This window comes from Lachnospiraceae bacterium JLR.KK002, from assembly GCA_036941025.1.
Taxonomy (GTDB): Bacteria; Bacillota; Clostridia; order Lachnospirales; family Lachnospiraceae; genus Petralouisia.
Genome location: JAYMNP010000001.1, coordinates 2,113,186 through 2,170,342, shown reverse-complemented (window position 1 = coordinate 2,170,342; position 57,157 = coordinate 2,113,186). Strand labels below are relative to the sequence as shown.

Genomic DNA, 57,157 nt, shown 5'->3' with positions numbered 1-57,157 from the left:
CAGATTGTAAGCGGATTCTTCAAAAATCAGATTTTCTTTCCAGGTTTCCTGTTCATGGTATCTGGAAATGATGGTAGTAAGCGTATCCATATCTGTTTCTTTGAACTGGGGAGAGATTACCTCTGCAATTTCTTCCGGTGTATGGGAAAGGGTGTATTCCAGCCCCTTTTGCAGAGCGTTGGTAAATTTCTGTATCACGTCGGGGTGTTTTTCCATATAGCTGGATTTTGCACTGAAAGCAGTGTAGGGGACATAACCGGAATCTACGCCGAGGGAAGCGACCACATAGCCGGCTCCTTCTTTTTCCAGTGCAGTAGCTCCCGGCTCAAATTCAACGGAGAAATCTCCTTTTCCGCCGGAAAATGCCGCTGCAGTGGAGCCGAAATCAATACTCTGGTCAATGGACAAATCATTCGCAGGGTCTATGTTGTTCTGCCTTAAAATGTATTCAAATACCATTTCCGGCATACCGCCTTTTCTTCCGCCAAGTACTTCTGTTCCACGCAGGTCATCCCAGGTGAAATCCGGGAGTTCCTCACGGGCCACCAGGAAGTTGCCGGCGCGCTGAGTAAGCTGGGCAAAATTAACAACATAGTCGTCAGAACCTTCGTTGCGGGTGTAGACTGTGGTTTCCGGTCCCATAAATCCAATGTCAGCTTCGCCGGAGAGAACGGCAGTCATGGTTTTATCGGCGCCGAAACCCGTAACCAGTTCCAGATTAATGCCTTCTTCTTTAAAATAGCCCTCCTCGATGGCGACATACATGGGAGCATAGAAGATGGAATGAGCCACTTCATTTAAGGTTACGTCGGTCACAGTGTTTTTGCTGTCTGCCTTTTTTGGATTTCCGCATCCTGCAAAGGCCATCAGAGCCCCGGTAAGGCATAAAGCCAGTGCCATAAAGCGTGATAAATTTTTTTTCATAATTTCCTCCATAATTATATGCAGTTTTCTTTTTTATAAAATATGTGAAAAGGAAAAAAGTGTGTGCAAAGTCTTTGAATCCGGTGATATCTCTGCTTTGGCCTGCTTGCAATTTTCTGATAAAACAGCTAGAATAGTAGCAGAAACAAAAGCAGACAGGAGCTGGAAAAGAGGAATGATATGTTGGATAAAGTAGATTTGCATACCCATACGATTATGAGCGGACATGCTTATAATACAAGAAATGAAATGATAAGGGCGGCGGAAGAAAAAGGACTTGAAATCTATGCAGTGACAGAACATGCGCCTGCCATGCCCGGAAGCTGTCATAACATGTATTTTATGAATTTCCGGGTACTGCCCAGAAAACATGGGAATATGACGGTGCTGTATGGGGCGGAACTGAATATTCTGGATTATCAGGGGCATGTGGATTTGCCGGAACATATATTGAAGGGCATGGATCTGACGCTGGCCAGCCTCCACACACCCTGTTATGTGTCAGGTACCAGGGAGGAAAATACAGATGCATATATCGGAGCCATGAAAAATCCTTATGTCAATATTATTGCCCATCCGGATGACGAGCGTTATCCTGTTGATTATGAAAGGCTGGTTCAGGGAGCAAAGAAATACCATGTTCTTCTGGAAGTGAACAATGCCTCTCTGTCTCCCGGAAGTTTTCGGGGTGATCCGGTGGAACGATATCAGGAAATGCTGGGCCTGTGTGCGGAATATGAGGTGCCGGTAGTGATGGATTCAGATGCCCATGTGGATGTACAGGTGGGAGAACATGGGTATGCCAGAAAGATGCTGGATATGGTAAAATTTCCGGAAGAACTGGTGGTGAATTTTCACAGCGAACTTCTGAAAGGGTATCTTAACAGAGTATATACAGAATAAAAGAAAACATGAAAATATGTGTTTACTTCATGACTTTAGTATGTTAAAATCACTACAGGATTATTTATAAGATATGATTATAAAAGAAGTAATACATAAAGGAGAAGGGTATATGAGCAAAAAATTAAGGACAGAAGCCGTAGACCATTTATTTGAAGCAATATTAAGTCTGGAAAATAAAGAGGAGTGTTATACATTTTTTGAAGATGTATGTACGGTAAATGAACTGCTGTCTTTATCCCAGCGTTTTGAAGTTGCAAGAATGCTTCGGGCTCAGAAAACATATCTGGATATTGCCGAAAAAACAGGGGCTTCCACAGCGACCATCAGCAGAGTAAATCGTTCTCTGAATTATGGGAATGACGGGTATGATATGGTGTTTGCCAGGACAGGTATGGGAACAGAAGAAAAGGAATCCGGAGCGTGACAGAGCGTAAGAATCTGCGGAAAAATGGAATGAGGGTGCTGCAAATGAGAAATGCCGCAACAGGCAGCTGTGATATTATCCACATGTATTCCTGCATATGGAAATACTTTCTTATTTTGCCGCATCCTCACGGTAAATCAGTTATTCTCAGGAGCTTTGGAATGTTTTCCGGCGGGTTTCTCGTGTTTCACACTCTTTGCGTCGATTAATTTTTCAATTAATTGCTTTTTGATATAGACGTCAAAGCTCAGCATACAGATAAAAGCAAAATGCTGCAGAGATTCTTTTTCCTCCGGGGAAGTGTCAGAAAACGTCTGCTGGCTGGTGTGGTATTTTTTGGTAATGTCTTTCTGCAGGTTCCGTATTTCAGCTTCTTCCAGGCGGAACACCTCAGAATAGATGTCTTCCAGATTCGGCTGTGAATCTGAGGCAAAATAGCGTTCGGTGACAGGATTCAGTATGGCCTGTATATCGCCGATACTCAGAATATTTTTAAAATAGTAAATAAATATCAGAGCAAGCAGATGTTCTTTGGAATATTTCTTTTTTACCGGGGGCGGAAGCAGGTTGTTCTTGGCATAGTTATTAATCATTGTTTTGGTAAGAACCTTGTCTTCCGGGCGGCGCTTGGATACGGAGAGCTGAGCGTCCATAAAGGTAGTGACCTGATCCATGTATAAATCTATGTTGGGAAGTTCTTCCGGCTTGATGTAATCAATACGTGCCAGACTTTCCAGGATACTGTTCAGTAAATCTTTTTCATCTATTGTCATTTGTTTCACCTCAAAGTACATTATATAGTATTAAAAACCAGATAACAAGTGTTTTGTGAGTTTTTCTGAAATATAGCCGGAAACAGGTTGAAATGTAGAAGAATATTTACTATAATAAACATACGTTTGAAGTTGAGAGGAAAGAATATGAGTATGTACGATAAGTTGAATCCCATGCAGCAGGAGGCTGTGCTGCACACAGAAGGGCCCCTGCTGATTCTGGCAGGAGCCGGTTCCGGAAAGACCAGAGTGCTGACCCACAGAGTTGCCCATCTGATTGGAGAACGGGGTGTGAATCCCTGGCATATTATGGCAATTACATTTACCAATAAAGCGGCGGGAGAGATGCGGGAACGTATTGATAAAATGGTGGGATTCGGCTCGGAGAGTGTATGGGTTTCCACCTTTCATTCCACCTGTGTGAGGATTTTAAGACGTTATATAGATCGTTTGGGGTATGATACGAATTTTACCATTTATGATGCGGATGATCAGAAAGTGCTGATGAAAGATATCTGTAAGCGGCTGCAGATAGACACGAAGATTTACAAAGAGAAGAATTTTCTGGGTGTAATTTCTTCGGCCAAAGATGAACTGATATCCCCGGAGGAATTTACCCTGCGTGCAGCAGGCGATTTCGTGAAAGAAAGGCAGGCAGCCGTGTACCGGGAATATCAGGCCGCCCTTCATAAGAATAACGCGCTGGATTTTGATGATCTGCTTGTAAAGGCTGTGGAGCTTTTCCGAAATGACAGGGAGGTGCTGGATTACTATCAGGAACGGTTTCATTATATTATGGTGGACGAGTACCAGGATACGAATACAGCACAGTTTCATCTGATAAAACTTCTTGCTGGAAAATATCAGAATCTTTGTGTGGTGGGGGATGATGATCAGTCTATTTATAAATTCCGCGGCGCCAATATCAAAAATATACTGAATTTTGAGGAGGTGTATCCGGAAGCAAAAGTGATTAAACTGGAGCAGAATTACCGTTCCACTCAGAATATTCTGAATGCGGCAAATGGTGTGATTGCCCATAATGTGGGCCGGAAATCCAAAAAGCTGTGGACAGATAATGATGAGGGGGAAAAGATTAATTTCAGTCAGTTTGAGACCGGGTATGAGGAGGCGGAATATATTGCGGGAGATATACAGAGAAAAGTACGGGAGGGAAACTGCAATTACGGAGAATGCGCCATTCTTTACCGCACCAACGCTCAGTCCCGCTTATTTGAAGAAAAATTTGTAGTGTCGAATATTCCCTACCGGATTGTGGGCGGCATTAATTTTTACGCAAGAAAAGAAATCAAGGATTTGCTTGCTTATCTGAAGACCATAGACAATGGGAAGGACGACCTGGCAGTCCGGCGGATTATCAATGTGCCAAAGCGTGGAATCGGAGCTACAACTCTGGGACGCGTACAGGTTTATGCGGAGGAACATAACCTGAGCTTTTACGATGCTCTGAGGCAGGCGGATGATATAACATCTCTTGGAAAAGCCGGAGCGAAAATAAAACCGTTTGTGAATCTGATTCAGACCATGCGGAGTAAGCTGGAATATCTGGGCGTTTCCGAACTTTTGCAGGAAATCATTGAGGAAACCGGATATGTGGCCGAGCTGGAGGCGGAGGATTCCGATGAAGCTCAGGCGCGTATTGAGAATATTGATGAATTAATCAGTAAGGCCGTGGCTTATGAGGTATCTGAGGAAACACCCACTCTGAGCGGATTTCTGGAAGAGGTAGCTTTGGTTGCGGATATTGATACACTGCAGGAAGGCAGTGATTATGTGGTTTTAATGACATTACATAGTGCAAAAGGACTGGAGTTTCCCAATGTATATCTTACCGGTATGGAAGATGGAATCTTTCCTGGTTATATGAGTATTGTATCGGATGACCCTTCTGAGATAGAAGAAGAACGGAGACTCTGTTATGTGGGAATTACCCGTGCCATGACAGATTTATCAATTACCTGTGCCAGACAGCGCATGATACGGGGAGAAACCCAGTATAATAAGGTATCGCGATTTGTGAAGGAGATTCCTGTCGGTCTGCTGGGGGGAATGGTAAGAAAAAAGGAAACGGATTCTTCCGCAGGAATACAGGAAAAATCCTTTCGCCAGGCGGCTTCCAGAGTAAATCCCGTGTTCAGTACCAGGAATAAATATCAGACAAACCCGTATCAGAGTACTTCATTTTCCAGCAGCAGCACAGGGAAAATCGTACTGGAGTATACCAGCGGGGATCGGGTAAAACATATGAAATTTGGGGAAGGTACGGTGACCGGTATTGTGGAGGGCGGCAGAGACTATGAAATAACGGTGGATTTTGACCGGGTGGGAACGAAAAAAATGTTTGCTTCTTTTGCAAAACTAAAAAAAGTATAAAATTTCAAAAAACTGGTATGCTAATGAGTAAATATGTGTTATACTTATACCAACAACTGGTTGGAAATCCAACCACAAAAAAGAGGAGAAGGAGCGGTAATCATGAATAGAGAAAAGATTGATGAACTGTTGAGCACAGTAAAACTGAATGAGCTGTTACACAGACAGGAAGAGGAAAAGAAGAAATCAAAGGTACTTTGGGTATGCGCCATTGCAGGAGCGGTTGTGGCAGTTGCAGCGATTGCTTATGGTATCTATCGTTTCTTCACACCGGATTATCTGGAAGATTTCGAAGATGATTTTGATGAAGATTTCGAAGATGATTTCTTTGATGATGAGGATGAAACAGAAGAATAAGAATCAGATGTCTGGACTCCCGCATGGAATGCGGGAGTCTTTTCATCTTACAGGAAATACCGTGCTACTGTGAAGTACTAAAATGTATAGATTTCCTATAAGATAAGGCCCTGCGGGCGGGATGCGTACTCGCACAGGAGGAAAATATTGCTTCGCAATTGTGCTTAAACGCGATACGTTCAGCATACTGCGTATGCTCTGACACACCGCAAATGGCGCAGCAAACCGTCCAGGTCTACGCTCCGCTTCGGTCCACGCTAAACGGACATCCACAGGATGTCCGGCGCCCCTTATGATTGAGGGATTCAGGGAGCCCCTGCGGACCTGTCCGCTTTTTTCTCTTACAGGAAATACCTTGTTACGCTAAAGCGTGAAAGTGTCTTCCTATAAGAGAAAAACAAAGATGCACACGCAAATGCAAAGGAAATATGTCGCCAGGGCGACACATTTGCGGCGCAGAATTTCGTAAAGCGAAATTCTTTTTTAAAGTATGGGAAATTCTGACGTATTTCCTGTATTTGGAGATTACACACAGAAATGAGGTAAGTTATGAAAAAAGGACAGATATATGATGGCCTGGTGGAAAAAGTGGTATTTCCCAATAAAGGAATTATCAGAGCAGAGGATGGGAGAATCGTTGTGGTGAAAAATGTAGTGCCAGGACAGAAAGTTTCTTTTTCCATTACTAAGGTGCGAAAAGGAAAAGGTGAGGGAAGACTGCTGGAGGTTCTGGAAAAATCCCCTATGGAACTGGAGCATGTGCCCTGCGAACATTTCGGAGCCTGCGGAGGCTGCACATTTTTGAATCTTGCTTATGAAACACAGCTGAAATTAAAGGAACAGCAGGTTCGGGAACTGCTGGAGCCGGTCTGTGCTCCTTATGAAAAAGCATATGCGATGAAACCGTTCGATGAACGATTCGAGGGAATTAGAAAAAGCCCAAGGCAATTGGAATATCGCAACAAAATGGAATTTTCTTTTGGAGACAGCTATAAAGACGGGCCATTGGAATTGGGTATGCATAAAAGAGGAAGTTTTCATGATATTGTAACCGCAGAAGGCTGTAAAATTGTAGACCAGGATTATTCTGATATTTTATCGGCAACGCTGTTCTGGTTCCGGAACTGTGAGAATCCCATGGAGGAAACAGGAGGGAAAAAAGGTATTCCATATTATCATAAAATGCGCCATACCGGATATCTCAGACATCTTCTGGTGCGAAAGGCAGAAAAAACAGGAGAAATTCTGATAGACCTGGTTACCACTACGCAAATGGGAGAAGCCGCAGAACAGAATGTATTAGAGGGATTTTGTTCTGAACTGCTCAATCTGAAACTGAAGGGCAGGATTGTGGGAATTCTGCATACCCATAATGACAGTCTGGCTGATGCGGTGATTAATCATGGAACCAGAATTCTGTCTGGCGTGGATTATTTTTATGAAGAACTGCTGGGGCTGCGTTTTCGGATTTCACCTTTTTCTTTTTTTCAGACAAATTCACTGGGAGCCGAGGTTCTGTATGAAACAGCCAGAGGGTATATTGCAGATGCCGGAACAGGCAAGGTGGTATACGATTTGTATAGCGGAACCGGGACGATTGCCCAGATTCTGGCTCCTGTGGCGAAAAAGGTAATTGGTGTGGAGATTGTGGAAGAAGCAGTGGAAGCGGCCAGGGAAAATGCAAAATTAAACGGGCTGGATAATTGTGAATTTCGGACAGGCGATGTGCTGAAGGTGCTGGATGAAATTGAAGAAAAACCGGATTTCATTGTACTGGACCCTCCGCGGGAAGGAATACATCCGAAGACACTGGAACGGATTATCCGTTATGGAGTAAAACAGATGGTATATATTTCATGTAAACCCACCAGCCTGACGAGAGATCTGGAAGTGCTTCAGGCGAGCGGGTATATGGCAGAGCGGATTTGCTGCGTGGACATGTTCCCCGCCACCGCTAATATTGAGACGGTATGTTTATTGTCCAAACTTCATGCAGACCAACATATCGAGGTGGAGCTTCAGATGGACGAGCTTGATTTGACAGCTGCGGAGAGCAAAGCCACTTATGAGGAAATCAAGGATTATGTACTGAAGCATACGGGATTGAAAGTCAGCAACTTGTATATTGCACAGGTAAAGCAGAAATGCGGCATTATTGAGAGGGCAAATTATAACCTGCCGAAATCGGAAAATTCCAGACAGCCGAAATGCCCGCCAGAGAAAGAAGCTGCTATAAGGGAGGCGTTGGAACATTTTCGTATGATTTGATGGTAGTTTAGAACTGGTAGGATACTTCTTGTAATGATTAAAATGTAATTTGATGAGGGAGGTACTGGTAAAGATTATGAAAAAGTTTGATTTGCACATCCATACGTTGTCGACTATAAGTGATGTTTCATTTACATTTAGTATGGAAATGTTGGAACAATATGTAAAAGAGAGGAAAATAGATGCCATTGCTATTACTAATCATAATATGTTTGATTTAGCACAATATAGAGAAATAGCTTTAAAGTTGTCCGATACCATTGTTTTTCCAGGAATAGAAATAAATATCGGAAATAATGCAGGGCATTTGCTTGTTATAGCAAAACAAGATGATGTAGAAGAATTTAGTCATAAATGTGAATGTGTTCAAAAAGAAATACAGTCTGAAAAAGATAGCATAACAGTGGAACAATTGAAAAGATTTTTTGGTAAGTTGGATAGGTTTTTGTTGATTCCTCACTATGATAAAAAGCCAAGTATAGATAAAAAAATCTTAGCTGAATTGAAAGATAATATTATTTGCGGGGAAGTTAATAGTATTAAGAAATTTATTTATTGCCAAAAGGATAACCCGTCATTAACACCTGTTTATTTCAGTGACTTTAGGGCAAAAGAAAATGTAGATGTATTTCCAATTAGACAGACTTTTTTTGATGTAGATGAAATTACTTTAGAAGCAATTAAAAAGTGTCTGACTGATAAGAAAAAAGTTACTTTATCTGAATCAGAAGGTCACAAGAAATTTTATGCTCTTCCAGAATTGGAGTTGTCAACAGGATTAAATGTTATTATCGGTGAAAGGTCGTCTGGAAAAACTCACACATTGAATCAGATATATAAATATTTTGACAATATCAAATATATTAGACAATTTGAACTTTTGGAAACAGACCCAGAAAAAGCTGCAAAGGATTTTACGGATAAAATTGCAATTAAACAGAGTGGAATAACAAAAGAATATTTTGAGTTTTTTATAAGAGTTGTAGATGATGTAAAGGATATTTCATTAGAAAAAGATGAAAAACATATAGAAAATTATTTGGCTTCATTGCAAAAACATGCTTCGGAAACAGAAAGAGCGGATATGTTCTCCAAATGTAAATTTTATGCTGAGAATGAGTTTGAAATAAATGATTTGGAGAGTTTAAAGAAATTAATAGAATCGGTTGATGTTCTATTAAGCACTACACAGTATAAAGAGATTGTAGAGAAAAGTGTAAAACGTGAAAACTTAATTGCTTTGCATAATGATTTAATTAACGAATATGTAAAAGAGCAACAAGTGGTATTAAAAAAGCTATGGGTGAATGATATAATCGGCAATATAAAACAGAGATTGCAATCAAAAACTGCAGCAACTCGTGTAACAGATGTAAATTTTTATACAGTACAAATGAATCGTACGAAAATCAAGAAATTTGAAGATATCGTAAAAGGTTTAAAGGAAGAACGGCAGATATATTGTAAGAACTTAGAAGGCTTTAATATAGAAGTAAGAACTAAGCCGTATTCTGGAGCAAGTAGCCTTAAAAATCATAGTAAAAGGAAAATTGCTTTTTCTGATGCTTTTAGTTGCTATGAAGACCCTTATATGTTTTTACAAAAATTAAAAGAGATAGAGATGTTGGAAGATACAGCATATTATGAATATTTTGTAGATGTTGAATATAGAATATTGAATCAGTTTGGCTTTGAGGTGTCAGGCGGTGAAAGAGCTGAATTTAATTTATTGCAAGAAGTGAATGATGCTTATCAATATGATATTCTGATGGTAGACGAACCAGAATCATCTTTTGACAATATATTTCTACGAAATAGAGTGAATCATATGTTGAGAGAAATATCACAAGAGATGCCAGTTATAATTGTAACCCATAATAGCACAGTGGGTGCATCTATCAAACCCGATTTTCTTGTCCATACAAAAAGATTTATTAAGAACAATAAGGATATTTCATATGAAATATATTATGGACATCCGACTAACAGAAACTTGAAAAACAACAAAGGAAAACAAATCAAAAATTTACAGGCTACTCTTGATTGTTTGGAGGCGGGAGAGAGTGCTTACATGGAAAGAGGAAAAGAATATGAAATGCTTAGAGATTAAAAATGGCAAAGGATATTTTCTGAATGCAGATGGCGAGATGGTTGAACTAGATAAAATGAAAAAAGATGATTTGTTATATTTATTAGATATAGCAACAAATATAGATGAATCTTTCGAGATGGATAATATTGAAACATGTAAACTTGATAATCAAGCACATAAAGTGATATATGAGAATCTATATGATAAATTTCAAGAGTTACTCCAAAATAGAACAAGATTTTATGACGAAAGCATTGCTTTGTATAAAGATGCTTTACAAAAATATAAGCAGGAGTAATAGAAAGATAGTTTTAGAAGATGAAATTGATTCTTACAAGAAATTTTATACTATTATATTTTGAGGAATAGAATTAGTAAATGAGTGAGAATTTATCTGAAGCTATCATCAAGTGTTTGTAAATAAATGACTAAAGAAGAATTTTATTACATAGCCTTGTGGGATTGAAAAAACAGCTTATACAGTAAGGCAAATATACGGACTGCGTTGACGAGTTGATATTTAAGGTAGTAAACGCAACGATTAAGAGAATGAAAATTGAATATGTCTAAGGCACATCACAGAGCCGCTTATTCTTATTGTTTTTTAAGAGTAAGCGGCTTTTTTGCGTTCTCTGGTACTCTTACATAGCCACCTTGACAAAGTGGCTAAATCTAAATGAAAGGAGGACGCACCCTATGTCAAATTGCAAAGTAATCGCTTTAACCAACCAGAAAGGCGGAGTTGGAAAGACCACCACGGCGGTCAATCTGGGCGTGGCTTTGGCACAGCAAGGCAAAAAAGTCCTGCTTATTGATGCCGACGCACAGGCAAATTTAACCATGTCGCTTGGTTACAGCCGCCCCGACGACTTGCCCGACACGCTCTCCACCATCATGCAGGACATCATTGACGATAAACCCGTCGATGTATCCAGAAGCATCCTGCACCATGACGAGGGCGTTGACCTGCTCCCGTCCAACATTGAACTGTCGGGGCTGGAAGTAAGGCTCATTAACGCCATAAGCCGTGAAAGCGTATTGAAAACCTGCATCAATGGGGTAAAGAAGAACTATGATACTGTCCTTATTGACTGTATGCCGAGCTTGGGGATGCTGACAATCAATGCTCTTGCGGCGGCTGACAGCGTGGTTATCCCGACACAGCCACATTATCTTTCTGCAAAGGGTTTAGAGCTGTTGCTTCGCTCCGTGTCTAAGGTCAAACGGCAAATCAATCCCCATCTGCGGATTGACGGTATCTTAATGACAATGGTAATGCCACGCACGAACATCTCAAAAGAGATTATGGCAACGGTAAAGAGTGCCTATGGGCAGAGAATTAAAGTTTTTGATGCCCAGATACCCCATTCCATCCGTGCGGTAGAAGCCACCGCAGAGGGAAAGAGCATTTTTGCCTACGACAAAGGCGGCAAGGTAGCCGCAGCTTATGAGCAGTTCGGAAAGTCCAGCTAAGAAATGTCAATAGGTAAAGTGAAAAATGTTAAAAAAGTTTTTTTCAAGCAGTTGATGTAAAAAAGGGTAACTTTAATAAGCCCACCCATGTGGAAATCTTTAAAATTCATGATAAACCTGTTAGGCTGCGTTCTGTATCTTGTCGGGATGCGCTGCCAGATACCGCTCACAGTGTTCCTGAGGAGTGATGATCTCAAATGGTTTATTATCCCGGAGCATGGCAAAAATGATATTGCAGATTTTATGCATGACAGCCCCGACAGCCACGTTTTTCTTCTTGCTTTTGCATTTGTCGGTATAATAGCCGTGGATAACTGGATTTACTGGTGTTTTTGTCCCTTTATCCACCTTAAGATTATTGATAGCCACCATATGCAGGATACGCCTGGCAAGGCTAGAACCCCTCTTGGACATGTGGACTTTATCCCCATTGAACTTGCCGGATTGCTTCACGGCAGGATCCAAGCCGAAGTAAGCATAAAGCTTCTTTGGGGAAGAAAACAGGTCAAAGGAGCCCATTTCAGCGATCAGGACGGCTGCACTGAGAAAACCGACACCACGTAGGGACTGGAGAAGGAAGATACGGTCATAAACCGGCGTCCCTTCCAGCTTATCAACAGCCTTATGCAGGTCCTCAAGTATATTGTCCAGATGCTCCTGGTATTCCCGGTAGGTTTTGATATACAGCCGGATCCGGAGTGCACTGCTTTGAAGCGCACGTCCGAAAACAGCGGCGTCCTTTGCGGCAGCACGTATGGCATCATATTTGGAAACGGCATATTTTTCACCGAAACGTGCGGTTTTGCGTATGGTTTCCACAAGTATGTCTTTTGGGGCGGCAAGCATGTCTGCGGCAAAGGGGTAAGCTTCCAGAAGATTTAAGGAAGTTTGGGTAGTGACCGTGCTAAACACCTTCCGGTATGCGGGAAAGGACACTTTCAGTTCCGCCGTGAGCTTCAGGACGACAGCGGACTGCAGGTCTTTGAAGTAATAGTAGTCCCGTACCAGGTTGCGCAGGTCAATGACCTCATCATCTGGTATGATGGAAGTCTTAAGGGAAGCATCCAGGCCGACTTTGGCAGCTTTTTTTGAATCAAATTTATCATTATGCAGTTTCCTTACGTTCATATTTGTGCTATTCTTAGTGATGATAGGATTAATGACTGAGCAGTCAAACCCCTTATCACGAAGGAAGTACAGGAGCGGGATGTGGTAGATCCCGGTGGACTCAAGGAAGCAGCGGCTTTCGAGGGAATACATCTCTTGTGCTTCCTTTATTTTTGCGACAGCAAGCTCACGGGACTGCGGATCAGAATGAATGATCTTAAAAGGTTTCCCGGTGAGAATGCCATTGGGCAGCATGATGGACATCCAGGTGAAGTCTGCGCCGACATCAAGCCCGACTGAGAGATAAGGGATGCTTTCAAGCATCATAAGTACTTTTGGGTATTTCATGGTTTTATCCTTTCTGGCAGGCATCCATTTCCAGAGGGCGGATACACAACCTAGCGGTTTATACAGGTATAGCCTGGGGCTTCCCAACCAGCCAAAACATAAATCACCACCGAATGGACTGACAGACTTTCTAAGAGGTTTCACCAGCCGGAAGGCCGGTTCCCAAGGAGGTGTCGTCAATGATCCTGCCTCCAGTGATTATACCTCTATCTTTTGTCTGGTGCATTAAGGAAACCTCAGACATGGTAAATAATGTTACTTTATAACTTCTGATGGAGGGGGAACTCCTCCTTCCGTTATATCTATATAGATTTATTAGATTGGACTTTGTAACTATTAACCAGTAGTCATTCTTGACTACACCATTATTATACTAGGAGGAAACCATCGCACAGCTTGAAACCGCAAAAGAGGAAGTAAAGAAACCATTTGCCTTTGAAGATGAGCTGAAAGAAAAGACGGAGCGGCTGAACGCCCTCAATATCGAACTGAATCTGAATGAAAAGGACAATGCTGTTATTGACGATGAGCCAGAGCAGAACGATGAGCAGCCAGAGAAAAAAAGCACAGACAGAGAGAGGTAAAATCCAGTTTGCACATTTGTATTGAGGATTTCTGGGCAGTATAATAAGTGACAGTAAGAAAAAGTCGGAGGTGAGGAACAATGTCTGATGCATTCAGATTTGAAACTTTTGTAGATGTCCACAGCAATATCTTTAATGAATACCTCGGTTCTGTCATCACAAAGCTGTCCAGAGAAAATGAGGAATACCGTGCCATAAGAGCTGAAATTGAGAGCCTTTATGAGAAATATCCGAAAGTTTTAGGTGTGTTTGATACGGAAACATCGGTGGAACTGACCGAGGAGGAATGTGCCACACTGATTAAAGTAATGGAGCTTAGAAACAAACTTACGGATATGGAGATGCAGTCGGTTTACTTCCGTGGATGCTATGACAGCGTAGGGTATCTGAAAAAAGCAGGGATTTTATAATGGACTGACCGAGGAAAAGGCGGTGTTGGTGTGAAAGCTGATGCCGTCTTTTACATAACCATGTAGTGGAAAATTTCATAAGTATATGGTAAAATAAACAAAAATTTAAAGTGTGAAAGGTGCCTAATATGGATTACTATGTGGTTGATGCTTTTACTGATAAGTTGTTTAGTGGCAATCCAGCTTGCATATGTGTGTCAGAAAAAACACTTTCCAATGAAGTTATGCAAAATATAGCATTTGAAAATAATTTACTCAAACTTCCCACATTAAAAATGGGATTTGCTCCTTGAAAAATCAATACTTTAGCTCACAAAATAGCGCTCAGGCAGCCGCTGAACCGCACTCCAATGCTTTTTGCATGTACTTTGGCAGCCGCTGAATAAAGCTGGCGGTGAATTCCTCCAGCTGCTGTTCTGTGATGTGGAAATATTCCATAACGGTATCCATTAGTGCATCTATGATAATCCTCATGGATTGACTGAACGTGATGTCATCCAGTTCATCCATGAGGCAGAAAAACAGTTCGCAAATCGTTTTGTCATCCGTATTGCATCGCTGTGTAACTGCAAGCATCATATATCGTGCAAAAACAATGGATACATGAGCGGTCAAAGCGTCATAGGAAAGGCTCCGGCACTCCTTTACCAGATGCAGACAGGATTTGCAGGTCTTGAAAAACACCTCAATATCCCAGCGCTTCCCATAAATACGGATGATTTCTTCCTCTGAGAGAGTTGTATCCGTGCTGATGATGGCAAGCCAGTCTTTTTTCTTGCTTTTGTTCCGGACACAGACGATTTTTGCCTCAATTGCCTCGTCACCAACGGTTACGTCAATGGAAAGCAGATATTTGGAGCGTCCTCTGCGTTTTCTGCACTGTTTATAGATTTCCTTGATGCTGTATCTGCCACCCTGATAGCCATATTTGATTTTACTGCTTTTCTTAACCATTGCGATTGTGTCCAATTCGCAGTTTGTCTTTAAGGCGGTGATGGTCTTGGGTGATGAAAACCAGCTGTCGAACAGCACATATTTTGCAGAAACTCCAGATGATTGTGCTGCTCTGATCAGGTCAATCAAGACTTCTGTTGCTTTTCGTCTGGATTCTTTCCGCCTTTTCCCGGCAAGAGAACGTCCATCGAAGTTTGCAGCTTTGCAGAGCAGGTTTTTATCGTCGGCTGCCGACAGAAGACGATGGTTGATCGGAACAAAGGAGTTGCCATCGGACCATCCAAGTGTCAGCATACGGTAACCTCTCTTGTACTTCATAGAGCAGTGGTCGAAGACTTTCGCCAGAAGTTCCGTTTTATTTGAACGGGAACGGTCAAACAGGCTGTCATCAATAATGAAGACATCTTTGCGGCTCTCATCCGTAAGCGGCTTCATGAAATCGTTAATGATCCGGCTTGAAAGCAAGGTTGTGAACCGAGACCAGTTAATCTTCGCATTATTGAGGAAGCGATAAACGGTGTTCTTGCAGAATGAACCATCAAATATGCCTGTTTTCCACTGCATATACATGCTTCGATCCGAGAAAATGAGACAGAACAGGTATCGAAACACTTCGATTACCGGAATCCCTTTTGCTTTACCGGCATTACATTTGAAAAGAAGTTTCCCGATTTGGAATTGGGTCATAAAATTTGTGACAGAGCTAGAAATCTCATTTCCGTTTTCAGCATTATATGGTATACTTGACATGGCATAAATCTCCTTGCTGTGTGATTGTTATTCGCAATTCAATTATACCATCAAGTGCAGGTTTGTGCCTTTTTTATGGACTAAAGTATTGATTTTTCAAGGTTCAGCACACCAATCGGTGTGGGAAGTTTGAGTAATTTATCCGAAACAGCATTTATTTATAAGAATGGCAAGGATTATATATTAAGATGGTTTACGCCATCATTTGAAATAGACCTTTGTGGTCACGCAACATTAGCAGCTGCCTTTATTGTCTTTAATCACTTAGATTGCAATTCAGATAAAGTTAATTTTGAAACTGTTAGTGGCGTTTTAAGCGTTATTCGAAAAGGGGATTTGTATGAAATGACTTTTCCAAAAAGAATAGCACAGAGTATTATGAAAAAGCCAGATATTGTTGAATCACTCAGTTTTGAGCCGCTTGAGCTTTATTCTGAACGGGATTTATATGTAGTAATGAATAATGAAGAAGAAGTTAAAAATTATATTCCAGATTATACGAAACTTAAAAAATTAGATTCTTGGCTTGGAATTGTAATAACAGCAAAGGGTAATAATGCTGATTTTGTTTCGAGATATTTTTGTCCAGAATTGATGTTTGAAGACCCAGTAACAGGTTCTGCCCACAGCACTTTAGTACCAATATGGAGCAATAAGTTGGGAAAAAATAAACTATTGGCAAAACAATTATCTAAAAGAGGAGGCACTCTCTATTGTGAATGTAGCAATAATAATATAAAAATTTCAGGAAATGCAGTCATTTATTCAAAAGGAAGTATTTTGTTATGACTATGATGCGACCAAATTTTTATTTTATTAAAGTATAATAGACGCTATGGGGATTGAGTAAAGAGGGATGGTTTTAATGAAAGTATTAGATATTTTTTCATGGTTGCCTGCAAAAGAAATTAGTTTGGAACAATTAGAGCAGATTTTTATAGATTACAAATCTGGTATTTATAATAGTGAATACATTGTTTTATCTGAACTTCCAAATAATGTATCCGAAGATATTTTGACTTGTAAAAATGAATTGCTGAAAGAGGGGAAGAAAGTTGCTTTCATTTTAAAAGAAGAAAAAGTCATTGCTGTCATTGGTTATCAAGAGTGACAAAGAGAAAGATGAATTTTTAGGTAATTGCGAAACAAGTTCAAAATCTTGATTCCAATAGGGCAAAGGCCCGGTTGAGCCGGACTTACAGGAGGTGGATGTGGATAACAAGGATTTTAAGACATGAAAACAAAGCAGATAAGGATATCTGCCCGTGAAATGGTATGCGGTATGTAAGGTTATGCAATCAGAGGTTTTAAACTGCGGATATATTCATGCCTGTGCAGTTTATCAGCCACCATTACAGTAATAAGCTGGGTAATCCCGGCGAGAAGCAGGTCAGCATGAAGCGTTTTTTCATTCTGCGTTTTACGTCCGGCAACACAGAAGCTGTCCTTGAAATGGTTGATTGATTTCTCAACGTTTACCCTGAGCTTATAGGTGGAATCCCATTCGGCCGTACCACGAAGCGTACCAGGATAGGCGCGCAGGTTTTTCTCGGGATAAATATAAAACATCCTGCCGCAGGGGGATTCAGTACAGGGATTTTCACAGTGGCAGACACGTTTTGATTTCTTTGTAAGTTTGTTCCACTCCCATTTCATTTTCGGGCATACAAACTTCATGGTTGGCAGTCCGCAGCGGAGATGGGATTTGCTTCCTTCCCGTTTCATTGGAAGGGATGGGTCTTTGGGGCAGCAGGGGATGCCGTCCTTATTCAGCGGGCAGTCGGATTCCGGAAGGGAGATTCTGCCGTTGAGGGGAATGTAAGCCTGCTCAAAGGAAGCTTCCTGTAACAGGTATTTGTAGATTTCAATGGAATCAAATGCGGCGTCTCCCAGAAAAGTTTTCGGATTGATAAGCGGATGCTTCCGAAAGAAATCTTTTAAAGTGGGAACCAATGCCCTGGAATCGGCAAGACTCTTATCTTCATCCGGGGAATCAGATTTTTTTCCAACAATGATGTCAGGATGAGCCGCAAGAAAGTCCTTGTTATAAAAGGAAATATCCCGGACAATGCCGAGTCCGTTGGTAATAATACCGAATTTATAAGCATAACAGAAATGCCCGTTAATGTACATCTGCTGAATGGCTGGACTGGCGGCAGCATGGGAAGGCATGGAGCCGTAGGCGGCTTTATAAGGGTCAAAGGAATCGTCCATCCCTTTTGCTTTTTTGAAGGCTTTCAGCTGTTTGATGATACGGTTGGCATATTTGGGATTGTTTTCTGTAACCCATGCCTCAATGCCGGAGGTATCAAAGAGAAGCATGGAAGCTTTCTGTGTATCAATAGAATGGCATATCGGTTCGGTCAAGTCAACAAGATGGTCGAACATGGATTGTAAGTCCGATAAAAACTCCTGTTTGAAGCGGGTGAATTTAGAGGCATCCGGGACAACATCAAACCCGCAGAAGTCCCGCAGTTCCTGAGAGTATTTCAGGAATACAATCAGCAGGGATGTTGTTGGGATTGAGAAGATAAGCTGTAATAACAGAGCCCTGAGCATTGGATAAAGCAGATGCTTACGGGGCCTGCCAGTGGCGGCATGGAAATGAGAAATAAAGGACACTGGGACCATTTCATCTAAGTTGATGGTATTTTCGAGAAGTGCAAGGAACTGATATTTATCATTATCAAATTTATTTTGGCAATCGGTAAAAATATCTGCCAAAGAGAGCTGTTTGTATGGTATCATGTAGGTACAACTCCTTTCTGGTGGATGGTTGATTGTTACTCGACATCTCAATTTTACCACAAACCAGTGAGGAGTTGTTTTATTTTGTAACAAAAAGAATCCCGTATTTATGTGGGTTCTGGCGTTTCGCAAACGCCTAGATGAATTTTATTTGAAAGGTGTGGTGGTGTATGGAACGGTTTTATAATTATCGGAATATGTCACTTGAGCAACGGAAATTCGCTTTAAATTCTTTAAGCTCCATTGGTTTTTTTCCTGCATATGGAAGTATAAAAACAATGCGTCGGATAATGGATAAGGCATTTGGAGAAAAAATGCCACAGTTTTATTTTGTTTTTAGAGAAAAAGAGCTGATAGGCTATATGTTCCTTATTGGTAATGATAAAATGTTTCGTGCATTTCCGTGGCTTGCAATTGATAATCTTGATGAATTGCCAATGAAGATTGTAGAGCCATTAATGGATATAGCAATTAAGGCATGGAATAATGAGGACGGCAATATTATCAATGCAGACGGTAGTATTACTGAAAAAAGTCTGATTGCTCAAAGCTATAAACAGCGTTTAGAAAACTACAGGCATGGCACTGGACGACGAAGTGAAAATGAATGCCGTTGACAACATTAGCTTATAGAGGTGTTGAATAATGAATCAAAGAGAAAGGATAATCCGTTTGTGGTTTGATATGTGGCTGCAACAAAAAGACTTAGGGATAGATGATATTTTTACGGAAGATGTTATTTATATTGAAAGTTGGAGTCCGAAATATGAAAACCGTATAACCGTTAAACATTGGTTTGAAGAATGGAACACTCGTGGTAAAGTTCTTGTATGGGATATAAAACAGTACTTCCATAAGGAAAGCCAAACTATTGTAGAATGGTATTTTAAGAATGAGATGAACGATGGTAGCATTGAGGAATTTGATGGTATGTCACTTATCGAATGGACATCTGATAACAAAATAAAATTGTTAAAAGAATTTGGCTGTAATTTAAATAATTATAACCCATATCAACATGGCGATGTACCACAATTTAGAAAAGAACAGGCAAATTGGTTTTGATATAAAATGTGGAAATCATAGAGGTGTCATATTAATGAAAGAATATATAACAAAGCGGGTACATGAATTGTACTGGAAAGAAGATATAAATTGTGCAAGGACAGCACTTGTCTGTTTGAGCGAATTATTTGAAATTGTCATTGAGCCGCAAACAATCTGGTCTGCGGTTGGATTGCATGGCGCGGGTGGATATAGGGCACAATGTGGTTTAGTTGAAGGTACGCTTATGTTCATTGGAATTTATCTTCATATGATAGGAAAATCAGAAGATGAAATTGTATCTGCCTGCTATAATTTTGCGTCTGCCTTTGATAGAGAATTTGGTTCATTAAGATGTTTTGAATTACGTCCTACGGGTTTTTCAGAGAGCGACCCACCACATATGTGTGAAAACTTGACTTGTAATGGAATCGGATTTGCATATCAATATATTTTGGGAATCACAGAAAAGTAAGCAAAAACTAATTTGTTAATGCCCAATAGTTAGAATTGAACATTGTTTGATACATAGCTAAATAGAGATAAATTTTCTATATGGTAGATATATAAAAGACGGGATAATTTAAAATTTACAGCCTGGAAGTAAAAGCAGACTTATGAAGCAGAATCTAAAGGTAGGACATTATGAAGAAAGCAGCTCTTATATTGAGCATAATATTTATTATTTTAACCTTTGTTGGTGCAGGATATGTTTTGTATAATGGTGGGAAGATAAATGCGGGATATGCTATTATTCCAATGGTATTTGCCCTTGTTTGTATCGCTTTTTACCGAAATAGAAAGTGACTATTTTATGTTTATCTGTAAATCATGATTGGAATTAAATACTATTTTACATAGCCGAGAGGTTTTCATTTACGAAAATCTTTCGGCTAATTCTATTTCTGGAGGTGATTTTTATTTGAATGAGAGCATCTAAACCCTATATGCAGATTGACCCAGACGTGCTTGAACAGGTAAGGCAGATAGACCTGCTTTCCTATCTTAGAGCTTATGAGCCGAGCAATCTTGTCAAGGTCAAAGGCACAACGAACGTGTACTGTACCGCCGAGCATGACAGCTTAAAGATTTCCAACGGCAAATGGTACTGGTGGTCGAGGGGCTTCGGCGGCTATTCTGCCCTTGATTATCTGATGAAAGTTAAGGAATATGGCTTCGTGGAATAAAGGACGATAAGAAAAAGTCGGAGGTGAGGAAGAATGTCTGATGCGTTCAGATTTGAAACCTTTGTAGATGTTCACAGCAATATTTTTAATGAATACCTTGGTTCTGTCATCGCAAAGCTGTCCAGAGAAAACGAGGAATACCGTGACGTGAGAGCCGAGATTGAGAGCCTTTATGAGAAATATCCGAAAGTCTTAGGCGTGTTTGATACGGAAACATCGGCGGAATTGACCGAGGAAGAATGTGCCGCACTTATTAAAGTAATGGAGCTTAGGAACAAACTTACGGATATGGAGATGTAGTCGGTTTACTTCCGTGGCTGTTATGACAGCGTAGGGTATCTGAAAAAGGCAGGGATTTTATAACGGACTGACCGAGAAAAAGACGGTGTTGGCATGAGTGCTGATGCCGTCTTTTTATAAAAATAAGGAAGTGGTTTAAGTCATACATACACATAAAAATTTTCTGGAAAAGGATTTATATGTATGCTATAATTTTAAATCATATTAGAAATTAAGGATGATGTGTATGGGAATTGTATTTGCAAAATTGCAACATAAATATTTTGAACGAAGTAAAATACAAAATTTTTGTGTGAAAATAAGTAACAACATGGTGAAATTTGAACAAAGAGATTCTTCCGTAGAAGTTACAATTACTGGAAGAAAGGGTAATGAAAAGCTGAATTCTTTTCTTTTTGAGCTTTTATCCATGATGTTTTTATATTTAGGTAGTTTTCCAACGATTGAAGAATGGATAGTGGGGGAACAAGGAGTTGATGTGAGTAAATTTGCGAATAAGTATGTTTCTTATTCATATTTCGAGAGAAAGGATTCTTATATATGTGAAATTTCGGAACAGACGATATGTGGAGAAAAGTATGATAAGTTTAAGCAAATACCACAAATGCCGATTTATTCCATGCAGTATTTAGTATCGAAACATTACCAGTATATGAATATAGCACATAAGATAACATTGCTTACACATATAATAGACGGAATTACATACATACCTACAAACAGGAATCAACTTAATCGAATTAAAAATGATTTAAGAACGAAATATAATATTCCTGCAAGTGATGAAGTAGGAAATTATTTAGTTCATGCGGATATAGCTTTAACACCGTTTTTTAAATTGCATTCTAATTATAATTGTGGCATTATTCCATTTTTGGGGAAAAACCGATATAATTTTTTGAGAATAGTATCAGATACCAGAAATTGGTATTCTCATTTTTTAAAAGAAACTCAAAAGATAGATAGGTTGAAAAGCGGGATGGAAATGGTTATTTTTTTTGAACTTATCTTATACTGTTTGAGGATATATTTAATACAAACAATGGATATTGCGATTGAGAAAGATGCCACTAAAGAGTATTTATATACGGTGCATGATTGGATATTAGAAATTAAATATGGCAGAGATGAACCATTAAAATCAAAAGCATATCGTATCCAAAAAGGTATGAAAGAAATGACAGAACAGTTAAGAAGTTTTGTACAAGAGCATCAAGATGAATATACCATTACAGAATAATAAATTTCATTTTACATAGCCGAGAGGTTTTCACAACGAAAATCCTTCGGCTTATTTTATTTTCAAGGAGGTGTGTAATTGGATTACCAAGCGTACAGACAGTCCCTTAATCAAAAACTGGCTGAAAAAGTACAGCGTGAGTTTGCCGATTTCCGTGAGGACATTCTAAGCAAAAGCCCGCAGGAAGTTTACGATGCCGCATATCAAATTATCATAAAGAGTGACATTGCAGAGTGCTTTTCCGAAGCGGATTATTCCCCGCAGGCAGTAAAAGCCCTTATGAAGTCACCGAATCTTTTGCGGGATATTTATGAGGAATGGCTTGAAAAGGACGATTCTCACATGGAAGATTTACGCCAGACCATCGCTGATTTTAAGTCCTATATGGTTAAGACGGAAAAGATTTTGTCTGGGAAAGAAAGGTGATGTTATTTATTGAAAAGTAGCAGAGCTTATGTGCAGATTGACCCAGACGTGCTTGAACAGGTAAGGCAGATAGACCTGCTTTCCTATCTTAGAGCTTATGAGCCGAGCAATCTTGTCAAGGTCAAAGGCACAACGAACGTGTACTGTACCGCAGAGCATGACAGCCTAAAGATTTCCAACGACAAATGGTACTGGTGGTCGAGGGGCTTCGGCGGATATTCCGCCCTTGATTATCTGATGAAAGTTAAGGAATACGGCTTTGTAGAAGCCGTGGAAATCCTCACGGGGCAGACGATGGCGGACTGGAAGCCGCCGCCTCCTGCCGTGAAAAAAGACGAGCCAAAGGTGCTGCTCCTGCCGCCGAAAAACAAAAATTGCGACAGGGTGGCGAAGTATCTTTTCGGGCGTGGCATTGATTATCAGCTTATCCAGGAGTGCATCGCCGAGGGGATTATTTTCGAGAGTGCCGACTACCACAACGCCGTTTTTATCGGCAAGGATGAAAGCGGAACGCCCAAATACGCCGCCTGCCGTGGCACAATCAGCAGCTTTAAGCGTGATGCATCGGGCAGCGACAAGCGGTATTCGTTTCGGCTTCTGGCGAGAGAACCGTGTGCTTCGGTGCATTTATTTGAAGCTGCCATTGATTTATTGTCCTATGCCACTTATTTAAAGTGTGAGGGGAAAGATTACAAAGCGGAAAACCTGCTTTCTCTTTCGGGGGTGTATCAGCCAAAGAAAGAGATAAAGGACAGCAAAATCCCCGTTGCCCTCACGACTTTTTTGAAAGCAAACCCGCAAATCAATACCATCTATCTGCATCTGGATAAGGACAAGGCAGGTCGCTTATGTACCGCAGCCTTAAAAGAATTGTTGCAGAAAGACTACCGAATCGTTGATGAACCGCCGCCAGTCGGCAAGGACTTCAACGATTTTTTAATGTTGTATCTTGGGATTGCAAGGCAGAAAATGAGTTGTGAAAGGAGTGATGCCCGCTGATTGTCGGATGATTTTTTCTGATTGGAACAGCTAGACGGCAAAGAAAAATCGAAAAAGAAAGAGAGGAAGTTGCCATTGAAACAGTATGATATTACGCTCACAGGTCACTTTGAAAAGACCGTTTCCATCTATGCAGACAGCCCCGAACAGGCGGCGGAAAAGTTAAAGATTATCCTGTTTGACACCGACCTTATCGCATTTTCCAATGAGGATTTTGTCTGCGGGGAAGCGGACATTAAGGACGAAAATGAGGACGGATGTGAAGAAATGGAAAGAGAGGGCGGTGGCTTAGAGGATGTGGATTGTTCAGACTGCCCGTACTTCTGCCCGATGTGTGGAGAATGTATGTATGAGGGCGGGGAATAAGAACACGTCTTACCAAGCACTGAATTTGGTTATCCATCTGCCGATGGAAACAAAATTCGCTTGTTAGGGGAAAGCTCCCCTAATACCCCGTAAAAAGAACAATGCCAAAGTATACCGCCATGCCGTGTGCGGCACGGCGGTCACAGAAAGGAATCCAAGAATGAGTGAATTTATATATTTTATCCTCGGCACGACGCTCGGAGGGATGTGCGGCGTGGCGTGTATGTGCGTGCTGCAGATTAACAGGCTTTCCGAGGGAAAGGGGGATTTGGATGCGGAAACGAAACGTGCAGATACTGTTCCGACTGACCGAGGAAGAAGCTGAATACCTCTGCTCCCTTGCGGAGAGGTCGGGACACTCCAGACAAGCCCTGCTCCAGTCGATGGTCATGGGCTACCGCCTGTGCGAGAAGCCAGACCCAGAGTTTTATAAAATCATGCGGGAATTGTCCGCCATCGGCAACCGCATCAACCAGCTTGCGGCAAAGGCGAACGCCCTAAACTTTGTAGACACGCCGATGCTCTATGACGAAGCGAAGCGTTGGCGGGACTTCCGTCTGGACGTGGGCAGATGCTATCTTGTGCCGAGGAAGATGTCTGGCTGATGGCGGTCTGCGAGATATGGGATGTAAAAGGCAGGCTCGACCACCCCATCGACTATGCGGAGAACCCAGAAAAGACCGCCAACCCAAAATACACGGATGCAGACTTGCAGGCGATGGGCGACGTGATGAAGTACGCCACCAACGGCGACAAGACCGAGCGGCAGTTTTTCGTCACGGGCGTAAACTGCGACCCCGCCACCGCAAGGGACGAGATGATGATTGCGAAAGCGGGGTGGAACGACCAGAGCGAAATAGTCTGTTATCACGGTTTCCAGAGTTTTAAAGCGGGCGAGGTCACGCCAGAGCAGGCACATGAGGTCGGCGTGAAGCTGGCGGAGAAGATGTGGGGAGAAAGGTTTCAAGTAATCGTGGCGACGCATCTGAACACAGAATGCCTGCACAACCACTTTGTCGTAAACTCTGTTTCTTATATTGACGGCAGGCATTACCATGACAACAAGAAGAACCTGCGGCTGCTCCGCCAGCGTTCGGATGAATTGTGCCGTGAGTATTCCCTATCGGTCATCGAACACCCAAGCGGCAGGAAGAAGCCCTATGTCCTCTGCCAAGCCGAGAAGAACGGTCTGCCTACGAGGGATGCCGTGGCACGGCAGGCGGTGGATGAAGCCATCAGCAAGTCATTTACGCTGAAAGACTTTGACCGTCAGTTGTCGGAAATGGGATACCGCATCAATTTTGACCCCAACCGAAAATACTGGACGATAATCGGCAAAGGGTGGCAAAGACCGAAGCGTCTCTATAAGCTCGGCGAAGATTACACCAACGAGAGGATAACGGAACGCATCAAGGAAAATTCCTATGCAGTGAAGTTCCAGAACTTTTCCAAAGAACAGCCGCAGGTCAGAGTGATAAAGGTAAAAGGCGCATTAAAGGATGCCAAGAAAATCGGCGGCTTGCGTGGGCTGTATCTCCACTACTGCTACAAGCTCGGCATCCTGCCAAAGAAGAAACAACAGAATTACGCACGGCTTCACTATCTTCTGAAAGACGACTTGCTGAAGATGGATGCCATCACAAACGAAACAAGGCTGCTCTGCCGCAACCATATCGACACGGCGGGGCAGCTTTTGTCTTATAAAAGCTCTCTGGAATCCGAGATGCAGGAGCTGACCGAACAGCGCAAGGGGCTTTACTCCCAATCCCGAAAATCTGTCGGGGAAGAAAAAGAAGCGGTCAAGGCTCGGCTCTCGGAAATCACGGAGAGGATGAAAACACTGCGGAGGGAGGTCAGATTATGCGACGGTGTGCTTGCCCGAAGCAACACTATCAAGGAGAAGTTGCAGACCATACGGGCAGATGAAAAAGAACAGAAAGGAAAGGAGCTGATGAAGCATGAACACAGGCGGCGAAGCGGCGGAGCAAATCGTAAGGATGAGCTTGGAGGGATTTGAGGTCGCAGCCAGAATCACGGGGGCAGGTGCGAAAAACATCGCCATCCTGCTCTACTCCATTTTAAAAGAGGAACAGAAAACCAAAGGAAAGGCAAGGCTCACAAACATGCTCCGCTCTGGGAAAGAATTAAAAGTCTTTACCGTAAAGAGCGGCGACTTGAAGAAGTTCACGCAGGAAGCGAAGAAGTACGGCGTACTCTACTGCGTCCTTGCAGACCGCAAGAACAAAGACCCCAATGCGGAGGTGGACGTGATTGCCCGTGCGGAGGACGCATCGAAAATCAGCCGCATCGTGGAGCGGTTCAATCTTGCTTCCGTAGATACCGCTTCCATCGTGACCGAAGCGGAGAAATCGAAAGGGGAAAAGGGGAAGGCGAAAGATGCCAAGACCGCAGATGCAAAAGACGCAGGGGCAAAGGACGGTCAGCCAGAGCCAGACGTCGGCGTGGAGGAAAAGGCGGAGAAAGACAGGCTCATGGACGCCCTTATGGGAAAGCCCATGCAGAAGGAGGAAAACGCCCCAAACCCCTCGGTGGCAAAGACAGAAAAATCCCCTCTGTCCGAGCCTACCTCAAAGCAGCAAAGGAAGCCCGCAGAGGGGGCTACTATGGCTAAGGCGGAGAAGCCGTCAGTCAGGGAGGAACTGCGGAAAATCAAGGAGAGCAGCAAGGAGCAGGAAGTGGACGCTTCCCCGAATCTTGACAAAGAGAAATCTCCCGACAGGGCGAAAAAGCCGACCGCAGGAAAGACGGAGCATAAGCAGCCCCAGAAGCGGAAACGGAAACCAAAATCGAAAGGAGCAAGATAAGCATGAGCATTTATGACGTATTCAGCGGCGGAGGCAGACCTTTTAACAAAGAGGAATGGGCGGCGCAGAAACAGGAGCAGCGGAAAGCAGCCTATGAGCTGATAGACACGACCTGCGAAAAAATGATGGCGGACGGAGGTGCGTTTCAGCAGTACCTTGACGTGCAGGGGCATTTTGACCGCTACTCCGTCAACAATGATGTGGTATAAAAAAAGTTGACAGCCCATTCTCAAGGATTTGAGATATAATCAAGAGGATAAGGAGTGAACAAAAATGGCAGAAAACAGGCAATACGACCATGAATACAAAGTACAGGCAGTGAAACTGGCAAAGGAAATCGGACAAGCAAAGGCCGCTAAAGAACTGGGGGTTCCAAAGAATACCATGTATGGCTGGGTACGGGCCAACCGCCCTGGCAGCCTCGACCTTGGGGCAGGTTCACAAACTCCGCAAAGCGCCATGACCCTTAACCAGGAACTTCTTCAGCTCCGCCAGCTGGTTAAGGAACAGGAAAAAGAAATCCGCCGTTTGAAGAAGGAAAATGACTTTCTGGAGGAAGCCAGCGCTTTTTTCGCCGCGAGCCGTCTGAGGTCAGCAAAAACGAAAGAATGAAGTTCATTGCTCTTAAAACCAAAGACGGCAAATTAAAAGGGGATATCTTCTTTTACTGTAGAACCCTTCATGTCAGCAGGCAGGGATTCTACCAGTACCTTGCAAATAAAGACCGCCCATGGAAGTATCAGCCCCTGGCAGACGCCATGATGGAAATCCTTGAGGAAGATGATTGTAATGACACCTACGGCCGGATCCGTATGTATCAGGCATTAATGTTAAAACAGCCTGAAAATGTGGATATTCCCAGCGAACGTACTGTTTACCGTGTCATGGAGGATATCGGCATCAGCCACCATCCCAGGCGCAAACCAAACGGAATCACGAAAGCGGATCGGCAAGCCCGGAAATCAGAAGATCTGTTAAAACGTGATTTTAAGTCAGAGAAGCCGCTGGTCAAGTGTGTAACAGACATAACAGAGATCAAAGCCAGCGATGGAAAGCTGTATGTTTCGGCTGTTTTTGACTGCTTCGATTCCAGCGTGGTTGGACTGGCGATGGATACTAATATGAAAGCTCCATTATGTGCGCGGACACTGGAAAACGCGGCGAAGACATATCCGGACATCCATGGGGCAATTATCCACAGTGACAGGGGAAGCCAGTACACGAGCCAGCTTTACCGGGATGTAATCCGGAAGTATGGCATACGGCAGAGCATGAACAGTGCAGGCGGCAGATGCCATGATAACGCCCGCTGCGAGAGCATGTGGGCCAGAATGAAATCTGAACTACTCTATGACCGTTACGATACAGAGAAGATGAGCACGGATGAACTGAAAACCCTGATCTGGAGATATTTCATCAGCTATTGGAATAACCGGAGGATCTGTTCCTCTAATGGAGGCCTTCCTCCCATGATAAAACGGCAGCGATACTATGATTCCCTGAAAGAAGCAGCATAGGATACAAAATCCCTGAGGAAAATGTGTCAACTAATCTTGACAAAATCAACAACGCCATCTTGGTTTCGGCGCAGATGCCCGAAGCAACACAGTTAAAAGATTACGGCAGTTGGAAACAGAGCCGTGCCTATGTGGACAAGGACGCACAGAAAGTCACCATCCTTGAGCCGGGGAAAGAATATGAGCGGGAGGACGGCTCAAAGGCGGTCGGCTACAACGCCAAGATAGTCTATGACATTTCCCAGACCTCGGCAAAGGACAGGCAGCAGCCGCAGGAAGCCAAAACCATGCGGGAGCTTGTGTCGGCGATGATTGACGCAAGCCCCGTTTCCTTTGTGCCAATGGACGACCTTGAGCTGCCTGCTTTTTTCGACAGCGCACAGCAGACCATCTTCATCAAGACGGGGCTTTCCGAGGAGCAGCTCTTTGTCAGCATGGCAAAGGAAGTGTCGGCGGCGGTCTTTGACTGCAAACACAAGGAGAGCCGTGACGCTTCAGAGTTCAAGTCGTTCTGCGTCGCCTATATGGTAAGCTCCCGCTACGGCGTGGACACCAAAGGCTTCCGCTTCGACAATCTCCCGAAAGAGTTTGCGGGCATGGAAACGCAGGGATTTAAGGGGCAGCTTGGCTCAATGCGTGACGTTCTGGGCGAAATCCAGTCGGATATGTATAGGAGCCTTGAGAAGAACAAGCCGCCCAAGCATAAGGAGCAGGAACGCTAATCGGAGGTGCAGCCCATGAAAGAAGAACGATACCATCTGGCATTGGACAAATACGATAAGAACATCGTCCTCAATGCCCTCAACACCCTGCGGACGCAGCAGATACAGGAGGGACGCCCCACCGAGCCTGTTGACGAGCTGATAAGCAGGGTGGCATACGCCCCGACCAAGAAAGTAAAGGTCGCCCCGTGCAAGTGCCATGAAGAACGGTGATGATTATAAGGCGGGCTTAATCCTCTCCCTCTGCGGAATCGTGCCTGTCGTGTGGCTTGCCCTGCTGACTGCCCCTTATGTCAGCGGCGGCATCGTGGAGATAATCGGCAACCTGTCCGTGGCAATGGAGAACCCGTTTTCCATAACGGTATGTGAGGACACTCCCAGAATTGTCCTTATTTTCCTGCTTGCCTACGGCATGGGAATCGGCGTTTATTTCTCCACACGCAGGAACTACCGCAAGGGGGAGGAACACGGCTCTGCCAAATGGGGCAATGCAAGTACGCTTAATAAAAAATACCGAGATAAAAACGCATCGGAGAACAAGCTGCTGACCCAGAGCGTCCGCATCGGACTTGACGGGAAGAAACACAGGAGGAACTTAAATATCCTTGTGGTGGGCGGTTCTGGCGCAGGAAAGACCAGATTTTTTTGTAAGCCCAATGTCATGCAGTGCAACACGTCAATGGTAATCTTAGACCCGAAAGGCGAGATTGTCCGTGACACGGGCGGGCTTCTGGAAAAGAAAGGCTATGAGGTGCGTGTGCTTGATTTAATCAATATGCACAAGAGCCATTGCTACAATCCCTTTGTCTATTTAAGAAATGACAACGACGTGCAGCGGCTTGTGACGAATCTCTTTAAGGCGACCACGCCGAAAGGAAGCCAGTCGCAAGACCCGTTCTGGGACACAGCGGCGAGTATGCTGCTTCTGTCCCTCGTGTTCTATCTGAAATACGAAGCCCCGCCAGACGAGCAGAATTTCCCGATGGTGATGGAGCTATTAAGGGCGGGCGAGGTAAGGGAGGACGACGACAGCTATGTAAGCCCGCTTGACGAACTGTTTGACCGTCTTGAGATGGTAAACCCAGAGCATATCGCTTTGAAATATTACCGTGATTACCACAGCGGAAGTGCCAAGACGCTAAAGAGCATCCAGATAACCCTCGCCGCACGGCTTGAGAAGTTCAATCTGGAAAGCCTTGCATCTTTGACCGCCACGGACGAATTGGATTTGCCGTCTTTGGGCGAGAAGAAAGTTGCACTGTTCGCATTGATACCAGACAACGACACCAGTTTCAATTTCCTTGTGTCGCTGTTATACACGCAGCTATTCCAACAGTTATTCTACCTCGCCGACCACAAGTACGGCGGGAGCCTGCCCGTCCACTGCCAGTTCATTATGGATGAATTTGCGAACGTCAGTTTGCCCGATGACTTTGACAAGATTTTGAGCGTCATGCGGTCAAGGGGCGTGTCCGTTTCGATTATCCTGCAAAATCTGGCACAGCTCAAAGCATTATTCGAGAAACAATGGGAAAGCATCGTCGGGAACGCCGACGAGTTCCTCTATCTCGGCGGCAACGAGCAGAGTACCCATAAGTTTGTAAGTGAGCTTCTTGGAAAAGCCACGATAGACACGAACACCTATGGGAAAAGCTCTGGGCGGAGCGGCAACTATTCCACCAACTACCAGATTTCGGGGCGTGAGCTTTTAACCCCAGACGAGGTGCGTATGCTGGACAACCGCTACGCACTTCTTTTTGTGCGTGGGGAACGTCCCGTCATGGATTTGAAGTACGACATCTTGAAACACCCGAACGTGAAACTGACCGCCGACGGTGGGAAGCCGCCGTATATCCACGGCGAGCCGACGCAGGCGGTCGCAACATTTGTGTTTGGCGGGGATATTCCAAAAGACGCTGTTGCGCTTAACCCTGTCAGCACTTCCTATGAGCTTCTGTCCGATGAGGACTTGGAAGAAATATTCAATTTATAAGGAGGATTTACCCTATGAAACTTTTTCAGAAAAACGAGAAGAAAGCAACCCAGAAACTGCCGATGACAGGCAAGGTAAAAAGGGGCTTCCGCCATTACTGCGTGGCAGTGCTTGCCGTTATGATGGTATTTGGCACATCTATGACCGTCTTTGCCGCCAACGACCCGATTGCCGTCGTCAACAACCTCTCCAATTTCATCTTCGGTCTGATACGGGCGGTCGGGATGATTATGCTCGGCTTCGGCATCGTGCAGGTCGGCTTGTCGCTGAAATCCCACGACCCGTCCCAGAGGGCGAACGGCTTCCTCACACTGGCGGGCGGCGTAGTGATTACCTTTGCGAAAGAGATTTTAACCCTCATCACGGGCTAATCCAAAACAGACTGAAATAACAGACTGACACAAGACAAGATAACGGGGCAGATCCGCTCTGCGGACTTGCCCCGCTATCAAATTTTAAGAACGGAGGTGGTCGAATGTCAGACAACTGGGTAGTCCAGAACTTGGAGAACGCCCTTGACACATGGAATGAAAAGTTAGCCGAGATATGGCAGCTCATCACCCAATCCCCAGAAACCTTTAAGGGCGGTACGATATGGAAAGTCATCGTTGACATCCACGGGGCGTTGCAGGCTATCGGGCTTGCCCTGCTCGTGCTGTTCTTTGTGGTGGGCGTGATGCGTACCTGCGGCGACTTCGCACAGGTCAAAAAGCCCGAACACGCCTTGAAGCTGTTCATCCGCTTCGTCCTTGCGAAAGGTGCGGTCACTTACGGCTTGGAGCTGATGATGGCTCTGTTTAAAATCGTGCAGGGCGTGATTTCCGCCATTATGAAAGCCGCAGGCTTCGGCTCGGCGCAAAAGACCGTGCTGCCGACAGAGATTGTGACAGCCGTGGAGGACTGCGGCTTTTTCGAGAGCATCCCCTTATGGGCGGTCACGCTGATAGGCGGGCTGTTCATCACGGTATTGTCGTTCATTATGATAATGTCGGTGTATGGGAGATTTTTCAAGCTATATTTATATACCGCCATAGCCCCCGTGCCGCTGTCCTCGTTTGCGGGAGAGCCGAGCCAGAGCGTGGGCAAGAGCTTCATCAAGAGCTACTCCGCCGTTTGCTTAGAGGGTGCGATTATCGTGCTTGCCTGCATCATCTTCTCGGTGTTTGCGGCGTCGCCGCCCGCAGTCAACCCCGATGCGGCGGCGGTCACGATGGTGTGGGGCTATATCGGGGAACTGGTTTTCAATATGCTCGTCCTTGTCGGTGCGGTCAAGATGGCAGACCGTGTGGTAAGGGAAATGATGGGCTTGTAATTATCCAACAGGAAAGGAAAATCGAAATGAAAAAAGAAACGAAATATTACCAGAATTATAATATCCATCTGTTAAATGGAGAAGTCATTGAGGCTTCCGAAGCCTATGACCTGCCTGCTGAAAAAGGGCTGGTCGGAAAATTTGGAAAAGCGGACGATAACGAGATATTTGAAATCGGGGATGCCATTTCTGGGTTTGCATATATCCCGAAACGCAGCATCCTCTTTATTTCGACGGGAGACGTCCGAGAGGGGCGGTGCTGATATGGAAGTCAAGATAAATAAGGAAATCCGCAACTACACGGAATCCATGTTCTTCGGGCTGTCAATGCGGCAGTTCCTGTTTTCTGTGCTTGCCTGCGGCGTGGCGGTCGGCTTGTTCTTCCTGCTCCGTGGCAGGTTTGGGACGGAAACAGTAAGCTGGATGTGCATCTTGGGGGCTTCCCCTTTTGCGGTCATGGGATTTGTAAGGTACAACGGCATGACCGCCGAGCAGTTTGTTTGGGCATGGGTAAAGTCGCAGTTTCTGATGCCGAAGAAGATTTTATTTGTCCCAGAGAATTTATATTATGAAGCGATGAAGCAGGCACTGGACGCACATGAGAGAGGCTTGCCCGTCGTGCAGGATAAGAAAAGGAGAAAGAGGAAACGCAGGAAAAAAAGAACAAAGACAGACAGGCGAAAGCAGCCTAAGAAATCAAGAAAGCGTAAGGAGGTAGACCATGATTAAGACGCTGAAAACGCTGTTTAAGCAGGACAGGGAGAAATTCATTGTGCCGAAGTCGGTGCAGGCGGTCATCCCGTTAAAGACCATGTGGGAGGACGGCATTTTCCTTGTGGGCAGGAACAAATACGCAAAGACATTTAAGTTTGAGGACATCAACTACGCCGTGGCGAGCCGTGAGGACAAGGAAGCGATGTTCCTCGAATACTCGGAGCTTCTTAACGCCCTCGATAGCGGGGCGACCACGAAAATCACGATAAACAATCGCAGGCTCAATAAAGCGGACTTTGAGCAGACCATCTTAATCCCGATGGTGGAGGACGATTTGGATAAATACCGCAAAGAGTATAACAAGATGCTGCTCGATAAAGCAACGGGGGCAAACTCCACCGTGCAGGATAAATATGTGACGGTTTCCGTCTGCAAGAAGAACATTGAGGAAGCGAGGAATTATTTTGCCCGTGTCGGTGCTGACCTTATCGGGCATTTTAACCGTTTAGGCTCGAAGTGTACGGAACTGGACGCTAACGACAAGCTGCGTATCTTCCATGATTTTTACCGCACGGGCGAGGAAACGGCGTTCTCCTTTGACATGGTGCAGACCATGCGGAAAGGACACGACTTCAAGGACTATATCTGCCCCGACTCCTTTGAGTTTGAGAAAGATTATTTTAAGATGGGGAATCGGTACGGGCGTGTGATATTCCTCAGAGAGTACGCAGCCTATATCAAGGACAGCATGGTGGCGGAGCTTTGTGAATTAAACCGTAACATGATGCTCTCCGTGGACGTTGTGCCTGTCCCGACGGATGAAGCCGTGAGAGAAGTAGAAAACCGTCTGCTTGGCGTGGAAACCAACATCACGAACTGGCAGAGGAAGCAGAACCAGAACAACAATTTTTCCGCCGTCATCCCCTACGACTTGGAGCAGCAGAGAAAGGAAAGCAAGGAGTTCCTTGATGATTTGACGACCCGTGACCAGAGGATGATGTTTGCGGTGCTTACGATGGTGCATACCGCAGAAACCAAAGAGCAGCTTGACAACGACACGGAAGCCCTGCTCACGACGGCAAGGAAGCATCTCTGCCAGTTTGCCGTGCTGAAGTACCAGCAGATGGACGGGCTGAACACAGCCCTGCCGTTCGGCGTGAGGAAGATTGATGCGTTGAGGACGCTGACGACGGAAAGCCTTGCGGTGTTTATCCCTTTCCGTGTGCAGGAAATCTACCATAAGGACGGCGTGTATTACGGGCAGAACGTCATTTCAAAGAACATGATAATCGCCAACCGCCGCCATCTTTTGAACGGCAATTCCTTTATCCTCGGCGTGTCGGGTGCGGGAAAATCCTTTACGGCAAAGGAGGAAATGACAAACATTATTCTGACCGACCCTAACGCCGATGTCTTGGTCATAGACCCCGAACGAGAGTACACCCCTCTTGTGAAAGCCATGCAGGGCGAGGTTATCCACATCTCAGCGACGAGCGACAACCACATCAACGCAATGGACATGAACTCTGATTACGGCGACGGAGCGAACCCCGTCATCTTGAAATCAGAGTTTATTTTGTCTTTGTGCGAGCAACTTATCGGCGGGGCAAGTCTGGGGGCAAAGCAGAAATCCATCATTGACCGCTGTACGGCGAGCGTCTACCGCTACTACCAGCAGGGCAACTATATTGGTACGCCGCCGACCTTGCAGGACTTCCGTGAGGAGCTGTTAAAGCAGGACGAGCCAGAAGCGCAGGAAATCGCCCTTGCGATTGAGCTTTTCACGGACGGCTCTCTCAACACCTTTGCCAAGCATACGAACGTGGACACCCACAGCCGTCTTATCTGCTACGATATTCTGGATTTGGGCAAGCAGTTACAGCCTATCGGTATGCTTGTCGTCCTCGACAGCATCTTAAACCGCATCACCCAGAACAGGGCGAAAGGCAGGAACACCTTTATTTTCATTGACGAGATTTATCTGCTGTTCCAGCACGAATACAGTGCCAACTTCCTTTTTACCCTCTGGAAGCGTGTGCGTAAGTACGGGGCGTACTGTACTGGAATCACACAAAATGTCGATGACCTCTTGCAGAGCCATACGGCGAGGACGATGCTTGCCAACAGCGAGTTCATCATTATGCTGAACCAAGCATCCACAGACCGTATCGAGCTTGCGAAGCTCCTTAACATCTCCGATTTACAGATGAGCTATATCACGAATGTTGGTGCGGGGCAGGGGCTTTTGAAAGTCGGCAGCTCCCTCGTGCCGTTCGTCAATAAATTTCCACGCAATACAGAGTTGTATAAGCTGATGACGACGAAATTTGGGGAGTGTTAAGAATCACCCTGCGGGCATACTTTTATGCCCAGAAAGCAGGGCGGAATTAAAGAAAGGAAGGATTTTTATGTCGGAGATAAGGTTTCGCAACGCAGCCCACCGTGATTTTTTTCTGGAAAGCATGATGAAGTGCAAGGTCAACGACTGCTACCACAGGGCATTTTTTTATGTGATGGGTATTGCGGGGGAAACAAGACAGAACATCCACACCATGTTCGATTTTAAGACGGACTGCATCAAGCCAGAGGGGATGCACGCAGGATGGCAGACAAGCGGCACGGTCAAGGTCTGCCACCTTGCCTTTAACCTCTGGAACGGTTACGCCGAGGAGGGGCGTGAGAAGCTGTTCACGCCAGAGGAATTGTTCTGCTGCGAGTTCGCCCCGTATTTCATGGAGGGCATCAAGGCACGGTATCCCGAATATTGCAGGGATTTACCAACGCCCAAGAAGCAGGCGGAGCATACACGTTAAAATATAAAAAGGAAAGGAATAGCCTATGAATCTGAAAAATTATAAATGTATTCTCTGTACCGCCGCCGCTGTCGCCTTTTTAGGAGCAGCGGTTTTTTGTGGCTTTAAGATTTACAGCCATTACCAGCAGATAGACGAGCAGACGGAAGCCTTTGCGGAGATTGCCGAGGTTGTGGAGAACGCCGAGCCAGAGGAAGAACCGCCAAAAGATAGGGATACGCCCGTCAGCGAGGGCGAGGATATATTGGCAAAATACAAGGAACTGTATTTGCAGAATGAGGATATGGTCGGGTGGATTGCCATTGACGGAACAGGCATCAACTACCCCGTCATGCAGAGCAAGAACAATCCCAACTTCTATCTGAAACACAGCTTTGAAAAGGAATACAGCGACTTAGGCGTGCCGTATATCCAAGAGGACTGCGACATCCTAACAAGCGACAATCTGGTTATCTACGGACACCACATCAAAGGCGGCAGGATGTTCGGGGCATTGGAAGATTATAAATCCAAGAACTTTTATGAGAAGCATAAGACCATTCAGTTTGACACCCTCACGGAGCAGGCGCAGTATGAAATCATTGCCGTGTTTAAGACCGTGGCGTACAGCTCACAGGGCTACCGCTACTATGATTTTGTCAATGCGGAGAATGAAAAAGAATTTGATGCCTTTGTCGGGAAGTGCAAGGAGCTTGCCTTGTATGATACGGGCGTGACAGCCCAATACGGCGACAGGCTCATTACCCTCTCCACCTGCGAATACTCGGCACAGAACGGCAGGCTTGTCGTCGTGGCAAAAAAGGTAAACTGACATGACCGCAAATCTTCTGGGAAAGGAGGTCGGATTTTATGGCTGATATAAAGACCAGAGATGCGGTCAAAGGAACGATTAAGACTTTAGACAAAGCCGCCATAGCAGGCAGGCGCATGAAATCCGCTTACGCAAAGACAAAGGACAAGGCGGAGCAGGGATATTATGCGGAGGAAAATTCCCCCACGGAATATGCCGCCGACAAGGTTTCCCATGCTTCGGGACGTATTAAGGACGAGGGCATCCACCAGTTTAATAAGCAGGGGCAGAAAAACGCCCAGATTACAAGGGAGAATATCGGTAAGGCAAAGGATAAAATCGCCGATTTTAAGGCAAAGCGGGCGAAGAAAGCCGCAGAGCAGAAAACAATGCGGAATAAGGCAGAACAAAACGCCATGCGTACAATGGGACAGGACGGCTTGCAGGAAATACAAGGGACTGCAAGCCGTCCCGCTGTTTCCGCTGCTCCTGTCAAGACCGAAACGCCCCAGACGGCGGCAAACTCGCTGATAAAGACCAGACAGCAGGGAAAGCGGACGATAAAGACAACCGCCAGAAATGCGGAAAAAACCGTCAAGACCACAGCAAAAGGCACAGTCAAGGCGACGGAAAAAGGCGTGAAAACCGCAAAGGCGACATCCAAGACAGCGATTAAGACCACCGAGCAGACCGCAAAGGCGGCACAGAAAACGGCGAAAGCATCTGCCAAAGCCGCCCAGAAAGCGGCGCAGACGGCAAAAGTCACCGCAAAAGCGACAGCCGAAGCGACGAAAGCCACGGTCAAGGCGACCATTGCGGCGGTCAGGGCGATTATCGCAGGGACTAAGGCGTTAATTTCTGCCCTTATCGCAGGCGGCTGGATTGCCATTGTGATAATTCTTATCGTCGTCCTGCTTGGGTGTGCCGTGTCCCTGTTCGGGGGCGGCAGCGACAGCACATCCTATACCCCTGTCAGTGCGGAGGTCGAAGCCTACACGCCGCTGATACAGAAGTATGCAAAGCAGTACGGCATCCCCGAATATGTGGAGCTTATCAAGGCGGTAATGATGCAGGAAAGCGATGGACGTGGACTTGACCCGATGCAGGCGGCGGAGGGGAGCTTCAACAAGAAATACCCCCATGAGCCGAACGGCATCAAAGACCCCGAATATTCCATCGAGTGCGGCGTGCAGGGATTAAAGGCGGCTCTCATTTCAGCCGAGGTGGAGAACCCGATTGACATGGAGCGCATCAAGCTCGCCTTGCAGGGCTACAACTTCGGCAACGGGTATATCTCATGGGCAAAGACCAACTACGGCGGCTATTCCTATGCAAATGCGGTGGAGTTTTCCGCTATGCAGGCACAGCGGCTCGGTTGGGAGAAATACGGCGACACGCAGTACCCCGCCCATGTGCTGCGCTACTACCCATACGGGCGGGCGTTTACAAGCGGAGGAAACCAAGCCATTGTGGAGGTTGCTTTGACACAGCTCGGCAACGAGGGCGGGCAGCCCTATTGGAGCTGGTACGGCTTTGGCGGGCGTGTGGAATGGTGCGCCTGCTTCGCATCGTGGTGTGCCGACCAGTGCGGCTATCTGGAAAGCGGCATTATCCCGAAATTCTCCCTCTGCTCGGACGGCGTGAACTGGTTCAAGGGCAAAGGGCAATGGCAGGATAAGAACTATGAGCCGCAGGCAGGCGACCTCATTTTCTTTGATTGGGGGAGCAACGGCTCAATCGACCATGTGGGAATCGTGGAAAAATGCGAGAATGGGACGGTCTACACCGTGGAGGGCAACTCTGGGGACGCCTGCAAACAGCGGAGCTATCCAGTCGGGAGCGGTTCAATATACGGCTACGGATGTCCAAACTATTAGTTGAACAAGGTAAAAGGAAACCAGAGGTCAATCCTCTGGCTGCTCTTTTGCCTTACATATCCCCTGCGCCGTCCCTGCTATAATAGTCAATTCCGCATCATCAAAAGTATCAAGAAGCACATCTAAACGCCGACGTAAAGTTGTTTTCTTTATCGGACTGTCTGGGTGTATGTACTGGTCTACGGATATGTGGAACATTGTCACAAGCTGAATAAACAGCCGAAAACTCGGATACTGCCCCTCTTTTTCAATAGACTGCAAATGCCTTGCCGAAATTCCAAGCTCCTCGGCTAATTCCTCTCTTGTAATCCGCTGTTTTTCACGTGCATCTTGGATTGCCTGCCCTAATTCCAGAAAATCAAAATTTTCCAAATCATTACCCATTTTTTCACCGCCCATACTAAAAAATTTTATAATATCTATTTTACAGAGATGGAAGTTCTTATAAAACGATGTGAAATCTCTGCTAATAAGAGGTTCTATCTCTTGTCTTGAGAGATAAAAGTGGGTATTCGCACAGTTGAATCACAAAAAACAGATAATTATAATGGGAGTATTAAGTGGTTCAGTATAAAAATTCATACGCCATTCACACAGAAATGCTAAAATAAACTTGGAGGTGGTCTTTATGGCAAAAATATTGATTGTAGAGGATAACATAGATACAAACGAAGCCCTTTCTGAATACTTGCAGGAAGCAGGTCACGAAATCATATCCGCATATGACGGAACAGATGCTTTAGAGCTTTTTTCGCAGAATACAGTGGACTTAATTGTTCTTGATATTATGCTCCCTACCATGTCGGGGCTTGCAGTATTAAACGCTGTACGAAAGACAAGCCAGATACCAGTTATCATGCTTACGGCTTTGGAAGATGAGTACACACAGGTATCAAGTTTTGACTGTCTGGCAGATGATTATATGACAAAGCCGTTTTCTATGGTAGTGCTTGGGAAACGCATCATGGCATTACTCCGTCGGGCAGGTGGGAAAGAAGAAACAAAAATTTGGAAATACGGTGATTTGACAGTCGATTTTTCTGGGTACTCTGCCTGCAACTCAAAGGGGAAAATAGATGTAACGCCAAAAGAAATTGACTTGCTAAAGCTCCTGCTTGACCATAAAGGTCTGGTGCTGTCACGGTCGCAGATATTAAATGCAGTGTGGGGAGATGACTCTTATGTGATAGACCGTATTGTTGACAGTTATATTAGAAACCTGCGTAAAAAACTGGAACTTGACTGTATTGTTACTGTAAAGGGGATTGGCTATAAGATAGAGGTGGGTATATGAAGAAACTGAAATTATTTCCAAAGACTTTTTTATACACATTTAGCCTAATGATAATTATTGTGGCGGTTTCCCATTTGCTAATCTATATCCTGCTTCCTACTGTTTACAATTACCGACAGCGTAATGCGTTAGAAGCCGATATTAAGAAATTATGCGAGGAAATTGCAGATACAGAAGATGCGGGCAGGCTCGCTTTCGTGACAGATTTTGCGGGGAAATGGTATGCGGATATTCTGGTAAAATACGATGGATACACATATGAAATGAAACTGTTGAACGTGGGGGATAACGGATATTTGAAGCGTTCAGAGGACGCCGAAAATCCAAGTGGCAATAAGGAAGATGTGAATATCATTGCAGAAAAATCGGATGACAAGATAAAAATATCATTATCCCAAAGTCCCAAAGGAGATAAAAATTATTTATATGCAGAACAGATATTTCCGAACCAGAAAGGGTATGTGAGGGCGGTCATATCAAGGCAGCAGATTGAGGATGCAGTCAGCGCCATCATAGTTATCCTGCCTGTTACAGCATTTGCCTGTACGCTTATCTCACTATTGTCTGCATTGCTGTATTCCCATATGCTCACGAAGCCTATCAAGCAGATTACTAATGTAACAAAACAAATGCAGGGATTAACGCACGGGATTTCCTGCGAAGTCCATACACACGATGAAATTGAAACTTTAGCGGACAATGTAAACGCACTTTATGATAATCTGCTAAAAACAATCCATAACTTAGAGCAGGAAATTTATAAGGTAGAAGAAATGGAAGTGCAGAAAACAAATTTATTGCGCTCTGCATCCCATGAGTTAAAAACGCCTGTTACGGCTATCAATGCCATGTTGGAAAATATGATTTTAAACGTAGGGAAATACAAAGACCATACGATTTATCTGCCAAAATGCAAAATGCTCACAGAACAACTTGCAGTGATGATTAAAGAAATTTTAGACGCTTCAAAATCTGCAACGAATGATAAGGAAAAAGATACTGAAATTGATATATCAGAACTAATAGAGCAGATGTCGGAGCCGTATCAGATGATTGCAAAATCAAAGGGTATTCGCATAGAAATGGATGTTTCAGAAAAGTTCTCTGTCCAATACCCTATATCAATGATAAGGAAAGTAATTTCCAATTTACTGTCAAATGCAGTTTCTTATACGCCCAAAGGAGGTACTATAAAAATTTATATAGAAGAACAGAAATTGGTTCTGGAAAATGAATGTGTCCCAATCCCGCAGGAATACCAAAAACATATATTTGAACCATTTTACCGATTTGAATATGGAGTTAAGGAAGCCCCCTGCGGGGATACCATGATGCCATTCGGCGGAAACAGGGAAACAAGGGGGAATGGTTTAGGGTTATACATTGTAGACACGGTATTGAAAACGCTGCAAATCCCCTATATGTTTACCGCCTTAGAGGATAATAGTGGGATGCGTTTCACGATTGAATTTGAATAGGATAAAAAAGCTGTCTGTATCGAAAACAGGCAGTTTTTTTGTGATTTCACATGCCATTCACATTAGACTGATACCCCACTCACACCAGAGGTATAAAATTTAAGCGAAACAAACGAAAGGAGGAAAATTTTTTGAGCAGCTTGAAACGGGCATTTCTTTATGATGTACGGAAGAAAGGAAAAAGTCTGACGCTTTTTTTGCTATTGCTTTTGCTGACCGTTTCCGTTATGGTCGGCATTTCCATCCGAAGCGGAACAGAAAAAGCAGCCAGAGCTTTACGGGAAACGATAGGGGCGTCCTTTACGATGAGTGGCAGTATCAATCATCTGGAATTTGACGGGAGCGAAACGGGATATACCGCTGAAAAAATTCCTATCCCGTATGAAACAGTGAAACAGATTTTAGGCGTTGGCGGGATAAAGGCGTACAATGCCGAACAAAATCTTTCCATTTTTGTGGAGGGAATGGAGTTTCTCTCTGGAATGGAAAGCGGTAATCTTTCTGCTAATACGGAAACCGCTTATCAGGCAGATTTTGTAAGCGGAATACTGGAACTTACGGAGGGAAGGCATATTACGGCAGAGGATACGGATGCGGCTGTTATCAGTGCTAAACTGGCAGAAGAAAATAATTTAGGGATTGGCAGTGAGTTGATATTGAAATCTGCTTCTGATGGCAGCGGGGAACAGGCGAAAGTTTTCGTCGCAGGAATCTATATCAGTGACAGCAAAATGGAATATGACAATGACACCATTTTTACAACGCATGATATTTTCTGGAAGCTGTCTAACCAAAAAACATCTGCATATTCTGGAAACGTGGCTTTTTTTGTGACCGACCCAGAGGAATTGACGCACATTGTCAAGCAGGTAAAACAGATTGCATCTATTCCGTGGGAGGACTATTTTATCCGAATCAATGAATCGGAATACCAGTCAGTTGCATACCAAATCCAAACATTGGAGCAGCTTACGGGAATCATGCTTTTAGTGGTTATGCTTATCGGTATCATTGTAATTTTCCTTGTGATTACCATGCGGATAAGGAACAGAATACATGAAACAGGGATATTGCTTTCCATAGGCACATCTGTTTCACAGATTACAATGCAGTTCATCTATGAAATCTTAATGGTGGCTGTATTAGCGTTTCTGGTATCTTTTCCACTTGGCAGTTTTGTCACAGGGCAGGCAGAGAATGCTTTAAAAGGTATGGAAACAGTCATTCATATGCCGCTTTCTCTGCAAAACATATTGCTGCAATTTCTGATAGAAACATTCGTTATCATATTCACGGTAATTCTGGCATCCCTGCCAGTTGCCCGTATGAAGCCAAAAGATATTTTATCAAAAATGAGCTGACAGGAGGATAAAAATTATGAGTACATGGAAAAGAGCATTTTTATATACGGTTCGGAAAAAAGTAAAAACGGTTATTTTATTTTTTTTGCTGCTGGCAATGTCCACATTTACCTTAACTGGACTGTCTATCTATAAGGCAGCGGACAATTCAGCATACAGCCTGCGGCAATCCATAGGCGGGAGCATCCGCCTTGAATTAGATGAAAATAACCGTGCGAACTGGCAGTATCAGCAGGCGGCGGGAGGAACGATGGTCGCTTATACGGGAACTCCCATCACTGACAAGGATATTCAAGAGATACTGTCAGTAGATGGAATCAAGTCATACAATGGCTTGGGAGATGGCAGTGTTTTTGCAAAGGATTTTGAGTTTATATCGGGTTTCAGCTTTGGGGAGGGAAGCGATTACAGCAGGCTTCCATCCGTAACAAATTCAGAGTATTTCAACTTTTTTACCCGCAAGGCATTTCGGTTGGTGGAGGGGCGGCACATCAAAGAGGACGACGACCATGTTGTTTTAATCAGTACGGCAGTTGCAGAGAACAACAAGTTAAAGCTAGGCGATACCATTACCGTACAGTGCTGTTACGACAGTGGGGATTATCCCGATGTAACGCTGACAATCATCGGCATTTATGAGTATATGGGGGACTCTGAATCTTTTCATACGACCTCAACGGACAAGCGTAACCGTCTGGTTATCGACCATAAGGCAATGCGTGAAATTATGCAGAGAGATGAAATCCAGTATGACAATGGCGTTGATTTTTATGTAGACGACCCCAGAGAAATTGACGGCATCGCAAAACAGATACAAGCTCTTGATTTGGACTGGGACTGCTTTAAGCTCACGGTAGATAATTCTGCTTATGAAGCGGTCGCTTCGTCTTTGACAGCGATGCAGAAACTGATTATCTGGATGATTGTAGGATGCGTTTTGGTAAGCGTAGGTATTTTAACATTGATTTTGTCTATGTGGATAAAACAGCGGCGGCATGAAACGGGCATATTGCTTGCTGTCGGGATAACGAAAGGCAGGATTGTCTTTCAGTATATTATAGAAATCCTTATGATAGCAATTCTGGCATTTGGATTGTCTTATGTTGCAAGCAGTTTTGTTTCGCAGGGAATCAGCGATTTGATTTTCCATCGGGTAGCCGAATCGCAGGAGGCACCAGAAATAGAAGTTCCAGACGATGGTTCAGAGTATCTTGACATAACAGGGCAATATATCCCCTATGATACTTCTGAACTGGAAACGGTGGAGAGTGTTCGGGTAAATGTCAGACCAAGTGATTTGCTCTACATCTACATCTTTGGGGCATTACTTATTGCTGTTTCCGTTTCAGTTGCATCTATCACGGTCATACAGATGAAACCAAGAAAGATTTTATCACAAATGGATTAGGAGGATTTTACAATGAGCGTTTTGGAAATGAACAACATCCGTTATTCCTATGACAATAAGCGGAATGTATTAAACGGTATCAATATGGCATTAGATGAGGGGAAAATGTACGCTATCCTCGGACAGTCGGGATGTGGAAAGACCACGCTTCTGTCACTGCTGGGAGGTCTGGACAGCCCCGTAGACGGACAGATTTTATACGATGGACAGGACATTGAAAAGTTAGGGCTTGCCAATCACAGAAAAAATAATGTGGCATTTATCTTCCAGAGCTACAATCTGATTGATTATCTAACACCAAAAGAAAATGTCGCTTTGACAGCAAAGCTTTCACCGCAGCCAATTTTAGAGCGTGTCGGGCTGACCGAGGAAGAATGTAAACGAAATGTCTTAAAACTCTCAGGCGGTCAGCAGCAGCGTGTGGCGATTGCCCGTGCATTGGCTTCCGATACGAAAGTGATACTTGCGGACGAGCCAACTGGAAATTTAGACGAAGATACAGCGGCAGAGATTATCTCCATCTTGAAAGGATGCGCCCATGAAATGAATAAATGCGTGATTATTGTTACCCACTCGAACGACCTTGCAAAACAGGCGGACACCATTTTTCGGGTAAAGAAAGGGAAGTTGATTCAAGCATGATAGTGAGTGGTAATTGAAACATAAAAAATTGTAATTTCTAAAATCAAATTGTTGTAATCTCAAGTTATGTGAGATGAAAAGTCTGAAAATTTCATAAAAATAGGATTTGACAAACTGCTGGTTTTCATGCTAAAATAATTTGCACTAATTTTAAAGGAGAACAGTTTCATGAGCTTTTACATCACAAACGAACTTCCGCCTAAAAAGAAAATCAGCTCTGTACAATCAAATCCGATGAAACATTGTACAGAGTATAGCGTAATATAACACGTTAGGATTTCATCGGGAAATGCAGCAGTACATGAGAGGGATTTTATGTCTTTTTCATATATTGTTTCTTTTTCCGTACAAATTTGTGTGCAGCAGGCTATGGACAGTGTTTTGTCCGTAGCCTTTTGTTGTATATGGGCTGTTTCCTGCAAGCGGTTTGCGATGGAACGGATATAGCAGAAGGCATGATACCAAGAGTATCTGACTTCTGCTATTTTTTTGCCCATTTTGAAAAATCAGACAGTAAAAAGAGAGGATAATGATTATGAGTTTATTAGAAGTTACGGGATTAACGCATTCTTTTGGAGAAAATTATCTGTTTAAAAACGCAGATTTTACATTGAACAAAGGGGAGCATATCGGGATTGTCGGTCAGAACGGGGCGGGAAAAAGCACGTTCATAAAAATTTGCACGGAGCAGCTTATCCCCGACTCTGGCAGGATAGTATGGCAGCCGAACACAAAAATAGGGTATCTCGACCAGTACGCCCAAATTGAAAAAAGCGTGGCGATGAGGGAGTTCCTGCAATCCGCATTTTCTGGGCTGTATGAGATAGAAAACAGGATGAATGAACTGTACTGCCAGTCTGCGAATGGGGATATGGCAAAGCTAGGCATGGCGGCAAGGTATCAGGAAGAATTAGAGCGCAAGGAGTTTTATTTGATTGATACAAAGATAGAACAGGTGGCAACAGGTCTGGGCTTAACGGCAATCGGGTTAGACAGACCGATTGAGCAGATGAGCGGCGGACAGAGGGCAAAGGTCATACTGGCGAAACTACTGCTTGAAAAGCCAGATATTTTGCTTTTAGACGAGCCGACAAACTTCTTGGACAAGGAACACGTTACATGGCTTGCCGAGTATCTTTCCAGTCTGCCAAACGCTTTTCTGGTAGTATCGCATGACTATGACTTTTTAGAGAAAATATCCACAAGGATATGCGACATTGATAACGAGAAGATTACAAAATATTTTGGCACTTATTCAGAGTTCACGAGAAAAAAGGCACTGCTCCGTGAGGATTATATCAGACAGTATGCCGCACAGCAGAAAACAATCAAAAAGACGGAAGAATTTATCCGCAGGAATATTGCAGGGAGAAAGTCAAAAATGGCTCGTGGCAGGCAGAAACAGCTCGACCGAATGGATAAGATGGAAGCTCTGGAGCAGAAAGAAATCAAGCCGCATTTTCGGTTTACGGCTCTCCCGCTGACTACGACAGAGCATCTAAAAGTAAAACATCTGGATGTTGGCTACCACTATCCTGTTTTGTCGGACATCAGCTTTTCCATAAAAGGGGGAGAGAAAATTGTTATGACGGGATTTAACGGCATCGGCAAATCCACCCTGCTAAAAACGCTTATCAGCCAAATACCCTCATTAAGCGGGAGTTTCCGTTTTTCGGAGCAGGTAAAGATTGGGTATTTTGAGCAGGAGCTGGCATGGGCGGATATAGAAAAAACGCCCATTCAGATTGTTTCCGATGCTTACCCACCGCTTGCGATAAAAGACGTGAGAAAGCGTCTTGCGGGCTGCGGCATCTCAAGCAAACACGCCATGCAGGAAATAGGTACTTTGAGCGGAGGGGAACAGGCAAAGGTCAAAATGTGCCTGCTTATGATGAAGCCGTGCAATTTCCTTATCATGGACGAGCCGACAAACCACCTTGATGCACTGGCAAAAGAATCATTGAAAAACGCACTGGAAGAATTTGAGGGGACAGTGCTGTTAGTGTCGCATGAGGAAGCGTTTTATCGAGAATGGACGCAGAAAGTGATAGACATAGAAAAGAAAATATAGGTGAAAGGCACATCTTTAAATAGTGCCAGAGGTAAGGGGAAGCCCACCAAATAAAAAAACAGTGTTTGGTGGGCTGCTTTGCCATGCCAAAAATAAAAGTCCTTCCAAATCTGTTTTCAGTTTGGAGGGATTTTTTTTGCATACGGGAAGTGCTTTTTATTTACATATATCGTGTCGGGGATGGGTTGGTAACCTGTTAAAAAAATCCCCGTCAGCGTATGGGGGCTTTGCACCCTGCAAGTAGAAGTCATATTTCTACATATTAGAACTAAAATCTCCCTAAACCGTGAAGGTCACAGAACCTTTGCGGTTTTTCTTTTGTCGTTTTTTGTTAGAACACGTCGTAAGGCGGTTTCTGGGATTGGATGCCGTTCTCCGCCCGTCAATCTGGATTTTCAAAAAAATTCAGATTGATTGGAGGAAATTACAATGCTTGAAAAGCATCCAAACCGAAAAAAGGACAAGTATAACCCGTACACTTTGACGATAACTGAGGGGCATTATTACCTCTCTTTTAAGGACGGGCGTGGAAAGCAGCAGAATATTGAGATTGACGAAATGCTGTATCAGACGTTTGACAGATTTGAGCTTGAGGACATATCCCATCTGAACAGGGTGAGCAGGCACATTGAACACTCCGAGCTGACCGATGAAACGCTGAATGACAGAGCTTTTTATAAGGCAGAACGGGTTGAGGATATTGTTTCGGAGAGTATCGAATATGAGCAGCTACATAGGGCGGTTTCCGAACTTCCCGAAGTACAGCGACGCAGGCTGAAGCTGTACTTTTTCGGGGAGCTGACCTATGAGCAGATTGCGAAGTTGGAGGGCTGCACGAAAAGGGCGGTAAAATTCAGCGTGGATATTGCGGTTGAAAAGCTGAAAAAGAATTTTAAGATTTTTTAAAATTTGCACTACACGTAGCCTTTGGTGAGTGAGCAAACAGGTGAAGGGGCTTAAGCCCTTTCACCTGTTTCGCTTTATGGCAGGAACGGGACGGCTCTTTGACAACCGAATATCCATTCACCAAATACATTCTCTTTGTGGCTGTAATAAGTGTAAGCGTGTGCAGCGGTACGCCATGACCCGCCGAAAGGCGGCAAGCGGAAAACACCGACTGAAAATATCGGGCAGCTCCCGATTTCGCCAAGACCCACAAAGAGGACAATGATACTCCCGTCCAGCCACAGTCCGAGCGGTAACCACTCCGCCGCAGGCAATGGGGGCGGCTCTGTCAGACCGACAGTTGGGGTGCAACTCCCGTGGCGTCAGTTCGCTGCTGACCGTTTGGTGACTTCCCTTGCGTTGTAACGCATCAGCATTTTCGGGGTGTCGGGGACAAATAGAAAATGCTTTTTATCATAAAGCCAGATGCAGGGCGGTCAATGGAACAGAGTTTGTTTTATATTCTCCCGACCTTAAATGCTTCCTTGCGTCTGGCTGTTACATAGGCAGGGTATTCCTGCCTAAATCAAAATAGGAGGTCAGACACTATGGATAGGACTATTAAGCGTGGCGATATTTTCTACGCAGAGCTTAATCCCGTTGTTGGTTCAGAACAGGGCGGAACAAGACCCGTACTTATCATTTCCAATGATATAGGCAACAGCCACAGCCCGACAGTCATTATTGCGGCAATCACAGGCAAGACGCAGACAAAGGCAAAACTGCCGACACATACCGAGGTAAAAGATGTTGAGGGGCTTGACAGGGATTCTATTATCCTGCTTGAACAGATACGGACGATTGATAAGCAAAGGCTTAAAAACCATATGGGTACAATGCCCAATAATATAATGGCAAGGGTTGACAAGGCTCTTGCCATTAGCCTTGCCATGACAAAGAAATAAAGGGGGGGTGTATCGGAATATGCTCATTGATGATGAGTGGAACGGATTAGCTGACCTGTTGGCAAATCTGATAGCAAAATACGCTTCCGAACTGGGTATAGACGGTATGCCCGATGCCAGTCATAACAAAGAATATAACAGCGACTCTAATATTCACCAAAATCGCACATTTGTTGTTTCAGAGAATCGCTGATACAATTTTAAGTGCAGAAAATAAATATCACGGTTTTGGTAAAAAAGGAGTTGCTGATACTATGAACAAAGAAAGAATAAAGGTTTACACTTATAAGAGGGTTTCCACCGCCATGCAGATTGACGGTTATTCACTGGACGCACAGAGGTCAAGGATGAAAGCGTATGCAGATTTCAATGACTATGAAATTGTAGGCGAGTATGAGGATGCGGGGAAATCGGGCAAATCCATTGAAGGGCGGATGCAATTCAGACAGATGATGGAGGATGTAAAGTCAGGAAAAGATAACATTTCTTATGTCTTGGTATTCAAGTTATCCCGTTTTGGGAGAAATGCGGCAGACGTCCTTTCCACTTTGCAGGTCATGCAGGACTTCGGAGTGAACCTAATCTGCGTGGAGGATGGGATTGATTCATCCAAAGATGCGGGCAAGCTGATGATTTCCGTTTTGTCGGCGGTAGCCGAAATTGAGCGTGAGAATATCCGTGTCCAGACAATGGAGGGTAGAATCCAGAAAGCCAGAGAGGGGAAATGGAACGGCGGATTTGCGCCATATGGATACCAGCTCGTAAATGGCAAGTTGGAAATTAACGAAGAAGAAGCGGTTGCAATCCGAACCATCTATGAACAGTATGTGAATACGGATATTGGCTCAAATGGGATTTCAAAATATCTGGAAAACCACGGCATCCGTAAGATACAGCGTCAGAATGGGAAGAACCCTCTTTTTGATGCCCACTTAGTCCGACTGATATTGAAAAATCCAGTCTATTGCGGTAAAATTGCTTATGGACGCAGGAAAACAGAAAAAGTCCACGGGACACGGAATGAATACCATCTCGTGGAGCAGGAAAATTTTCTTTTGGTAGACGGACTGCATGAAGCGATTATCCCAGAAGATGTCTGGAATGCGGCGCAGGCAAAACTGATTGCACAGGCGAAGAAGTATGAACACGTCAATAAGGGAAAGAACGAGCGGACGCATCTGCTTTCTGGGATTGTGAAGTGTCCCATATGCGGAGCGGGGATGTATGGGAACAAGAGCATCAAATACAAAAAGGACGGAACGAAATACAAGGATTTCTTCTATTATGGGTGTAAACACCGTGGTATGCAGCGGGGGCATAAATGCGATTACAGAAAGCAGATAAGGGAAGAACTTCTGGACGATGCCGTAGCCGAAGTGATAGTAAAGCTAGTCAGTAATCCCCATTTTGCGGCAATGATGCAGGAAAAAATCAACATGAAAGTTGATACGACCGCCATAGACCAAGAGATAACCAATTATGAAAAACAGCTCCGTCAAGATTATGCCATCAAATCGAAGCTGATTGAGGAAATTGATAACCTCAATCCCGATGACAGACATTATATCAGAAGAAAGGCAGACCTTGATGACAGGCTTTATCGGATGTATGATAAGATAGAAGAACTGGAATCGCAGTTGATGGACGCCAGAGCCAAAAAGACATCCATCGAAGCCGAGAAAATCACAGGGGATAATATTTACAAGGTATTGATTTATTTTGACAAATTGTATTTCGCTATGAACGATGTGGAACGGCGACAGCTTATCGAAGCGTTGATTGCAGAAATACAGATTTATGAGGAACGCAAACCCAATGGTCAGTGGCTTAAATCAATTCGGTTTAAGCTGCCGATTATTGAAAATGATTTAAGTATAGGTTTGGACAACGGTGAACATGTTGAGACGTGCGTCCTTTTGGGTAGGAAATAGTAACACTGCTGAAACAGTCTATGCTTATGTTGATTATGAGCCGAAAGATAATGAATATCTGAAGGATGTCAAAGGCTGTGCAACCTATACAGAAATCAAAGAATGGATAAAATCAGAGTATGGTTTAAAGGTATCGTCACTGTATGTAGCACAGATAAAAGATAAATGCGGTATTGAGAAACGTCTGAATTACAATGTAGGCGAAAATAAAAGCCGTGTACCGCAATGCCCGCCGGAGAAAGAAAAAGCGATTATGGCGGCGTTTAGGCATTTTAATATGATATGAGATAATCTGCCGAGATTCAAAAAAAGAATGTTGAATTTCAGATATAGAAATGTTATATTATAGGAAAGGAGCAGCCGCCCACAAAGTGGTTAGCCTCCGCAAATAGCTATATAAGCCTACCTGCATCCGGCAAGATTACAAGGTAGGCTTATTTATTTTCGCTTGTTGTTCCTATTGTCTAAATAGGCAAGCAATGCAACGAGAAACGAACCACCAAAAAATAACAGGCTTAAAACTTCGTATGTACTCATATGCATCGCCTCCCGTCTTCTGTGAAGTTAGGGAGGCTACCACCTTGTAACACGGCTGCTCCATTTACGAATTATAGCATATTTTAAGGTATTCGGCAATTTGTTTTCCTATCATTGAGTAATATACACCACTTTACAACTATTATAAATAGCGCTCCTTTTGCTGAACAAGGTATTTTAAGGCTCTCATAAGGGCAGATGATTTTATTATACTTTCGCTCTTTTTCACGAAAGTGGCAAAAAATACCTCCTGCCTGATCCGCTCGCTGAGCACAAACCTGAAATCCTGTGCGCTTTCCCTACGGTACTTTGAAAATGCTTCATCCTGATATGGCAGCAGTTTCATCGCACAATAAGCTATGTTGATCAGATTAACCAGCATTTCAATCCCTTTCCGGCTGCGCACCATATAGCTGCATAGTGACCAGAAGGTTTTCTGTTCGTAATAGCTGACTTCTATCTTCCATCTGAATGAGTACAGGAACAAGGGGATGTAATCCATCCATGCACTCCCCGTCTGGTTCAGGGGGGTCTTTTCCTGCCATGCACAAAAAATCTGCAGCTGTGTGGGGAAAACCGTACTGAAGAACAGGCGCCTGGAACCGCCTTCCTTCTCTGTGGCTGTCACATAGGCAAAAACTTCCCTTGTGCCGAAAATATTTGTAAGGACACGGCGCATCCCAATATAATAACCGCCTATTTTTTCATCCGAAAGTGTAAAATCTTTTTCCGCCGAAAGACGTTTCCCATGTTTTGCAGGCCTGCCCCTTTTTCCGGTCGGCTGCGGGGCAAGGTCATAAAGGACAGAGTCATACCTTGCATTTCCGATTAGGCCAAGGTTTGGGTATTCATCCACGACAGAAACCAGATCCCCTTTTGTATACCAGCTGTCGCATAGGATAATGACATTCGCCTTTTCCTGTAATTCAGGCATGGCCTGGCGTACCATGGAAGCAGCCAGCTTTAATTTTGACTCTTCTTTCTGCCACATACGGTAGGAAAGCGGAAACGCCTGGTAAACAATCTTGCCTTTATCCCACATTGGCACACAGAGCATGACACTTACAAAGCAGTGCCCATTCAGGTAGCCGCTGCCGTTGTGCGCGGAATGGTCAAAGAGTTTTGAGACATCCTCAAATTTCTTTCCATATTTGGGAACAATGGTATCATCCATGCATAAAAAAACGGGCTGCGTCTCTAAGGATTTCGGGATTAGTTTCAATGCCATAGATGCTGTTGCATTCATAAACCTGGAATAATCCACTTTGGCATAGGAGCAGGCATAGTAAAAGGCATTCAGGGATTTATCTGTTAGCTTTGACAGGAAATGTCTGTAAAGGAAACGGATGGAATCCGCTGACTCCAGTGTCAGTATGGACAGCAGGAGCAGGACCAATGTCTCGGCTGTAGGAATGGAACAAGCCTCAAAATAAATGTAAAAATAATGATAAAGTCTACCAATTATAGTTTTTTCGTTGTATAATAAGTCTGTCGTACAGGATCACTTTCTTTCGTATTTTTTTGTTTGCAAACTTATTATACATCAGAAAGTCCTGTATGACATTTTTTTTATGGAAAAGTTGTAAAGTGGTGTAATATAGTAAATGGCGATAATAAAGAGTCGGAGGTGAGGAAGAATGTCTGATGCGTTCAGATTTGAAACTTTTGTAGATGTCCATAGCAATATCTTTAATGAATACCTCGGCTCTGTCATGGCAAAGCTGTTCAGAGAAAATGAGGAATACCGTGCCATAAGAGTCGAGATTGAGAGTCTTTATGAGAAATATCCGAAAGTTTTAGGCGTGTTTGATACGGAAACATCGGCGAAACTGTCCGAGGAAGAATGTGCCGCACTTATTAAAGTGATGGAGCTTAGGAACAAACTTACGGATATGGAGATGCAGTTGGTTTACTTCCGTGGCTGTTATGACAGTGTAGGGTATCTGAAAAAGGCAGGGATTTTATAACGGACTGACCGAGGAAAGGGACGGTGTTGGCGTGGAGCTGATGCCAGCTTTTACATAGCTGAAAGGATATATTATTTTTTCTCAATGGTTGTGTTACAGTTTATGTAAGTTGATATTTTTGCATTTATAAAGTATAATGAGTGTTATAATTGAGATTTATCAAAACAATTGGTAGAAAGTAAAAAATTTTTATTCTGAAATAATTTACTATTTTCAATAAAAAGGAAGGCTGAAAATATCAGAAATTAGGTTGTCACATAGAATTTTACAACATGAGATAGATTCAGAGGCATGTAAAATAGTATCAAGTAAATTTAATCGTAATTGGGAAATACGTGACTTAACAGGACGTGATTTTGGAATTGATAAAATGGTCGAACGATTTGAAAATGAATATGTAACCAGTGAATTTCTTTTACTTCAAATAAAAGGAACAGAAAAGGAAATTGACACTAATAATCCGAGGTTTTCATTGAAAACAAAGGAATTGCAATATGCAGAAATGTTTACAACACCATTAATACTCGTTTATGTATCTATTACCAACCCTCAACAATGTTACTATGTTTGGTTACAGGAATATATCCGGGTTCGATTGCAATTTGATAATCCCACTTGGAGAAAACAAGATACAAATACTATTTATTTTCCTAAAGATAATATTTTAGACTTAGAAAAACGAATAGAACATTTAGAATATATAGCTAAATTCCCAAAATTCGAGCATAGTGTACTGACCTGTTGATATTTAATCAAATAATTCTGGTAACCACAGCTGTTTTGATATATAATAAAAGAAACGGCGGTGATTCCTATGGCAAGACCTAAAAAGTATAATATCCATCTCACAGAAGAAGAATTTAGAAAGTTGAAATCTGTTATCCGTAAGAAGGAAACTTCAAAAACTATCCGCAGCAGATGCCAGGTTATTCTTGATCTGGACGAGGCGCATGGAAAAGTTTTAACTCATGAACAAAGCGCAAAGTCCAATGGTGTCTGTATGGCAACCGTCACCAATACTGTGACGAAATACATCAATGGCGGCATTGACGCAGTTACTGAATTTAAAAGGAACATAAATTCAGATAATGCAAGGCGCAAGGTTGACGGGCGTACAGAGGCCCGGCTGATTGAACTTGCCTGCGGCCCCGTTCCAGAAGGGCACTCCCGGTGGACAATCCGTCTGCTTGAGGAAAAATCCAAAGTGGTTCTGGAAACCCCTGTGGGCAGGGAGGCAATCCGCAATGCCCTAAAAAAAACAAACTTCGACCTCACAAAAACGACTACTGGTGCATCCCGTCAAAAGAAGACCCGGAATTCATAGCCTGCATGGAGGATATCCCTGATGTTTACGAACGCCCCTATGATGAAAATCGTCCGGTTGTGTGTATGGACGAAAAACCATATCAGCTTTTGGGAGAGTCCAGGGAGCCTTTGCCAATGATTCCCGGAAGTGACCGGAAAACCGATTCGGAATATGTCCGCAATGGTACGGTCAGCATCTTTGCCTTCGTGGAACCGCTCGGAGGGATGCACCATGTGAGTGTCCGGGAACACCGTACAGCCGTCGACTGGGCAGAGGAAATCAGGTATCTGGTGGACATCATGTACCCTGATGCCGAGAAGATCGTCCTTGTGATGGATAATCTGAACACACATAAAGCAGCTTCCCTGTACAAACGGTATCCGCCTGAAGAAGCAAGACGCATCATAAAAAAATTGGAGATACATTATACGCCAAAGCATGGGAGCTGGCTGGACATTGCAGAAATAGAGCTTAATGTAATGACCAGGCAATGTCTCAGCCGCCGCATCGCTGAAACAGGACTGTTACGCAAAGAACTGTCCGCATGGGAAACGGAGCGGAATACAGTGGCGGCAAAGGTCAACTGGCAGTTCCGGACTACTGATGCCAGAATAAAGCTCAGTTCCTTATACCCTGTATTTACTGCTGCCTCTTGATGAGGTGGTAGTAATGCTAAATATCAACAGGTCAGTACAATAGTTGGGTTCAATATTATTTAGCATTAGATGATATAGATATAAATATACCAAAGGTTTTTACATATGAAGATATGGGTTTTGATGAAATATGGTATACGATTAAAGATATTGAAAAAGCCTTGAAGAAAGCGGTATCGTGTTCAGAAAATATACCAGAAAGATTTAAATCCAACCTATTTGTTGAAACCATTAAATTAATAAAGGAAATAAAAAAAACAAATGAAAAGCCACTTAAAAATGTATATATTCAAATTTTAAGAAATACAAGTATTATTAAGACATCTATGCAGTGCATAGCACTTCGATTTAATCCTGAGCATTTACGTCTGCTTTATGAAATTGAAGGGATTGCTGATTATTAATATTATAGTTTAAATAGCTGTAACTAAAAATAAATGCAATGATGGAAAAACATTAGACTAAGTAAAGAGAGGGCTTTATGTATAATAGCAAAATAAGTATGAAACCAGATAAGGACAAAACTCAAAAATTGTGTTTAAGACAGTAGACACAAATATGTGGAGTGAATATCTTATCTGGAGGAAATAGAAAATGGAAAAATCATTATTTGAACAGTTAGGCGGTACATATCACGAAGAAAATGGGTATCTTATTCCAGATTTACGATTGCCCGCCGAAGAAGAACAGCCGATAGGCGCATGGGGACAGCGGCATCTGGACTATCTGAAGCAATATTGCAAAGTTACATACACCAATCTTCTCACAAGCGGCAAACTTAACACTTATCTTGCCGACATTGACAGACAGGCGCAGGAATGCTTTGAAAGACTCATTGAGGACATGAAACAGACACAAGTCATAACGGAACAACTAAAGGCTGAAAATACCTTAGAATGGGTAGGACAGTTAGGCAACATAAGAGTTTGTGCAAGGGAGATTGTAAATAAGGAAATCATTTTTGCATAAGTGGACAAAAGCGGCAGGGAGAAATCTCTGTCGCTTTTGTAATGTCAAGAATTTTATGGATTTTGCAAATAAGTGATTTTTGTGCTATGGCAAATTATGGCTATTGCAAAAATATAAGAATAGTGCTAAAATAGTTATTGACTTCAAGTCAATAACTAAATACAAAGGAGGTGCAATCACATTTGGCTAGACCTGTAAAAAAGACACCAGAGGAATGGAGAAAAGAAATCCTAAATGCTGCCCAAAACTTATTTATTTCTAAAGGATATGAGGAAACTTCAATTTCCGATATTATGGATACGGTGGGCGGGGCAAAAGGAATGTTTTACCGTTGTTTCCAAAGCAAAGAGGAAATAATGTACGCATTAGGCAATCAAATGTTTTTTGAGGACAACCCATTTGAAACAGTCAAGGGGAGGGATGACCTGAACGGTCTGCAAAAAATCAGGTTGTTGCTTACACTGAATCAGTCGGACGCTGAACGAAACCAGATAAATATGCAGGCAGTCCCGATTTTGAAAGACCCGCACATTTTAGCGGCGGCAGTTGCAGAAAACAGGCGTGTATTAACTCCCTTGTGGCTGGAATTGCTGGAGAAGGGAAAAAAGGACGGTTCTATCAAGACGGAATACATAAAGGAGCTTTCCGAGCTTTTGCCGCTTATCAACTTCTGGCTCATGCCCTCGGTATTCCCTGCAACAGAGGAAGAACTGTATCATAAATATCATTTTGTGAAAGAAGTGTTAGCCTATATGGGACTGCCGCTTTATGATGATGATACGACAGCCTTTACAGAAAAATTTATCACTGATATTACAGAAACACCCTGCGGGCACAAGGTGAATTGACACGAAGTGTCAAGAGATGGCGGCCTGGGCCGTACTTCTATGCCAGAGAATGCAGGCAAAATCAAGGAAAAAGGAGGGAATCAGCCATGACGGAAAAATTATTTACGAAAAATTTTGCGCTCCTTATTTTGGGGCAGCTAACCTCATTATTTGGAAATTTTATATTGAAACTGGCATTGTCCATGTATGTATTGGAAGCGAC

At 43.7% G+C, this 57,157-nt stretch carries 64 protein-coding genes and 3 pseudogenes (2 of these 67 running past the window's edge); 59 read left to right on the top strand and 8 right to left on the bottom strand.

The features are described from left to right. On the bottom strand, positions 1-924 hold the 5' portion of the coding sequence (locus VSQ32_10495) for an ABC transporter substrate-binding protein (protein MEH2943275.1). It extends 96 nt beyond the left edge of the window; the window shows 924 of its 1,020 coding nt (coding positions 1-924); it begins with the start codon at positions 922-924; the stop codon falls past the left edge of the window. 180 nt (positions 925-1,104) lie between these two features. Between VSQ32_10495 and VSQ32_10490 the strand changes: the two genes are divergently transcribed. Continuing rightward, complete coding sequence (locus VSQ32_10490) at positions 1,105-1,827, top strand: phosphatase (GenBank protein ID MEH2943274.1); 723 nt, start codon at positions 1,105-1,107, stop codon at positions 1,825-1,827. 112 nt (positions 1,828-1,939) lie between these two features. Continuing rightward, a complete protein-coding gene (locus tag VSQ32_10485; GenBank protein ID MEH2943273.1) occupies positions 1,940-2,254 on the top strand; it encodes a YerC/YecD family TrpR-related protein in 315 nt (104 codons plus the stop codon). A gap of 137 nt (positions 2,255-2,391) precedes the next feature. Here the strand turns inward: VSQ32_10485 and VSQ32_10480 are convergent, their stop codons facing one another. Then, positions 2,392-3,027 carry a DUF1836 domain-containing protein gene (locus VSQ32_10480; protein MEH2943272.1) on the bottom strand — a complete coding sequence of 212 codons (636 nt, stop codon included), beginning with the start codon at positions 3,025-3,027 and terminating at the stop codon, positions 2,392-2,394. 147 nt (positions 3,028-3,174) lie between these two features. Between VSQ32_10480 and pcrA the strand changes: the two genes are divergently transcribed. From pcrA to VSQ32_10450, 6 genes are all read left to right on the top strand, one after another. After that, on the top strand, positions 3,175-5,421 hold the full coding sequence (gene pcrA, locus VSQ32_10475; protein ID MEH2943271.1) for a DNA helicase PcrA: 2,247 nt from the start codon (positions 3,175-3,177) through the stop codon (positions 5,419-5,421). Between the two features lie 102 nt (positions 5,422-5,523). After that, positions 5,524-5,778: a hypothetical protein gene (locus VSQ32_10470; protein MEH2943270.1), complete on the top strand. Its 255-nt coding sequence runs from the start codon at positions 5,524-5,526 to the stop codon at positions 5,776-5,778. A gap of 549 nt (positions 5,779-6,327) precedes the next feature. Beyond that, positions 6,328-8,046, top strand: coding sequence for a 23S rRNA (uracil(1939)-C(5))-methyltransferase RlmD (rlmD, locus tag VSQ32_10465; GenBank protein ID MEH2943269.1), 1,719 nt, complete (start codon positions 6,328-6,330; stop codon positions 8,044-8,046). A 76-nt stretch (positions 8,047-8,122) separates the two neighbouring features. Continuing rightward, positions 8,123-10,156, top strand: a complete 2,034-nt coding sequence (locus tag VSQ32_10460; protein ID MEH2943268.1) for a PHP domain-containing protein — start codon at positions 8,123-8,125, stop codon at positions 10,154-10,156. Continuing rightward, positions 10,137-10,436, top strand: coding sequence for a hypothetical protein (locus VSQ32_10455; GenBank protein ID MEH2943267.1), 300 nt, complete (start codon positions 10,137-10,139; stop codon positions 10,434-10,436). The genes VSQ32_10460 and VSQ32_10455 overlap by 20 nt, the downstream gene beginning before the upstream one ends. A gap of 398 nt (positions 10,437-10,834) precedes the next feature. Beyond that, positions 10,835-11,611, top strand: coding sequence for an AAA family ATPase (locus VSQ32_10450; protein ID MEH2943266.1), 777 nt, complete (start codon positions 10,835-10,837; stop codon positions 11,609-11,611). Positions 11,612-11,731: 120 nt separating this feature from the next. Here the strand turns inward: VSQ32_10450 and VSQ32_10445 are convergent, their stop codons facing one another. Next, the gene (locus VSQ32_10445) at positions 11,732-13,066 is read right to left on the bottom strand and encodes an IS110 family transposase (protein ID MEH2943265.1); all 1,335 of its coding nucleotides are present in this window, start codon (positions 13,064-13,066) and stop codon (positions 11,732-11,734) included. Positions 13,067-13,730: 664 nt separating this feature from the next. Here VSQ32_10445 and VSQ32_10440 point away from each other — a divergent pair. Together VSQ32_10440 and VSQ32_10435 are read left to right on the top strand one after the other, a co-directional pair. Continuing rightward, the gene (locus tag VSQ32_10440; protein ID MEH2943264.1) at positions 13,731-14,060 is read left to right on the top strand and encodes a DUF6664 family protein; all 330 of its coding nucleotides are present in this window, start codon (positions 13,731-13,733) and stop codon (positions 14,058-14,060) included. Between the two features lie 128 nt (positions 14,061-14,188). Continuing rightward, complete coding sequence (locus VSQ32_10435; GenBank protein MEH2943263.1) at positions 14,189-14,353, top strand: PhzF family phenazine biosynthesis protein; 165 nt, start codon at positions 14,189-14,191, stop codon at positions 14,351-14,353. A 31-nt stretch (positions 14,354-14,384) separates the two neighbouring features. On the opposite strand, the gene VSQ32_10430 is transcribed toward VSQ32_10435, so the two are convergent. Next, positions 14,385-15,764 carry a transposase gene (locus tag VSQ32_10430; GenBank protein MEH2943262.1) on the bottom strand — a complete coding sequence of 460 codons (1,380 nt, stop codon included), beginning with the start codon at positions 15,762-15,764 and terminating at the stop codon, positions 14,385-14,387. A gap of 129 nt (positions 15,765-15,893) precedes the next feature. On the opposite strand from VSQ32_10430, the gene VSQ32_10425 reads away from it, so the two are divergent. Both VSQ32_10425 and VSQ32_10420 read left to right on the top strand, forming a co-directional pair. Further along, on the top strand, positions 15,894-16,553 hold the full coding sequence (locus VSQ32_10425) for a PhzF family phenazine biosynthesis protein (protein MEH2943261.1): 660 nt from the start codon (positions 15,894-15,896) through the stop codon (positions 16,551-16,553). A 76-nt stretch (positions 16,554-16,629) separates the two neighbouring features. Further along, on the top strand, positions 16,630-16,875 hold the full coding sequence (locus VSQ32_10420) for a hypothetical protein (protein ID MEH2943260.1): 246 nt from the start codon (positions 16,630-16,632) through the stop codon (positions 16,873-16,875). 241 nt (positions 16,876-17,116) lie between these two features. Here VSQ32_10420 and VSQ32_10415 read toward each other — a convergent pair. Next, a pseudogene (locus tag VSQ32_10415) lies at positions 17,117-18,512 on the bottom strand (transposase). 170 nt (positions 18,513-18,682) lie between these two features. Between VSQ32_10415 and VSQ32_10410 the strand changes: the two are divergent. From VSQ32_10410 to VSQ32_10275, 28 genes and pseudogenes are all read left to right on the top strand, one after another. Beyond that, positions 18,683-19,129: a hypothetical protein gene (locus VSQ32_10410; protein ID MEH2943259.1), complete on the top strand. Its 447-nt coding sequence runs from the start codon at positions 18,683-18,685 to the stop codon at positions 19,127-19,129. A 28-nt stretch (positions 19,130-19,157) separates the two neighbouring features. Further along, positions 19,158-19,577, top strand: coding sequence for a nuclear transport factor 2 family protein (locus tag VSQ32_10405; GenBank protein ID MEH2943258.1), 420 nt, complete (start codon positions 19,158-19,160; stop codon positions 19,575-19,577). Between the two features lie 34 nt (positions 19,578-19,611). After that, entirely contained in the window at positions 19,612-20,031 is a 420-nt protein-coding gene (locus VSQ32_10400) for a C-GCAxxG-C-C family protein (GenBank protein MEH2943257.1), read from the top strand. Between the two features lie 170 nt (positions 20,032-20,201). Further along, positions 20,202-20,363 carry a hypothetical protein gene (locus VSQ32_10395; GenBank protein ID MEH2943256.1) on the top strand — a complete coding sequence of 54 codons (162 nt, stop codon included), beginning with the start codon at positions 20,202-20,204 and terminating at the stop codon, positions 20,361-20,363. Between the two features lie 119 nt (positions 20,364-20,482). After that, positions 20,483-20,740, top strand: a pseudogene (locus VSQ32_10390) (topoisomerase). A gap of 36 nt (positions 20,741-20,776) precedes the next feature. Further along, positions 20,777-21,043, top strand: coding sequence for a hypothetical protein (locus tag VSQ32_10385; GenBank protein ID MEH2943255.1), 267 nt, complete (start codon positions 20,777-20,779; stop codon positions 21,041-21,043). Between the two features lie 226 nt (positions 21,044-21,269). After that, positions 21,270-22,283, top strand: coding sequence for a hypothetical protein (locus VSQ32_10380; GenBank protein ID MEH2943254.1), 1,014 nt, complete (start codon positions 21,270-21,272; stop codon positions 22,281-22,283). 78 nt (positions 22,284-22,361) lie between these two features. Beyond that, entirely contained in the window at positions 22,362-22,709 is a 348-nt protein-coding gene (locus VSQ32_10375; protein ID MEH2943253.1) for a DUF3848 domain-containing protein, read from the top strand. 9 nt (positions 22,710-22,718) lie between these two features. Next, positions 22,719-23,708 (top strand): DUF3991 and TOPRIM domain-containing protein, encoded by a 990-nt coding sequence (locus VSQ32_10370; protein MEH2943252.1) that lies wholly within the window; start codon positions 22,719-22,721, stop codon positions 23,706-23,708. Positions 23,709-23,783: 75 nt separating this feature from the next. Beyond that, complete coding sequence (locus VSQ32_10365; protein ID MEH2943251.1) at positions 23,784-24,074, top strand: hypothetical protein; 291 nt, start codon at positions 23,784-23,786, stop codon at positions 24,072-24,074. A gap of 160 nt (positions 24,075-24,234) precedes the next feature. Next, complete coding sequence (locus VSQ32_10360) at positions 24,235-24,399, top strand: DUF3789 domain-containing protein (protein ID MEH2943250.1); 165 nt, start codon at positions 24,235-24,237, stop codon at positions 24,397-24,399. Further along, the gene (locus VSQ32_10355; protein ID MEH2943249.1) at positions 24,347-24,679 is read left to right on the top strand and encodes a plasmid mobilization relaxosome protein MobC; all 333 of its coding nucleotides are present in this window, start codon (positions 24,347-24,349) and stop codon (positions 24,677-24,679) included. Before VSQ32_10360 ends, VSQ32_10355 begins: the two co-directional genes overlap by 53 nt. Then, the gene (locus tag VSQ32_10350) at positions 24,679-26,091 is read left to right on the top strand and encodes a relaxase/mobilization nuclease domain-containing protein (protein MEH2943248.1); all 1,413 of its coding nucleotides are present in this window, start codon (positions 24,679-24,681) and stop codon (positions 26,089-26,091) included. Before VSQ32_10355 ends, VSQ32_10350 begins: the two co-directional genes overlap by 1 nt. Beyond that, entirely contained in the window at positions 26,033-26,899 is an 867-nt protein-coding gene (locus tag VSQ32_10345) for a DUF3801 domain-containing protein (GenBank protein ID MEH2943247.1), read from the top strand. The genes VSQ32_10350 and VSQ32_10345 overlap by 59 nt, the downstream gene beginning before the upstream one ends. A gap of 2 nt (positions 26,900-26,901) precedes the next feature. Beyond that, a pseudogene (locus VSQ32_10340) lies at positions 26,902-27,105 on the top strand (hypothetical protein). Between the two features lie 67 nt (positions 27,106-27,172). Continuing rightward, complete coding sequence (locus VSQ32_10335; GenBank protein MEH2943246.1) at positions 27,173-27,511, top strand: transposase; 339 nt, start codon at positions 27,173-27,175, stop codon at positions 27,509-27,511. Next, positions 27,508-28,416, top strand: coding sequence for an IS3 family transposase (locus VSQ32_10330; protein MEH2943245.1), 909 nt, complete (start codon positions 27,508-27,510; stop codon positions 28,414-28,416). Before VSQ32_10335 ends, VSQ32_10330 begins: the two co-directional genes overlap by 4 nt. Positions 28,417-28,490: 74 nt before the next feature. Then, positions 28,491-29,138, top strand: coding sequence for a hypothetical protein (locus VSQ32_10325; protein ID MEH2943244.1), 648 nt, complete (start codon positions 28,491-28,493; stop codon positions 29,136-29,138). A 15-nt stretch (positions 29,139-29,153) separates the two neighbouring features. Further along, positions 29,154-29,351 carry a hypothetical protein gene (locus VSQ32_10320; protein ID MEH2943243.1) on the top strand — a complete coding sequence of 66 codons (198 nt, stop codon included), beginning with the start codon at positions 29,154-29,156 and terminating at the stop codon, positions 29,349-29,351. After that, on the top strand, positions 29,338-31,131 hold the full coding sequence (locus VSQ32_10315; GenBank protein ID MEH2943242.1) for a type IV secretory system conjugative DNA transfer family protein: 1,794 nt from the start codon (positions 29,338-29,340) through the stop codon (positions 31,129-31,131). Before VSQ32_10320 ends, VSQ32_10315 begins: the two co-directional genes overlap by 14 nt. 14 nt (positions 31,132-31,145) lie before the next feature. Next, a complete protein-coding gene (locus VSQ32_10310; protein ID MEH2943241.1) occupies positions 31,146-31,502 on the top strand; it encodes a glutamyl-tRNA amidotransferase in 357 nt (118 codons plus the stop codon). Positions 31,503-31,606: 104 nt separating this feature from the next. Then, positions 31,607-32,443, top strand: coding sequence for a hypothetical protein (locus tag VSQ32_10305; protein MEH2943240.1), 837 nt, complete (start codon positions 31,607-31,609; stop codon positions 32,441-32,443). A gap of 26 nt (positions 32,444-32,469) precedes the next feature. Continuing rightward, positions 32,470-32,706: a hypothetical protein gene (locus tag VSQ32_10300; protein MEH2943239.1), complete on the top strand. Its 237-nt coding sequence runs from the start codon at positions 32,470-32,472 to the stop codon at positions 32,704-32,706. 1 nt (position 32,707) lies between these two features. After that, the gene (locus VSQ32_10295) at positions 32,708-33,172 is read left to right on the top strand and encodes a PrgI family protein (protein MEH2943238.1); all 465 of its coding nucleotides are present in this window, start codon (positions 32,708-32,710) and stop codon (positions 33,170-33,172) included. Then, positions 33,165-35,498, top strand: coding sequence for a DUF87 domain-containing protein (locus VSQ32_10290; GenBank protein MEH2943237.1), 2,334 nt, complete (start codon positions 33,165-33,167; stop codon positions 35,496-35,498). Before VSQ32_10295 ends, VSQ32_10290 begins: the two co-directional genes overlap by 8 nt. A gap of 67 nt (positions 35,499-35,565) precedes the next feature. Then, a complete protein-coding gene (locus VSQ32_10285) occupies positions 35,566-35,970 on the top strand; it encodes a DUF6075 family protein (protein ID MEH2943236.1) in 405 nt (134 codons plus the stop codon). A gap of 31 nt (positions 35,971-36,001) precedes the next feature. Next, a complete protein-coding gene (gene srtB, locus VSQ32_10280; protein ID MEH2943235.1) occupies positions 36,002-36,781 on the top strand; it encodes a class B sortase in 780 nt (259 codons plus the stop codon). 38 nt (positions 36,782-36,819) lie between these two features. Then, complete coding sequence (locus tag VSQ32_10275; protein MEH2943234.1) at positions 36,820-38,637, top strand: lysozyme family protein; 1,818 nt, start codon at positions 36,820-36,822, stop codon at positions 38,635-38,637. A 27-nt stretch (positions 38,638-38,664) separates the two neighbouring features. Here the strand turns inward: VSQ32_10275 and VSQ32_10270 are convergent, their stop codons facing one another. Beyond that, complete coding sequence (locus tag VSQ32_10270) at positions 38,665-39,021, bottom strand: helix-turn-helix transcriptional regulator (GenBank protein MEH2943233.1); 357 nt, start codon at positions 39,019-39,021, stop codon at positions 38,665-38,667. A 244-nt stretch (positions 39,022-39,265) separates the two neighbouring features. Here VSQ32_10270 and VSQ32_10265 point away from each other — a divergent pair, with 244 nt between their 5' ends. The 11 genes from VSQ32_10265 to VSQ32_10215 all read left to right on the top strand — a co-directional run bounded on the left by VSQ32_10265 (position 39,266) and on the right by VSQ32_10215 (position 50,958). After that, entirely contained in the window at positions 39,266-39,931 is a 666-nt protein-coding gene (locus tag VSQ32_10265; protein ID MEH2943232.1) for a response regulator transcription factor, read from the top strand. Beyond that, positions 39,928-41,409 (top strand): HAMP domain-containing sensor histidine kinase, encoded by a 1,482-nt coding sequence (locus VSQ32_10260; protein ID MEH2943231.1) that lies wholly within the window; start codon positions 39,928-39,930, stop codon positions 41,407-41,409. Before VSQ32_10265 ends, VSQ32_10260 begins: the two co-directional genes overlap by 4 nt. Before the next feature lie 131 nt (positions 41,410-41,540). Continuing rightward, positions 41,541-42,770, top strand: coding sequence for an FtsX-like permease family protein (locus VSQ32_10255; protein ID MEH2943230.1), 1,230 nt, complete (start codon positions 41,541-41,543; stop codon positions 42,768-42,770). Between the two features lie 16 nt (positions 42,771-42,786). After that, positions 42,787-44,178: an ABC transporter permease gene (locus VSQ32_10250; protein ID MEH2943229.1), complete on the top strand. Its 1,392-nt coding sequence runs from the start codon at positions 42,787-42,789 to the stop codon at positions 44,176-44,178. 12 nt (positions 44,179-44,190) lie between these two features. Beyond that, positions 44,191-44,820: an ATP-binding cassette domain-containing protein gene (locus tag VSQ32_10245; GenBank protein ID MEH2943228.1), complete on the top strand. Its 630-nt coding sequence runs from the start codon at positions 44,191-44,193 to the stop codon at positions 44,818-44,820. 535 nt (positions 44,821-45,355) lie between these two features. Next, the gene (locus tag VSQ32_10240) at positions 45,356-46,891 is read left to right on the top strand and encodes an ABC-F family ATP-binding cassette domain-containing protein (GenBank protein MEH2943227.1); all 1,536 of its coding nucleotides are present in this window, start codon (positions 45,356-45,358) and stop codon (positions 46,889-46,891) included. Positions 46,892-47,320: 429 nt separating this feature from the next. Then, on the top strand, positions 47,321-47,797 hold the full coding sequence (locus VSQ32_10235) for a sigma-70 family RNA polymerase sigma factor (GenBank protein ID MEH2943226.1): 477 nt from the start codon (positions 47,321-47,323) through the stop codon (positions 47,795-47,797). Positions 47,798-48,384: 587 nt separating this feature from the next. Continuing rightward, the gene (locus VSQ32_10230) at positions 48,385-48,741 is read left to right on the top strand and encodes a type II toxin-antitoxin system PemK/MazF family toxin (protein MEH2943225.1); all 357 of its coding nucleotides are present in this window, start codon (positions 48,385-48,387) and stop codon (positions 48,739-48,741) included. 19 nt (positions 48,742-48,760) lie between these two features. Further along, positions 48,761-48,934 (top strand): hypothetical protein, encoded by a 174-nt coding sequence (locus tag VSQ32_10225; protein MEH2943224.1) that lies wholly within the window; start codon positions 48,761-48,763, stop codon positions 48,932-48,934. A 61-nt stretch (positions 48,935-48,995) separates the two neighbouring features. Then, positions 48,996-50,672, top strand: a complete 1,677-nt coding sequence (locus VSQ32_10220) for a recombinase family protein (GenBank protein MEH2943223.1) — start codon at positions 48,996-48,998, stop codon at positions 50,670-50,672. Further along, entirely contained in the window at positions 50,638-50,958 is a 321-nt protein-coding gene (locus VSQ32_10215; GenBank protein ID MEH2943222.1) for a hypothetical protein, read from the top strand. Before VSQ32_10220 ends, VSQ32_10215 begins: the two co-directional genes overlap by 35 nt. 152 nt (positions 50,959-51,110) lie before the next feature. Here the strand turns inward: VSQ32_10215 and VSQ32_10210 are convergent, their stop codons facing one another. Further along, positions 51,111-51,209: a putative holin-like toxin gene (locus VSQ32_10210; GenBank protein ID MEH2943221.1), complete on the bottom strand. Its 99-nt coding sequence runs from the start codon at positions 51,207-51,209 to the stop codon at positions 51,111-51,113. 142 nt (positions 51,210-51,351) lie between these two features. Next, positions 51,352-52,575, bottom strand: a complete 1,224-nt coding sequence (locus VSQ32_10205) for a transposase (GenBank protein ID MEH2943220.1) — start codon at positions 52,573-52,575, stop codon at positions 51,352-51,354. A 271-nt stretch (positions 52,576-52,846) separates the two neighbouring features. On the opposite strand from VSQ32_10205, the gene VSQ32_10200 reads away from it, so the two are divergent. From VSQ32_10200 to VSQ32_10165, 8 genes are all read left to right on the top strand, one after another. Continuing rightward, complete coding sequence (locus tag VSQ32_10200) at positions 52,847-53,176, top strand: DUF6664 family protein (GenBank protein ID MEH2943219.1); 330 nt, start codon at positions 52,847-52,849, stop codon at positions 53,174-53,176. Between the two features lie 250 nt (positions 53,177-53,426). Further along, entirely contained in the window at positions 53,427-53,921 is a 495-nt protein-coding gene (locus tag VSQ32_10195; GenBank protein MEH2943218.1) for a DUF4365 domain-containing protein, read from the top strand. Between the two features lie 69 nt (positions 53,922-53,990). Then, positions 53,991-54,500, top strand: a complete 510-nt coding sequence (locus tag VSQ32_10190) for a helix-turn-helix domain-containing protein (protein MEH2943217.1) — start codon at positions 53,991-53,993, stop codon at positions 54,498-54,500. Further along, positions 54,470-55,138 (top strand): IS630 family transposase, encoded by a 669-nt coding sequence (locus tag VSQ32_10185; GenBank protein MEH2943216.1) that lies wholly within the window; start codon positions 54,470-54,472, stop codon positions 55,136-55,138. Before VSQ32_10190 ends, VSQ32_10185 begins: the two co-directional genes overlap by 31 nt. Before the next feature lie 113 nt (positions 55,139-55,251). Continuing rightward, positions 55,252-55,542 carry a hypothetical protein gene (locus VSQ32_10180; protein MEH2943215.1) on the top strand — a complete coding sequence of 97 codons (291 nt, stop codon included), beginning with the start codon at positions 55,252-55,254 and terminating at the stop codon, positions 55,540-55,542. A 190-nt stretch (positions 55,543-55,732) separates the two neighbouring features. Continuing rightward, on the top strand, positions 55,733-56,107 hold the full coding sequence (locus VSQ32_10175; protein ID MEH2943214.1) for a TnpV protein: 375 nt from the start codon (positions 55,733-55,735) through the stop codon (positions 56,105-56,107). A 182-nt stretch (positions 56,108-56,289) separates the two neighbouring features. Then, positions 56,290-56,955 carry a TetR/AcrR family transcriptional regulator gene (locus VSQ32_10170; protein ID MEH2943213.1) on the top strand — a complete coding sequence of 222 codons (666 nt, stop codon included), beginning with the start codon at positions 56,290-56,292 and terminating at the stop codon, positions 56,953-56,955. Between the two features lie 86 nt (positions 56,956-57,041). Further along, a protein-coding gene (locus tag VSQ32_10165) for an MFS transporter (protein MEH2943212.1) crosses the window boundary here: on the top strand, positions 57,042-57,157 show its start. The gene runs 1,138 nt beyond the window's last position; only the first 116 of its 1,254 coding nucleotides appear in the window; it begins with the start codon at positions 57,042-57,044; its stop codon lies off the right edge, out of view.

Bases quoted from the DNA above. Each gene is read 5' to 3' on its own strand.
- VSQ32_10420 (MEH2943260.1), top strand. From the start codon at position 16,630: ATGAAAGTATTAGATATTTTTTCATGGTTGCCTGCAAAAGAAATTAGT.
- VSQ32_10455 (MEH2943267.1), top strand. From the start codon at position 10,137: ATGAAATGCTTAGAGATTAAAAATGGCAAAGGATATTTTCTGAATGCA.
- VSQ32_10190 (MEH2943217.1), top strand. From the start codon at position 53,991: ATGGCAAGACCTAAAAAGTATAATATCCATCTCACAGAAGAAGAATTT.
- VSQ32_10480 (MEH2943272.1), bottom strand. From the start codon at position 3,027: ATGACAATAGATGAAAAAGATTTACTGAACAGTATCCTGGAAAGTCTG.
- VSQ32_10395 (MEH2943256.1), top strand. From the start codon at position 20,202: ATGAAGAAAGCAGCTCTTATATTGAGCATAATATTTATTATTTTAACC.
- rlmD (MEH2943269.1), top strand. From the start codon at position 6,328: ATGAAAAAAGGACAGATATATGATGGCCTGGTGGAAAAAGTGGTATTT.
- VSQ32_10330 (MEH2943245.1), top strand. From the start codon at position 27,508: ATGAAGTTCATTGCTCTTAAAACCAAAGACGGCAAATTAAAAGGGGAT.
- VSQ32_10295 (MEH2943238.1), top strand. From the start codon at position 32,708: ATGGAAGTCAAGATAAATAAGGAAATCCGCAACTACACGGAATCCATG.
- VSQ32_10410 (MEH2943259.1), top strand. From the start codon at position 18,683: ATGGAACGGTTTTATAATTATCGGAATATGTCACTTGAGCAACGGAAA.
- VSQ32_10490 (MEH2943274.1), top strand. From the start codon at position 1,105: ATGTTGGATAAAGTAGATTTGCATACCCATACGATTATGAGCGGACAT.
- VSQ32_10175 (MEH2943214.1), top strand. From the start codon at position 55,733: ATGGAAAAATCATTATTTGAACAGTTAGGCGGTACATATCACGAAGAA.
- VSQ32_10260 (MEH2943231.1), top strand. From the start codon at position 39,928: ATGAAGAAACTGAAATTATTTCCAAAGACTTTTTTATACACATTTAGC.
- VSQ32_10350 (MEH2943248.1), top strand. From the start codon at position 24,679: ATGGCGGTCTGCGAGATATGGGATGTAAAAGGCAGGCTCGACCACCCC.
- VSQ32_10215 (MEH2943222.1), top strand. From the start codon at position 50,638: ATGTTGAGACGTGCGTCCTTTTGGGTAGGAAATAGTAACACTGCTGAA.
- VSQ32_10245 (MEH2943228.1), top strand. From the start codon at position 44,191: ATGAGCGTTTTGGAAATGAACAACATCCGTTATTCCTATGACAATAAG.
- VSQ32_10320 (MEH2943243.1), top strand. From the start codon at position 29,154: ATGAAAGAAGAACGATACCATCTGGCATTGGACAAATACGATAAGAAC.
- VSQ32_10335 (MEH2943246.1), top strand. From the start codon at position 27,173: ATGGCAGAAAACAGGCAATACGACCATGAATACAAAGTACAGGCAGTG.
- VSQ32_10315 (MEH2943242.1), top strand. From the start codon at position 29,338: ATGAAGAACGGTGATGATTATAAGGCGGGCTTAATCCTCTCCCTCTGC.
- VSQ32_10360 (MEH2943250.1), top strand. From the start codon at position 24,235: ATGAGTGAATTTATATATTTTATCCTCGGCACGACGCTCGGAGGGATG.
- VSQ32_10225 (MEH2943224.1), top strand. From the start codon at position 48,761: ATGCTCATTGATGATGAGTGGAACGGATTAGCTGACCTGTTGGCAAAT.
- VSQ32_10400 (MEH2943257.1), top strand. From the start codon at position 19,612: ATGAAAGAATATATAACAAAGCGGGTACATGAATTGTACTGGAAAGAA.
- pcrA (MEH2943271.1), top strand. From the start codon at position 3,175: ATGAGTATGTACGATAAGTTGAATCCCATGCAGCAGGAGGCTGTGCTG.
- VSQ32_10450 (MEH2943266.1), top strand. From the start codon at position 10,835: ATGTCAAATTGCAAAGTAATCGCTTTAACCAACCAGAAAGGCGGAGTT.
- VSQ32_10380 (MEH2943254.1), top strand. From the start codon at position 21,270: ATGGGAATTGTATTTGCAAAATTGCAACATAAATATTTTGAACGAAGT.
- VSQ32_10275 (MEH2943234.1), top strand. From the start codon at position 36,820: ATGGCTGATATAAAGACCAGAGATGCGGTCAAAGGAACGATTAAGACT.
- VSQ32_10300 (MEH2943239.1), top strand. From the start codon at position 32,470: ATGAAAAAAGAAACGAAATATTACCAGAATTATAATATCCATCTGTTA.
- VSQ32_10240 (MEH2943227.1), top strand. From the start codon at position 45,356: ATGAGTTTATTAGAAGTTACGGGATTAACGCATTCTTTTGGAGAAAAT.
- VSQ32_10290 (MEH2943237.1), top strand. From the start codon at position 33,165: ATGATTAAGACGCTGAAAACGCTGTTTAAGCAGGACAGGGAGAAATTC.
- VSQ32_10430 (MEH2943262.1), bottom strand. From the start codon at position 15,764: ATGTCAAGTATACCATATAATGCTGAAAACGGAAATGAGATTTCTAGC.
- VSQ32_10460 (MEH2943268.1), top strand. From the start codon at position 8,123: ATGAAAAAGTTTGATTTGCACATCCATACGTTGTCGACTATAAGTGAT.
- VSQ32_10470 (MEH2943270.1), top strand. From the start codon at position 5,524: ATGAATAGAGAAAAGATTGATGAACTGTTGAGCACAGTAAAACTGAAT.
- VSQ32_10285 (MEH2943236.1), top strand. From the start codon at position 35,566: ATGTCGGAGATAAGGTTTCGCAACGCAGCCCACCGTGATTTTTTTCTG.
- VSQ32_10265 (MEH2943232.1), top strand. From the start codon at position 39,266: ATGGCAAAAATATTGATTGTAGAGGATAACATAGATACAAACGAAGCC.
- VSQ32_10345 (MEH2943247.1), top strand. From the start codon at position 26,033: ATGAACACAGGCGGCGAAGCGGCGGAGCAAATCGTAAGGATGAGCTTG.
- VSQ32_10485 (MEH2943273.1), top strand. From the start codon at position 1,940: ATGAGCAAAAAATTAAGGACAGAAGCCGTAGACCATTTATTTGAAGCA.
- VSQ32_10440 (MEH2943264.1), top strand. From the start codon at position 13,731: ATGTCTGATGCATTCAGATTTGAAACTTTTGTAGATGTCCACAGCAAT.
- VSQ32_10355 (MEH2943249.1), top strand. From the start codon at position 24,347: ATGCGGAAACGAAACGTGCAGATACTGTTCCGACTGACCGAGGAAGAA.
- VSQ32_10270 (MEH2943233.1), bottom strand. From the start codon at position 39,021: ATGGGTAATGATTTGGAAAATTTTGATTTTCTGGAATTAGGGCAGGCA.
- VSQ32_10250 (MEH2943229.1), top strand. From the start codon at position 42,787: ATGAGTACATGGAAAAGAGCATTTTTATATACGGTTCGGAAAAAAGTA.
- VSQ32_10180 (MEH2943215.1), top strand. From the start codon at position 55,252: ATGGGTTTTGATGAAATATGGTATACGATTAAAGATATTGAAAAAGCC.
- VSQ32_10200 (MEH2943219.1), top strand. From the start codon at position 52,847: ATGTCTGATGCGTTCAGATTTGAAACTTTTGTAGATGTCCATAGCAAT.
- VSQ32_10310 (MEH2943241.1), top strand. From the start codon at position 31,146: ATGAAACTTTTTCAGAAAAACGAGAAGAAAGCAACCCAGAAACTGCCG.
- VSQ32_10445 (MEH2943265.1), bottom strand. From the start codon at position 13,066: ATGAAATACCCAAAAGTACTTATGATGCTTGAAAGCATCCCTTATCTC.
- VSQ32_10210 (MEH2943221.1), bottom strand. From the start codon at position 51,209: ATGAGTACATACGAAGTTTTAAGCCTGTTATTTTTTGGTGGTTCGTTT.
- VSQ32_10325 (MEH2943244.1), top strand. From the start codon at position 28,491: ATGCCCGAAGCAACACAGTTAAAAGATTACGGCAGTTGGAAACAGAGC.
- VSQ32_10405 (MEH2943258.1), top strand. From the start codon at position 19,158: ATGAATCAAAGAGAAAGGATAATCCGTTTGTGGTTTGATATGTGGCTG.
- VSQ32_10305 (MEH2943240.1), top strand. From the start codon at position 31,607: ATGTCAGACAACTGGGTAGTCCAGAACTTGGAGAACGCCCTTGACACA.
- VSQ32_10220 (MEH2943223.1), top strand. From the start codon at position 48,996: ATGAACAAAGAAAGAATAAAGGTTTACACTTATAAGAGGGTTTCCACC.
- VSQ32_10235 (MEH2943226.1), top strand. From the start codon at position 47,321: ATGCTTGAAAAGCATCCAAACCGAAAAAAGGACAAGTATAACCCGTAC.
- VSQ32_10385 (MEH2943255.1), top strand. From the start codon at position 20,777: ATGTCTGATGCGTTCAGATTTGAAACCTTTGTAGATGTTCACAGCAAT.
- VSQ32_10435 (MEH2943263.1), top strand. From the start codon at position 14,189: ATGGATTACTATGTGGTTGATGCTTTTACTGATAAGTTGTTTAGTGGC.
- VSQ32_10230 (MEH2943225.1), top strand. From the start codon at position 48,385: ATGGATAGGACTATTAAGCGTGGCGATATTTTCTACGCAGAGCTTAAT.